Origin of the sequence: Cellulomonas sp. WB94 (assembly GCF_003115775.1) — a bacterium.
Taxonomy (GTDB): Bacteria; Actinomycetota; Actinomycetes; order Actinomycetales; family Cellulomonadaceae; genus Cellulomonas_A.
In genome coordinates this window covers 622,738-680,408 of sequence record NZ_QEES01000002.1, presented here as the reverse complement: position 1 = coordinate 680,408, position 57,671 = coordinate 622,738, and the positions used below count along the sequence as shown (strand labels likewise).

Below are 57,671 nucleotides of genomic sequence, written 5' to 3'. Positions count from 1 at the left end.
AGGGCGACCCGTACGCCCCGGACGAGCGGCCGGCGCACCTGTCCCGGCTCGTCCGTCCGGCCGTCGGTGCGGACGCGCCCGTCGTCGGCTACGGCACCGAGGGGCCACGGGTCGCGGGGCCGCCGGATCCGACCGTCGGGCTGCCGCCCGGTGGTCGCGCGGGTGCAGCCGTCCGGACCCTGCCGGTGACGGACATCGCGATCGCGCTCGTCCTCATCGCGGCCGCCGTCGTGCTCTTCGCGGTCCGCAACGGCGCGCACCTCCAGAGCACCTGGGTGGTGCCGACCCTCATCCTGCTCGCGGGGACGGCCCTCGCGTGGAGCCAGCTCGACGCCGGGCAGCGCGGGCGCTGGCGCTCGCGGGCCGGTGGGCGCACGCCCGTCAGCGTCCTGCGGCTCGTCGGCGGGATCGTGCTGGCCGGGGCCGGGGTGCTGCTGCTCGTCGGTCAGGAGATGTCCCCCGACCTGCTGGTGCAGTCGATGGTGGCCGCGCTCGCCGTGCTCGCCGGCGTCGCGCTCGTCCTCGCGCCCTGGTGGCTGCGGCTCGTGCGCGAGCTGGGCGACGAGCGCGCCGCGCGGGCGCGGGAGTCGGAGCGGGCGGACATCGCGGCGCACCTGCACGACTCGGTGCTGCAGACCCTGGCGATGATCCGGGCGCGCGCGGACGACCCGCACGAGGTGGCGCGCATGGCGCGGGCGCAGGAGCGGGAGCTGCGCGAGTGGCTCTACGACGACCGACCGGCGCCGGGCACGTCGCTCGCGGCCGCGCTGCGGGCCGTCGTCGCGGAGATCGAGGACACGCGGTCGGGCCCCGGTGGCGAGGCCGTCGTCATCGACGCGGTCCTCGTCGGCGACCGTGAGCCGGACGCCGACACCGAGGCGCTGCTGCAGGCGACCCGCGAGGCGTTGGTCAACGCGGTCGTGCACGGACGCCCGCCGCTGTCGCTGTACTGCGAGGTCGGCCCAGACCTCATCGAGGTCTTCGTGCGCGACCGCGGGGACGGCTTCGACCTCGACGCGGTCCCGTCGGACCGGTTCGGCGTGCGCGAGTCGATCATGGGTCGCGTCCGTCGCCGGGGCGGGTCGGCCACCGTCCAGTCGAAGGACGGCAACGGCACCGAGGTGCACCTGAGCATCCCGGTGCGTACGAACGAGGATCATGCGGTGCGGGCCGCGCCGGGGCAGCCCCGGGCGGACGCCACCGAACCGGTCAAGGAGCGGTGAGACACATGAGTGAACCTGTCGACGTGGTGCTGGTCGACGACCACCTGATGTTCCGGGCGGGTGTGCGGGCGTCGCTCGACGACCGCGTGCGCGTCGTCGGGGAGGCTGCGAGCGTCGACGAGGCGATCCGGGTCGTGCGCGAGCTGCGCCCGGCCGTCGTGCTGCTCGACGTGCACCTGCCGGGCGGTGACGGTGGGGGCGGCGCGGAGGTCATCAGGGCGTGCACCGACCTCCTCGGCGAGACGAGGTTCCTCGCGCTGTCGGTCTCGGACGCGGCCGACGACGTCGTCGCGGTCATCCGGGCCGGCGCGCGCGGGTACGTGACGAAGGCGATCACGGGCGCTGACCTGGCGGCCGCCGTGCAGCGCGTCGCGGGGGGCGACGCGGTGTTCTCGCCGCTGCTCGCGGGCTTCGTGCTCGACGCGTTCGGTGCCGCGGCGGGCGACGTCGCGACGGGTGACGACGAGCTCGACCGGTTGTCGGCCCGTGAGCGTGAGGTCATGCGGCTCATCGCGCGCGGCTACTCCTACCGCGAGGTGGCGAGCGAGCTGTTCATCTCGATCAAGACGGTCGAGACGCACGTCTCGGCGGTGCTGCGCAAGCTGCAGCTGTCCTCGCGCCACGAGCTGACACGCTGGGCAGCGGCCCGGCGACTGATCTGAGGTCTCCTGCACAGGTTCCCGACACACCTGTTGGGAAAACCGCCGACGAGACCCTAGGCTGACCCCATGACCGTCGTCCTGAACCTTCTGCTCGTCCTGCACCTCGTCGGCTGGGCCATGGTGCTCGGTGGCGTCCTGGCCCACATGAAGAAGCCGGTGGTCCCGGTCGGGGCGCTGCACGGCATCCTCACGGCCCTCGTCACGGGCATCCTCATGACCGGGATCCTGGCCGCAGGCCTCGCGGGCGACCCGCCGAACAACACCAAGGTCGGGATCAAGCTCCTCGTCGCACTGGTCGTGGCCGCCCTCGTGATCGTGGGACGGCGGACGCCGGCCCGGGTCACCGCGGGCTTCCTCGGGGGGATCGCGGGGCTCGTCGTCCTCAATGTCGGGATCGCCGTCCTCTGGAGCTGACCGTGCGCCACGCGCATCGGACCGACACCGCCGCGGCCGCCCGATGAGCCCCGCCGGCGAGCTGCTGGTCGGGCTCGTGATCGCCACCGGGCTCGTCGGGGTCGTCGTCCAGGTGCTCCCCGGGAGCCTGATCGTGCTCGGCGCAGTCCTGGTGTGGGCCACCGAGACCGGTGGAGGTGTGGCCTGGACCGCGTTCTCCGTGGGTGCTGTCGCGGTCGCTGCGGCGGCCGTCGGCAAGTACCTGCTCGCGGGCAGGCACCTGGCGGGCGCGGGCGTGCGCCGCTCGACCCTGGTGTGGGGCGGGGCGCTGGGCGTCGTCGGGTTCTTCGTCGTGCCCGTGGTCGGGCTGCCGCTCGGGTTCGCGCTGGGCGTCTACCTCATCGAGTGGGGCGCACGCCGCGACAGCCGGGTCGCGTGGCGCGCGACGGTCGCCGTGCTCCGCGCGACCGGGATCGCGCTGCTCGTCGAGCTCGCGGGCGCGCTCGTCGCCGCCGGGGCGTGGCTGCTCGCGGTGCTCCTCACCTGAGGTCACGAGTGTCGGCGCGGTTGCCTAGGCTGGGGTAGCCATGACCTCGCTCTTCCAGAACCTTCCCCTGCCCGGGCTCGGTGCCGCCGACCTCTCGCGGCTGCCCTCCGCTGTGCCCCCGCGCGACGGCGGCCAGTCCCGCCGCGATGTCGACGCCGATGCCGACGCCGACCGCGAGGCGGATCCGCAGACCGGCCGTGTCGCCGGTTCGGCCGCCGAGGCGGAGGCCCTGCTCGTCGGGCTGAACCCCCAGCAGCGCGAGGCAGTGCTCCACCACGGCGGCCCGCTGCTCATCGTCGCGGGTGCCGGCTCGGGCAAGACGCGGGTCCTCGCGCACCGCATCGCGTACCTCCTGGCCACCGGGCGTGCGCACCCGGGTGAGATCCTCGCGATCACCTTCACCAACAAGGCCGCCGCGGAGATGCGCGAGCGCGTCGCGACTCTCGTCGGTCCCTCCGCGCGCCGCATGTGGGTCTCGACGTTCCACTCCGCATGCGTGCGGATCCTGCGCCGCGAGGCGTCGACGCTGGGCCTGCGGTCGAGCTTCTCGATCTACGACTCGGCCGACTCGCAGCGTCTGCTGACGATGGTTGCGCGCGAGCTCGACCTCGACTCCAAGAAGTTCCCGCCCAAGGCCCTCGCCGCGAAGATCTCGGCGCTCAAGGACGAGCTGGTCGACCCCGAGACGTTCGCGGCGACGGCGAGCAGCGACACGAGCTCGTTCGAGTCGGTGCTCGCGCAGGTCTACACGCGCTACCAGGCCCGGCTCCGCCAGGCCCACGCGCTCGACTTCGACGACCTCATCATGACGACGGTGCACCTGCTGCAGGCGTTCCCCGCGGTCGCGGAGCACTACCGGCGGCGGTTCCGGCACGTGCTCGTCGACGAGTACCAGGACACCAACCACGCGCAGTACACGCTGGTCCGCGAGCTGGCGGGGGTCGGCTCCCGGCGCCGGGCGGAGGGCGAGGGCGCACCCGACGACGGCCCGCGCGGCGAGCTGACCGTGGTGGGCGACGCCGACCAGTCGATCTACGCGTTCCGCGGCGCGACGATCCGCAACATCCTCGAGTTCGAGGCCGACTACCCCGACGCGCGCACGATCCTGCTCGAGCAGAACTACCGCTCGACCCAGAACATCCTCTCGGCCGCCAACGCGGTGATCTCCCGCAACTCGGGTCGCAAGCCCAAGCGGCTGTGGACCGACTCCGGGGCGGGCGCGCAGATCGTCGCGTACGTCGCGGACAACGAGCACGAGGAGGCGCGGTTCGTCGCCGAGGAGATCGACCGGCTCGGCGACTCCGACGGGGTGCGTCCCGGTGACGTCGCGGTGTTCTACCGCGCGAACGCGCAGTCCCGAGCGCTCGAGGAGGTGCTGATCCGCGTCGGCCTGCCGTACAAGGTGGTCGGTGGCACGCGGTTCTACGAGCGGCGCGAGATCAAGGACGCCGTCGCCTACCTGCGGGCGATCGCGAACCCGGACGACGACGTCAACCTGCGTCGCATCCTCAACGTCCCCAAGCGCGGCCTCGGCGACCGGTCGGAGGCCATGGTCGCGGCGTTCGCCGAGCGCGAGCGCATCTCGTTCGGCGCGGCGCTCGGGCGTCTCGACGAGGTGCCGGGCCTGGGCACCCGGGCGATCACGGGCCTCGCGGCCTTCGCGACGATGATGACCGACCTGCGCTCGCTCGCCGCGTCCGGGACGGGGCCGGCCGAGGTACTCGGCGCGGTGCTCGACCGGACGGGCTACCTCGCGGAGCTGCGGGCGAGCGAGGACCCCCAGGACCAGTCCCGGGTCGAGAACCTCGCCGAGCTGCACGCGGTCGCGAGCGAGTTCGCGCAGAGCGAGCCCGACGGGGACCTGGCGGACTTCCTCGAACGGGTCTCGCTCGTCGCCGACTCCGACCAGATCCCGTCGGACGACGGCGAGGGCGGCGGCGTCGACCAGGGCGTCGTGACCCTCATGACCCTGCACACCGCGAAGGGCCTCGAGTTCCCGGTCGTGTTCCTCACCGGGATGGAGGACGGCACGTTCCCGCACATGCGGTCGCTCGCCGACACCGACCAGCTGGCCGAGGAGCGCCGGCTCGCGTACGTCGGCCTGACGCGTGCCCGCGAGCGGTTGTACGTCTCGCGCGCCGCGGTCCGTACGTCGTGGGGCGTGCCCAACGAGTTCCCGGCGAGCCGGTTCCTCGACGACCTGCCCGAGGAGGTCGTCGACTGGCGGCGCCGTGAGTCCAGCATGGACACGCTGCGGCGACCGGCGTACGGCTCGGGCGGGTACGGGTCGGGGGGCCACGGATCGGGCGGCTACGTCTCGGGTGGGTACGGCTCCGGTGGGTCCGGGACGCGCACCGCGGGTTCGTCGTCGCGCACCGGATCCACCCAGGCGGCGCGCGCGGGCTCCGCGGCGCCGCGGGCTGCCGGCGGCGCGACGTTCGGGTCCGCCACGCCCCGACCCGAGGGCACCGTCCCGGATCTCGCGCTCGGCGACCGCGTCACGCACGACGCGTACGGGCTCGGCACCGTCGTCGGTCTCGAGAACTCTGGTCCGAACGCGGTTGCGAAGGTCGACTTCGGCACCGAAGGGACCAAGCGCCTGCTGCTGCGCTTCTCGCCGGTGACGAAGCTCTGACCACGGTGTGTCCGAGACGACATCTCTCGATGTGAAGATAGTTCGCCCGCGCGGTTACGATCGACTGGGCGGCGCGGCCAGACCAGGCCACGCGCGGGTCGACGGAAGGACCAAGCCAGGTGGACCTGTTCGAGTACCAGGCACGTGACATCTTCGAGAAGCACGGCGTGCCCGTGCTCGGCGGCGTCGTCGCCACCACACCCGAGGAGGCCCGCGCGGGCGCCGAGCAGCTGCTCGGCGGCGGACCGGGTGTCGTCGTCGTCAAGGCGCAGGTCAAGGTCGGCGGTCGCGGCAAGGCGGGTGGCGTCAAGCTCGCCACGTCGGCCGACGACGCCGAGGCCAAGGCATCCGAGATCCTCGGCATGGACATCAAGGGCCACACGGTCCACCGCGTGATGATCGCCGCGGGCGCGAAGATCGCCAAGGAGTACTACTTCTCGGTGCTGCTCGACCGGGCCGAGCGCCGGTGCCTCGCGATGGCGAGCGTCGAGGGCGGCATGGAGATCGAGCAGCTCGCGGTCGAGCGCCCCGACGCCCTCGCGAAGGTCGCCGTCGACCCGCTGGTCGGCATCGACCAGGCGAAGGCCGACGAGATCGTGGCGGCCGCGGGCTTCGACGCCGACGTCGCCCCGAAGGTCGCCGTCGTGCTGCAGCGGCTCTGGGACGTGTACCAGGGCGAGGACGCAACGCTGGTCGAGGTCAACCCGCTCGTGCTCACCGACGCCGGCGACATCGTCGCGCTCGACGGCAAGGTCACGCTCGACGAGAACGCCGGCTTCCGTCACCCCGACCACGCCGAGCTCGAGGACGCCGCCGCAGCGGACCCGCTCGAGGCGCGCGCCAAGGAGAAGTCGCTCAACTACGTCAAGCTCGACGGCTCGGTCGGCATCATCGGCAACGGGGCGGGGCTCGTCATGAGCACGCTGGACGTCGTCGCGTACGCGGGCGAGGCGCACGGCGGGGTGCGGCCCGCGAACTTCCTCGACATCGGGGGCGGCGCGTCGGCCGAGGTCATGGCCGCCGGGCTCGACATCATCCTGTCCGACCCGCAGGTCAAGTCCGTGTTCGTCAACGTCTTCGGTGGCATCACGGCGTGCGACGCGGTCGCCAACGGCATCGTCGCCGCGCTCGAGATCCTCGGCGACCACGCGACGAAGCCGCTCGTCGTGCGGCTGGACGGCAACAACGTCGTCGAGGGCCGCCGGATCCTCGCCGACGCCGCGCACCCCCTCGTGACGCTCGCGGACACGATGGACGGTGGGGCCGACAAGGCCGCCGAGCTGGCCAACGCCTGAGCCCCCTGACTTCTTCACGAGACGAGAGAAACAACTGACATGGCGATCTTTCTGACCGAGTCCTCCAAGGTCATCGTCCAGGGCATGACGGGCTCCGAGGGCCAGAAGCACACGACGCGCATGCTCGCGGGCGGCACCCAGGTCGTCGGCGGCGTGAACCCGCGCAAGGCGGGCACGTCGGTCGACTTCCCGACGGCCGACGGCGCGACCGTCGCGGTCCCGGTGTTCGGCACGGTGGCCGAGGCCATCGCCGCGACCGGGGCCGACGTGTCCGTCATCTTCGTGCCGCCGGCCCACACCAAGGCCGCGGTCATCGAGGCGGTCGACGCCGGCATCCCCCTCGCGGTCATCATCACCGAGGGCGTCCCGGTCGCGGACACGGCCGAGTTCTTCACGTACGCGCGGGCCAAGGGCACGCGGCTGATCGGCCCGAACTGCCCCGGCCTGATCAGTCCCGGAAAGTCCAACGTCGGCATCATCCCGGCCGACATCACCGGACCGGGCAGGATCGGTCTCGTCTCGAAGTCCGGCACGTTGACGTACCAGATGATGTACGAGCTGCGGGACCTCGGGTTCTCGACCGCGATCGGCATCGGCGGCGACCCGATCATCGGCACGACTCACATCGACGCGCTCGAGGCGTTCGAGGCCGACCCCGAGACCGAGGTCATCGTCCTCATCGGCGAGATCGGCGGGGACGCCGAGGAGCGTGCCGCGGCGTACATCAAGGCGCACGTCACGAAGCCGGTCGTCGGCTACGTCGCCGGGTTCACCGCGCCCGAGGGCAAGACGATGGGCCACGCCGGCGCGATCGTGTCCGGCTCGGCCGGCACCGCGCAGGCGAAGAAGGAGGCCCTCGAGGCCGCGGGGGTCAAGGTCGGCAAGACGCCGAGCGAGACGGCCGCGCTCGCCCGCGCGCTGCTCTCCTGACACCGGGCCGGCGCGACACCCACGGCGCGCCGGGCCGGTTGGCTCGTCGGTCGCGTCCGAGCGGCGACCATGGTGGGGTGAGCGACCCGTCTGGTACCGACCGGCTCGACCGGCTGCGCCGGCGCGTCCTGACGTCCGACGACGGCACCCCGCGGTTCTTCGCGAGCGACCTCGACGGTGCACCTCGGTGGGTCGGTGGTCTGCTCGCCGGGCTGCAGGGCGCGCTGCTGTCCCTGCTCGTCGTCGTGCTGCCCACCGTGACGGCGTACGTCGTGACGTCGGCGGACCCCACGAACGCCGGCGTCCCCTGGACGCGACCCGTGGCGTTCGGCGGGGCCGTGTGGCTGCTCGCGCACGGCGTCCCCCTGACCGTGGCGGGCGACGTGCTCACGTTGACGCCCCTGGGGATCACCCTGCTCGCGGTCTTCACGTGCTACGTGTCAGCACGGCGGTCGGGGAACGCGACAGCGCTGTCCTGGGCGGCCGGGGTCGGCGGGTACACGGCGATCGCCGTCGGCGTCGCACTGCTGGTCCGCGCGTCGGTCGCCGACGCGCTCCTCGCGGCGCTCGGTGCGGTGGTCGTCTCGGGCCTCGGGCTCGCCGGAGGCCTCGCGCGCCGGCCCGAGGCGCGACCCCTGCGTGACGTCCTGCGGCCGGCGTGGTCGAGGCTCCCGCGAGCGTTCCGCGCGGGCGGCGCCGCCGGGACGCTCGCGGTCGCGATGCTCCTGGTGGCCGCGTCGGCCACGGTCGTCCTGTGGGTGCTGGCAGGACGCACGACGATCACCGACATCATCGCCTCGCTCGGGCTGGACCCGGTCGGTGGCAGCGTGCTCGCCGTCGCCGAGGTCGCCTACGTGCCGAACCTCGTCGTGTGGGCGTTGTCGTGGCTCGCGGGTCCCGGGTTCCACGTGGGGACCGGCACGGTGTTCTCAGGAGCCGCCGTCGTGTCCGGTCCGTTGCCGGCGATCCCGCTCCTGGGGGCCCTGCCGCAGCCCGACTCTGCCGGCGGGCTGCTCACCGCGGTGCCCCTGGTGCTGGTCGTGGCCGGTGTCGTCGCGGGTGCGTGGCTGCAGCGCCGGCTCGTCTCCGAGCGGTGGACCGACGCCGTCCTGGCGTGCGTCGCGGCGGCCGTCGTGGCCGGTGGGGGAGCGGGGCTCCTCGTCGTGCTCGCGAGCGGCACGCTCGGACCGGGGCGGATGGCAGACGTGGGCGCGTCCGGGCTGGTCGTCGGGGCCGCGATCGCCGCCGGCATCCTGATCGGCACGTTCCTCGCGGTGCTCCCGTTCGACCCAGCGGTGAAGGCGCGGGTCGGCCGGGCGTGGCACGACGCGCTCGCCCGCGGCTCGGACAGCCCCGAGCCGGCGACGGTGCGCCCGGTCCGGCCAGGCAGGCCCTCGGACGAGCCGACCGAGTGAGCTGACCGGGAGGCACCCGGTCCGGCAGGGCGGTCAGCGGTCGAGAGGTGGCAGTCAGCCGCCCGTGGACCGGCGCAACTGCTGCTCCCAGTCCTTCAGGCCCTGCTCGAGCTCGTGCTGGCACGCCGCCTTCGCGGAGATCGTCAGCGCGCCACGCAGGCACTCCTGCTGCTTCACCTGCAGCGGCCACGTCGCGAACGTCGCCAGCAGCGTCATCGAGAAGAGCATCGCGAACACGAGCCCGAGGACGAGCATCGGCACCAGCGAGCCGCGCACCCGTCCCCGGATGATCGTCACGAGTGCGCGGATCCCCGTCACGACGGCTGCGGTGAGGAACGCGAGCGACGCGACCTTCCACGGCAGGTTCAGCACGCTCAGCAGGATCGCGGCGAGCATGAACAGGCCGAAGTGCACGATCTGACGGCTCCCGCGCACCACCGCCTCGGGATCCGGTGGGCGGGGCGGGGCGGCGGGCGGCCGCTGGGGTGCGGGGGTACGGCCCGGCCCAGTCGCCGGTCCGGTTCCGCGGGGGCCGATCAGCGGGTCGGGGCGCTGGTCGGCGCGTGGGCGATCGCCGGACGGCGGTGCGTACGGGTTGCTCACCCGAGCATTCTCGCCCATGCGCCGAGGTCGGCGGCGCAGTGCCCGCACGTCGACCGGCCGCCCGACGGCGACCCGCAGGCCGCTAGGGTCGGGCCTGTGCCAGCGTCGAACCCGTCGAACCCGTCGAACCCGTCGAGGCCTCCGCGGCCCGCCGTGGTCCCGCCCGCGGCTCGCGTCGTCGTGCTCGTCTCGGGGGCCGGCTCCAACCTGGCGGCTCTCCTCGCCGCCCACGCCGCCCCCGACTTCGGCGCGCGGGTGGTCGGAGTGCTGAGCGACGACCCGGGTGCCGGCGGGCTCGACGTGGCCAGGGCGGCTGGCGTCGCGACCGCCGTCGTGCGGCCCTCCGACTTCGCGGACCGCGCCGCGTGGGATCGGGCGCTCGCGGACGCCGTGGCGGTCTTCAGCCCGACGCTCGTCGTGAGTGCGGGCTTCATGCGGATCCTTGGCGCCTCGTTCCTCTCCCGGTTCGCCGGGCGCGTCATCAACACCCACCCCGCGCTGCTGCCGGCCTTCCCCGGTGCGCACGGAGTGCGTGATGCGCTCGCGTACGGCGTGCGGGTCACCGGCTGCACCGTCCACCTGGTCGACGAGGGGGTCGACACCGGGCCGATCATCGCCCAGCGCGCGGTCGAGGTGCTCGACGACGACGACGAGACCTCCCTGCACGAGCGCATCAAGACGGTCGAGCGAGCTCTCCTGGTCGACGTCGTCGGCCGGGTCGCGCGCGGCGACCTGGCGGTCGACGGCCGACGCGTCCGGCTCGGCTGAGTCAGCGCCGGGCTGCCGACGGGGTGTCGGCGGACCGGCTGCCCCACCACGCGAGCGTCTCCGCAACGATCGTGTCCCACGGGGTCGGCGTGAGCCCGAGCACGCCCTGGGAGGCCGTCGAGTCCATGACGAACGGCTCGACGAACTGGTAGCCCACGGCGTACACCTCGCGCAGCATCGGCGAGCCGATCCCGAGCAGCCGGACGGCCGTCATCGGGAGCGGACGGATCCGGGGCTGGGGTGCGCCCGCGGCGTCGGCGACCATCACCGCCAGCTGGCGGAAGGTCAGCGCCTGGGGCGACGGGACGTGCCAGGCATGGCCCCAGGCGGCCTCGGTGGTCCCCGCGGCGGCGAGCGCACGGGCGAAGTCGGCCAGGTAGGTCCAGGTGTGGGGCGCGTCGGCCGCCCCGATGGGATGCAGCGGACGACCCGCGAGCAACGGTTCGAGCATGCGGGCCCCGGCGTGCGACTGGGCCTGGGCGCCGGGGCCGAGGTAGTCGCTGCCACGGACCTCGGTCGCCCGCACCCGACCGTCCCGATGGCGTCGCTCGGCCTCGCGCCACATCGCGGCCCGCACGAGGCCCTTCGTCTCGCCGGACGCGAGCGGAGAGTCCTCGCGCATGAGCTGGGTGCCGGCCCCGTACCCGTACAGGTTGCCGGTGGTGACGAGGACGGCTCCCGTGGACTCGGCCGCGGCCAGGATGGCGTCGGCGATCGGCGGCCAGAGCGTCGGCCAGCGGTGGTAGGCGGGGTTGACGCAGTTGTAGAGGACGTCGGCGCCCTGGGCTGCACGGGTGAGCGCGGCGGCGTCGGCGCTGTCGACCGCGGCGTGCCGGATCGGCGGCTCCGTGCTCGCGCCGGGCGTCGTGGGCGCGCTGGGTGAGCCTGTGCGGCTGAGGACGAGGACCTCGTCCCCCGCATCCGCGAGCTGACGGGCGAGCGTCGAGCCGATGGGGCCCTTGCCGACGATGACATGGCGGGTCATGGCGTGCTCCTGGGATTCAAGGGAGAGCGGTGCTCTCGAATTAGAGCGATGCTCGCACCTCATGTGGATCCACGTCAAGAGCACCGCTCTCGCTTGCGAACACTGCTCGCGTCGATCACACTCGTCCGGTGGAGGACCGCCCCAACGCGCCGAGAGGTGCCCGCGAACGCGCCCGGGCCGAGGTCATGAGCGAGCTCCTCGCGTCGGCTCGCGAACGCCTCGGAACCGACGGCGCAGCGAACCTGTCGCTGCGGGCGGTGGCGCGCGACCTCGGCGTCTCGTCGTCGGCGGTCTACCGCTACGTCGAGTCCCGGGACGCGCTGCTCACGCTCCTGATCGTCGAGGCCTACGACGCCGTCGGGCACGTCGCCGAGGAGGCCGCGTCGCGCGCGCGGGCCGCCGGTTCCTCGCCCGCGCAGACCTGGCTGGCCGTCGCTCGGGCCGTGCGCGGCTGGGCGCTCGCGAACCGGCACTCGTTCGAGCTGATCTACGGCACCCCGGTGCCCGGGTACCAGGCGCCGCAGGACACCGTCGCCGCGGCGCTGCGGATCTGGGCGGTCATCGTCTCGATCATGCTCGAGGGGTTCGACGACGGCTCGCTGACCCCCGCGGGACCGGACTTCGACCCGGCCGGGCTCGTGACGGCGGAGGTGTTCACGTTCGCCGGGATGGGTGCACCAAGGGACGTCCCGGCCGAGACCGCGCGCGCCGTCGTCCGGTCGTTCACGCTGTTCGCCTCGCTCATCGGCGGGCTGACGGCCGAGCTCTACGGTCACCTGCACCGGGTCGCCGACGACTTCCCCGGGGTGTTCGACGCGATGATCGCGACGGCGGCCGCAGGAGTCGGGCTGCACGTCGACCTGCTCGGGTAGACTCGGCCCCGGCCGTGACTGGCGTACCTGAGGTGGACTGAACCACCGGGGAGCGGCCGCAGCATTGCGCCGTCGCACCGTTCGCCTGGGTGCTCGGGTCCTTCACGTCTCACGAGACCGCAACGACCCGGGAGGTCACCCATGTCTCACGAACTCACCCCGCTCGCCCCCGTCGCCGACGCGACCGCTGCAGCGACGCGCCGCCCGCTGCGCCGGGCGCTCGTCAGCGTCTACGACAAGACGGGCCTCGTTGAGCTCGCCTCGGCCCTGCACGCCGCGGGCGTCGAGCTCGTCTCGACCGGCTCGACCGCCGCCACCATCGCGAGCGCCGGAGTGCCCGTGACCAAGGTCGAGGAGCTCACCGGGTTCCCCGAGTGCCTCGACGGCCGGGTCAAGACGCTGCACCCGCGCGTGCACGCCGGGATCCTCGCCGACACGCGGCGGCCCGACCACGTGGCGCAGCTCGCCGAGCTCGACATCGAGCCGTTCGACCTCGTCGTCGTCAACCTCTACCCGTTCTCGGCGACCGTCGCCTCAGGCGCGGGCCCGGACGAGTGCGTCGAGCTGATCGACATCGGCGGACCGTCGATGGTGCGTGCGGCCGCCAAGAACCACCCGAGCGTCGCCGTGGTCATCGACCCCGCGCGGTACGGGGCTGTCCAGGCCGCCGCGACGGAGGGCGGCTTCACGCTCGCCGAGCGCCGCGGGCTCGCGGCCGACGCGTTCGCGCACACCGCCGCGTACGACACCGCTGTCGCCGCGTGGTTCGCGGGCGAGTACGCGCCCGACGCCGCCGCGGCCGAGTCGGGGTTCCCTGCGTTCGCGGGCGCGTCCTGGTCGCGCGGGAACGTCCTGCGCTACGGCGAGAACCCCCACCAGGGCGCCGCGCTCTACCTGGACGACGACGGCGCGGCCGGCCGCGGGCTGGCCGGCGCGACCCAGCTGCACGGCAAGGAGATGAGCTACAACAACTACGTCGACGCCGATGCGGCCTGGCGCGCGGCCCACGACCACGACGGACCGGCCGTCGCGATCATCAAGCACGCGAACCCGTGCGGCATCGCGACCGGGACGGACATCGCCGACGCGCACGCCAAGGCCCACGCGTGCGACCCCGTGTCGGCCTACGGCGGCGTCATCGCGGCGAACGGCACGCTCACCCTGGCAGCGGCCGAGCAGATCGCGCCCGTGTTCACCGAGGTCGTGATCGCCCCGACTTCGAGCCGGCCGCGCTCGAGCTGCTGAGCAAGAAGAAGAACATCCGGCTGCTCACCGTCGCGTCCGCGCCGCGGCACGCGTTCGAGCTGCGGGCGGTCTCGGGCGGTGTGCTCGCGCAGCAGACCGACCGGATCGACGCCGCGGGAGACGACCCGACGACGTGGACCCTCGCGACCGGCGAGGCGGTCGACGCCGCGACGCTCGCCGACCTGGCGTTCGCCTGGCGGTCGGTGCGCGCCGTGAAGTCCAACGCGATCCTGCTGGCGTCCGGCGGCGCGTCCGTCGGGGTGGGGATGGGGCAGGTCAACCGCGTCGACTCGTGCCGGCTCGCCGTCGAGCGGGCCGGCGACCGTGCCCGCGGCTCGGTCGCGGCGTCCGACGCGTTCTTCCCGTTCGCCGACGGGCTCCAGGTCCTGCTCGACGCGGGCATCAAGGCCGTCGTCCAGCCGGGCGGCTCGATCCGCGACGACGAGGTGGTCGCGGCCGCGGTCGCCGCAGGGGTCGCCCTCTACCTCACCGGGACCCGGCACTTCGCGCACTGACCGAACCCTTCCGCCCGGCAGGAAGGTCCTGCCGGGCGGGCGGTCCGGTCGGGCGGATCAGCCGGTGACGGCCGCCCGGAGCGCCAGGGTCGGGTCGGCGGCCCTGCCGCGGTCGAGCCGGGGCAGGGCCGGTCCGGTGAACAGCCGGCGTGCCGCCGCGACGTCCCGTGGGCGGTCGACCGCAAGGACGGCCGTCAGCGCATCGGTGCCTGGGCTGAACCACAGCGCCGTCCAGCCGTCGCCGGGCGCGGCCGACGGTCCGGCCGACGATCCGCCGCGCAGCACGACGTCGTCGGCCGCGCCGGGCTGACCGAACATCGCCAGCTCGTGGCCGAGCTGGGTCGAGAACACGTAGGGCGCCGGGTCGTCGTCGGGCCCGGGCCCGGGCCGGGTGTCCGGCGTGAGCAGCGAGCGCACGGCGATCGCCGGGCTGCGCAGCGCGCCGTCCCAGTGACCGCCGGCGACGACGCCGTGCCGAGCCGACAGCCGTCGCGCGACGTCACCGACCGCACGCACGTGCCGCGGTCCGCCCTGCGGTGCGAAGGTCCCGTCCACCCGGACCGAGCCGTCCTGGTCGAGCGGCAGGCCGCCCGCGAGCCAGCCGGTGCCCGGGCGAGCGCCGACCGCCGCGAGCACGAGGTCCGCGTCGAGGCGCCGTCCGCCCTCGAGCTCCACGCCGTCGGCGCGCACCTGCGCGACGCGCGCGCTGGTGACGAGCTCGACCCCTGCCGCGGCGTACCACGACGCGGTCAGCGCACCGACGTCGACGCCGAGCGCGGACGTCAGTGGCGCCCCCAACGCCTCGACGACCGTGACGGTGACGCCCGCGGCCGCCGCGACCCCCGCGACCTCGGCACCGATCCACCCGGCCCCGATGACGACCAGCCGGGTTCCGGGAGTCAGCCGTGACCGCAGGTGGGCGGCGTCGGCGGCCGTGTGCAGCGTCGCGGCGGCATCCCAGCCAGCGGGCCGGATGGCGTGGGAACCGGAGGCGATCACCGCGGCGTCGGCGGTCGTCGTCCCGTGGGCCGTCGTGACGTCGACCGAGCTCGGGCCGATCCGCAGGCCCAGCGCCGGCGCGTCGAGCCGGACGTCGTCAGCCAGGCCGACCGCGTCACCGCCGAGCTCGTCCGCGAGCCAGGCAGGGGCTGTCTGGTCGAACAGGTGCTTCGAGAGCGGCGGCCGGTCGTACGGCGCCAGGCCCTCCGCGCCGAGCAGCGTGACGTGCCCGTCGAACCCCTGCTCGCGCAGCGCGACGACAGTCCGGGACCCGGCAAGGCCGGCACCGACGACGACGACGGACCGGGGCTGTGCAGGGACCGTCACGCGGGCAACGGTAGTCTCCCGGACGGGAGGCACATCGATGGCGCAGGACGGTACCGGCGAGCGGGATGCCGCGGGCACGGCAGGGTCGGCGGACGGCATGCCGCACGCAGACTCGGTCGCCCCGGACGAGGGCGCCCTCGCGGACCCCGTCATCACGCCCGACCCGCTGGGCAGCGCCGACCCGACGGCCAGCGCCGACCCGACGGGCAGCGCCGACCCGCTCGTGGCCGAGGAGCTGTCGCTCGACCCGCGCGCCATCGCCCGCGCCTCGCTCGCCGCGGGCCGCAACTCGTCGCTGTGGTGGGTGACCGTCGGGGTCGGCGTCGCGATCGCGGTCGCGGTGCTCGTCAGCACAGCCGCCGGCGCGCTGACCCTCGCGGGTCTGCTGGCCGTCGGGGCCGTCGTCCGCGCTGCGACGCCGCCCCCCGGTCCCGCGGCGCTCGTCGCCCGGGGGCGGCCGCTCGACGTGCTGATCCTCTTCTCGTTCGCGTTCGCGCTCGCGATCCTGTCGCAGGTGATCCCCGCGCACTGACGGACCGGGACAGCACGACGCCCGGGCGCCGCCCGCTCAGGGGTGCGGGGTCGCCCGGGCGTCGTGGGTCCTGTCAGGGGTTGGGCGTCTCGGCGACGTACTCCTCGGTGACGACGATCTCCTCGATGTCGGGCTCGCCGAGCAGGTCGTCCTGGACGCGCTCCGCGGCGAACGCGCGGTAGACGAGCGCAGCGATCCCGGCGCCCGCGAGCGGGGCGACCCAGAACAGCCAGAGCTGGGTGAACGCCCAGCTGTCGGAGAAGATCGCGGCAGCGGTGGCCCGCGCCGGGTTCAGTGCGCCATTGGTCACGGGGATCGCGATGAGGATGCCGACCGCGAGCGTGAGCCCGATGGCGAACGGGGCCTGCTGGTGCGCCGAACGGCGGTCGGTCGCGCCGAGGATGACGCCGACGAAGACCGCAGTCACGACGAGCTCGATCAGCAGCGCGCCGAGCAGGCCGAAGCCCTCGCCGCCGGTCTGGGCCGCGATCGGGGAGTGCGCGCCGAAGCCGTTCGCCACGGAGCTGAAGAACGTGCGCTCGTTACCGGCGAGCGCGGGCAGGGACGCGGCCGCGACGTAGAGGAGCGCCGATGCGAGTGCGCCGCCCACGAGCTGGGCGAGCCAGTAGGGGAGCACGTCGCGCCAGGCGGTGCGGCCCGCGACAGCCGCACCGAACGTCACGGCCGGGTTGAAGTGCCCGCCCGAGACGTGGCCGACCGCGATGGCGCTCGCGAGCACCGCGATGCCGAACGCGAGGGCCACGGCGAGCGGTCCGCCGCCGACACCCGTGACGCCCGCGTACAGCGCGACGCCGAGCCCGGCGAGCACGAGGAAGAACGTGCCGAAGGCCTCGGCGCCGAGGCGGGCGACGAGGCCGGGCCCGGTGGTCACGACGATCGCGGCGGGGTTCTCGGCGGGGATCCCGTACTCGGCGAAGACCTCGTCGGCGTTCACGGCAAGCGGGTCGGGGGTGGGCGTGGCGGGGGTGTCCTGGGACATGGTGTTCCTGTCGTCGCAGTCGTGGGCCGCGCGGACGGAGGCGGGGCCTCGTCGTCCGGTCTGCGGCTGAGCGCCCCCAGCATGCCAGCCGAACCTCGGTGCGTCCTTCAGTTCTGCCACTGCCTGACGGTCGGTGGTTGCGGGGGCCGAGAGTGGTCCCGCGGTCTCGCCGTCCGCGCGCGAATCATGCGTTCGGGTGTCGAACGCGCGACTGGGGGACGCGTGTGTCTCTTGACCACAACGGGGGAGTCGGGCACTGTTGCGGCGTGGACACCGCGACCGGAGCCGATGGCGGGCCGGCGCGTCAGCCCGGTTCCCAGACGGCGCTGCGCTCGCTGAACGTGCAGCGCGTCGTCGGCATGCTCACCACCGCGGGGGCCTCCACGCAGGCCGAGCTCGCGCGGCACACGGGCCTGTCGACCGCGACCGTGTCGAGCATCGTGCGCGCGATGGTGGGCCGCGGCATCGTCACGACGTCCCCCACCACGAGCTCGGGGCGACGCGCGGTGCTCGTGCGGCTCGAGGACCGCGGCATCGTCCCGGTCGGGATCGACCTCGGCCGGACGCACGTCCGGGTGTGCCTGGCGACCCTGGGGTACGAGGTGATCGCCGAGCGCTCGGTCGCCCTGCCGCACGAGCGCCGGCCGCACGAGGGGATCGACATGGCGACCGGGCTCCTCGCCGACCTCCTCGCCGAGAGCTCGGTGCCACGCAGCGCGGTGGTGGGGGTCGGCGTCGGGATCCCCGGGCCGATCGACAACCGCACGGGTCACGTCCTCGAAGGTCCGCTGTGGCCGGAGTGGGACGACCTGGATCCTCAGCTTGCCCTGGAGGAGCGCCTCGGCGTCCCGGTCTTCCTCGACAACGACGCCAACCTCGGTGCGCTCGCCGAGGTCACCTGGGGTCCGCACTCGTCGGTCGACAACCTGGTCTTCCTCAAGCTGGGGAGCGGTATCGGCTGCGGGCTGATCGTGGGCGGGCAGCCGTACCACGGGCATGTCGGGATCGCAGGCGAGATCGGCCACTCACCGATCTCGGACACCGGCCCGCTGTGCCGGTGCGGCAACCGCGGCTGCCTCGAGATGGCGGCGTCCACGTCGACGATGATCGACCTGCTCGACCGCGGTCAGGTGCCCCGCCTGACCACCGACGACATCGTCCGCCAGGCGCTCGCGGGCGACACCGCGACGCTCCGGGTCATCGAGGACGCCGGTGTCGCGACGGGGCGGGCCCTCGCGAGCGTGGTGAACCTGATCAACCCCGAGGTCGTCGTCGTCGGCGGACCGCTCGCGGTGCTGGGCGAGATCCTGCTCGAACCGATCCGGCGAGGCCTGCTCCGGTACGCGATCGCCGTCGCGGGCCAGACGACGCGGCTGGCCGTGTCGTCGCTCGGCGACCGCGCCGAGGCGCTCGGTGCCGCCGCCCTGGTGCTGCGTCACCCCGTCCTCGGCTGATCGTCGCCTCGGTCTTCCGACCGCCCTCGAGCCCTGTTGCGTTCGGAAGTCGTTACCAAGTCGTTGTATTCAAGAGTTGACGCCAAGGCTCCGACCGCGGTTGACTTCGGAGCCGAGGCGCTGTCGCCTCCCCAGACAGCGCAGTCACGCCGGAGGCACGTATGCAAGCCCGCTCCCCCCACCTTCGCCGCTTCGCTCCGTCGCGCGGCGTCGTGGCGCAGAACGAGAGGCTCGTCGATGTCCGCTGAGCCCACGATCCTCGAGATGCGAGCGATCACCAAGGAGTTCCCCGGCGTCAAGGCGCTCGCGGACGTCTCCCTGACGGTCAAGGCGAACGAGATCCACGCGATCTGCGGTGAGAACGGTGCCGGGAAGTCGACCCTGATGAAGGTGCTGTCGGGCGTCTACCCGTACGGCACGTACACCGGCGAGATCGTCTTCCAGGGCGAGGTCGTCCGGTTCAAGGACATCAACGCCAGCGAGCACGCGGGCATCGTGATCATCCACCAGGAGCTGGCGCTGATCCCGGGGCTGTCGATCACCGAGAACATCTTCCTCGGCAACGAGCCCGCCGAGCGCGGGGTGATCAACTGGAAGACCGCCAAGCGCCTCGCGATCGAGCTGCTCGCACGAGTCGGCCTCGACGAGGACCCCGACACGCTGATCCAGAACATCGGTGTCGGCAAGCAGCAGCTCGTCGAGATCGCCAAGGCCCTGAGCAAGCAGGTCAAGCTGCTCATCCTCGACGAGCCCACCGCCGCGCTGAACGCGGCCGACTCCCAGCACCTGCTCGACCTGATCGTCGGTCTGCGGAGCAAGGGCATCGCGTCGATCATGATCTCGCACAAGCTCGACGAGCTCGAGCAGGTCGCCGACTCGATCACGATCCTGCGCGACGGCCGCCTCGTCGAGACGCTCGACAAGGAGATCGACGGCGTCAACGAGGACCGCATCATCCGCGGCATGGTCGGCCGGAGCCTCGAGAACCGCTTCCCGGACCACACGCCGAACATCGGCGAGGTGTTCTTCGAGGTCAAGGACTGGACCGTCGAGCACCCCCAGATCTCCGAGCGGCTCGTGTGCAAGGGATCGACCTTCTCGGTCCGGCGCGGCGAGATCGTCGGTTTCGCGGGGCTGATGGGCGCCGGCCGCACCGAGCTCGCCATGAGCGTGTTCGGGCGGTCCTACGGCAACTACGTCCGCGGCACGATCGTCAAGGACGGCCACGCGATCCAGGTGCGCGACGTGTCGGAGGCGATCGACCACGGTCTGGCGTACGTCTCGGAGGACCGCAAGGTCCTCGGCCTGAACCTGCTCGACGACATCAAGCGGGCGATCGTCTCGGCGAAGCTCAGCCGGATCTCCCACGGGCAGCGGATCGACAAGTCGCAGGAGAACGCGGTCGCCGAGCGGTACCGCACGAGCCTGCGGATCAAGACGCCGAGCGTGGACGAGGGGCTCTCCAAGCTCTCGGGCGGGAACCAGCAGAAGGTCGTCCTGGCGAAGTGGATGTTCACCGAGCCCGACCTGCTCATCCTCGACGAGCCCACGCGGGGTATCGACGTCGGGGCCAAGTACGAGATCTACGGGATCATCCAGCAGCTCGCCGACCAGGGGAAGGGCGTCATCGTCATCTCCTCGGAGCTCCCCGAGCTGCTCGGGATCTCGGACCGGATCTACACGATCTTCGAAGGCCAGATCACCAGTGAGGTGGCCGCCGCCGACGCAACCCCCGAAGCGCTCATGCGCACCATGACCTCGACCAAGAAGAAGACTCAGGACCGATGACCACCAAATTCTCAGACATCAAGAAGATGTTCGGCGGAGGCACGTCGAACGCCCGTCAATTCGGCATGATCTTCACGCTCGTCGGGATCATCCTGCTGTTCCAGGTCCTGACCCACGGGCTGACGCTCGACCCGGTCAACCTGATCGCCATCGTGAGCCAGTACTCCTACATCCTGATCCTCGCCATCGGCATGGTCATGGTGATCATCCTCGGCAACATCGACCTGTCCGTCGGGTCCGTGGCCGCGGTGGCCGGCATCGTGGTGGCCACCGCGATGCAGAAGTTCGACCTCCCGTGGGGGCTCGCGATCATCCTCGGGCTCGTGATCGGTGCGGCGATCGGCGCGTGGCAGGGCTTCTGGGTCGCGTACATCGGTGTCCCGGCCTTCATCGTGACGCTCGCCGGCATGCTCCTGTTCCGTGGGATGAACCAGTTCATCGGCAACGCGAACACGATCCCGGTGCCCCCGGGCTTCCGCACCATCGGCGCTGGCTACCTGCCCGAGGTCGGACCGAACACCGGGTACAACAACCTCACCCTGCTGCTCGGCGTGCTGATCGCGATCGTCGTGGTCATCCGCGAGTTCCGCCTGCGCGCGACGCAGCGCGAGATGGGCTCGGAGATGGCGCCCACGTGGGTGAGCGTCGTCAAGGTCACGGTCCTGGTGGCTGTCGTCGTCTACGCCGCGTTCCTGTTCGCCGGCGGTCGCGTCGGGACCAGCTTCCCGGTCTCGGGCCTCATCCTGCTGGCCCTGGTGGTCCTGTACTCGTTCATCACGAACAACATGATCTTCGGCCGCCACATCTACGCGGTCGGTGGCAACCGGCTGGCTGCACAGCTCTCGGGCGTCAAGTCCAAGCGCGTGCACTTCCTGGTCATGATGAACATGTCGGTCCTGGCCTCCCTCGCGGGCATGATCTTCGTCGCCCGCTCCGCCGCCTCCGGTCCTCAGGACGGCCTGAACTGGGAGCTCGACGCGATCGCGGCCTGCTTCATCGGTGGCGCGGCAGTCGCCGGCGGCTCCGGCACGGTCACCGGCTCGATCGTCGGTGGTCTCGTGATGGCGGTCCTGAACAACGGCCTGCAGCTCATGGGCGTCGGCGCGGACAAGGTCCAGATGATCAAGGGTCTCGTGCTGCTCATCGCGGTCGGGATCGACGTCTACAACAAGATGCAGGGCAAGCCGTCCCTCATCGGGTTGATGACACGAAGGTTCGAGAAGGACGAGGCAGTCAACGACCCGTCAGGGCCCGTCCGCGTCGCTTCTTGAGTGAAGGCGACGTCCAGCGTCGCCCAGAGGAAGAACGACCACCGCGGCAGCAAAGCAGCTGCCGGGTAGCACCACGCACGATCACTTCCTAGAAAGAGATGTGACGCACCATGCGCAAGATCGTCAAGACCTCCCTCGCGCTCGCCGCGGTGGCAGCGCTGTCGCTGACCGCCTGCTCGAGCCGCACGGCCGACACGACCACCCCCGCAGCCTCGGGCTCGGCCTCGGCCGCGGCCGCGGGCTTCGCCGCCGACTCGCTCGTCGGGGTCGCACTCCCGTCGAAGACGTCGGAGAACTGGGTTCTCGCCGGTGACCTGTTCACCCAGGGCCTCAAGGACGCCGGCTTCAAGTCGGACGTGCAGTACGCGGCCGCCTCGGGCACCGTCGCCGACCAGCAGGGCCAGATCACCGCGATGGTGACCAAGGGCGCGAAGGTCATCATCATCGGTGCGGCCGACGGTGCGCAGCTCAGCACCCAGGTCGAGGCCGCTCAGGCCGCCGGCGCGATCGTCATCGCGTACGACCGTCTGATCCTCAACACGAAGGCCGTCGACTACTACGTCGCGTACGACAACTTCAAGGTCGGCCAGCTCCAGGGCCAGGCCCTGCTGGACGGCATGAAGGCCAAGAAGGCCACCGGCCCCTGGACGATCGAGCTCTTCTCGGGCTCCTCGGACGACGCCAACTCGGCCGTCTTCTTCAACGGCGCGATGGACATCCTGCAGCCGGCCATCGACAAGGGCGACGTCATCGTCGGCTCGGGTCAGACCGACATCAAGCAGACGGCGACGGCCGGCTGGAAGGCCGAGAACGCCCAGAGCCGCATGGACTCGCTCCTGACGAGCACGTACAACGGGGACAAGACGCTCGATGGCGTCCTGTCCCCGAACGACACGCTGGCCCGCGCGATCCTCACGTCGGTCAAGGGTGCCGGCAAGGACCTCCCGACCGTCACCGGTCAGGACTCCGAGGTCGAGTCGGTCAAGTCGATCATGGCTGGCGAGCAGTACTCCACGATCAACAAGGACACCCGCAACCTCGTCAAGGCCGCCATCCAGATGGCGACCGACCTGAGCACGGGCAAGACGCCTGACGTCAACGACACCAAGTCGTACGACAACGGCGTCAAGACCGTCCCGGCGTACCTGCTGCCGCCGCAGATCGTCACCAAGGCGAACGCTGCCGAGTCGTACGCCAACGACGAGAAGCTCCTCGCCATCGTCAAGGCTGCTTCCTGATCACAGCACGCCAGTAGCACCGCACGAGGAACGGGCTCGGCCGGGATCACCCGGCCGGGCCCGTCCCGCATGTGCGGGCGACGCAAAGTCTCTTGATGTCGAGTAATCTTGGTCGCAGGCACGAGAACTCACCCCAGCACAGGAGCATCCCCGCATGGCGAAGATCAAGGTCGTGGGCCCCGTCGTCGAGCTCGATGGCGACGAGATGACGCGGATCATCTGGCAGTTCATCAAGGACCGCCTGATCCACCCGTACCTCGACATCGACCTGCGGTACTACGACCTGTCGATCGAGAACCGTGACGCGACCGACGACCAGGTCACGATCGACGCGGCGTACGCGATCAAGGAGCACGGCGTCGGCGTGAAGTGCGCGACGATCACGCCCGACGAGGCCCGCGTCGAGGAGTTCGGCCTGAAGAAGATGTGGGTCTCGCCCAACGGCACGATCCGCAACATCCTCGGCGGCGTCGTCTTCCGCGAGCCGATCATCATCTCGAACATCCCGCGCCTCGTGCCCGGCTGGAACAAGCCGATCATCATCGGCCGCCACGCGTTCGGCGACCAGTACCGCGCGACCAACTTCAAGGTCCCGGGCGCCGGCACGCTGACCCTCACGTTCACCCCGTCGGACGGCTCCGAGCCGATCGAGCAGCAGGTCGTGACGTACCCCGAGGGCGGCGGCGTCGCGATGGGGATGTACAACTTCAACGACTCGATCCGCGACTTCGCCCGCGCCTCGCTCGCCTACGGCCTGCAGCGCGGCTACCCGGTCTACCTGTCGACCAAGAACACGATCCTCAAGGCGTACGACGGCGCGTTCAAGGACATCTTCCAGGAGGTGTTCGACACCGAGTTCGCCACGCAGTTCGCCGCGGCCGGCCTGACGTACGAGCACCGCCTCATCGACGACATGGTCGCCGCGTCGATGAAGTGGGAGGGCGGGTACGTCTGGGCGTGCAAGAACTACGACGGCGACGTGCAGTCCGACACCGTCGCGCAGGGCTTCGGCTCGCTCGGCCTCATGACGAGCGTCCTGATGACCCCCGACGGCACGACGGTCGAGGCCGAGGCGGCGCACGGTACGGTGACGCGCCACTACCGCCAGCACCAGGCGGGCAAGCCGACCTCGACGAACCCGATCGCCTCGATCTTCGCGTGGACCGGCGGGCTCAAGCACCGCGGCAAGCTGGACGGCACGCCCGAGGTCACGAGGTTCGCCGAGACGCTCGAGGACGTCGTCATCAAGACCGTCGAGAGCGGCAAGATGACCAAGGACCTCGCGCTCCTCATCGGGCCCGACGCCGAGTGGCTCACGACCGAGGCCTTCCTCGCTGCGCTCGACGAGAACCTCTCAGCGCGCCTGGCATGACCGTCGGGGCGCTCCCGCCCCGGCTCGCAGGCACCACCACACGCTTCGCCCGCGTCAGCAGAACCGATCGAAGGAGATCTCTCATGACGACACCCGTCAACGTCACGGTCACGGGCGCCGCCGGCCAGATCGGATATGCGCTGCTGTTCCGCATCGCCTCCGGCCAGCTGCTCGGCGCCGACACGCCCGTCCGCCTCCGCCTCCTCGAGGTCACCCAGGGCATGAAGGCCGCAGCGGGAGTTGCGCTCGAGCTCGACGACTGCGCCTTCCCGCTGCTTGCGGGGGTCGACATCTTCGACGACGCGACGGCGGCGTTCGACGGTGCCAACGTGGCGCTGCTCGTCGGCGCGCGGCCGCGCACGGCCGGCATGGAGCGGGCCGACCTGCTCTCGGCGAACGGCGGGATCTTCCGGCCGCAGGGGCAGGCGATCAACGCGGGCGCCGCCGACGACATCCGTGTCCTCGTCGTGGGGAACCCCGCGAACACGAACGCGCTGATCGCGGCGTCGCACGCGCCGGACGTCCCGGCGGGCCGCTTCACCGCCATGACGCGTCTCGACCACAACCGCGCGCACATCCAGCTCGCCAAGAAGACCGGCGTGCAGCTCGCCGACGTCAAGCGCCTCGCGATCTGGGGCAACCACTCGACGACGCAGTACCCGGACATCACGCATGCCACGATCGCGGGCCGCCCGGCGGCGGACGTCGTCGCGGACCCCCGGTGGGTCGAGGACGTCTTCATCCCGACGGTCGCCCAGCGGGGCGCGGCCATCATCGAGGCGCGCGGGCAGTCCTCGGCGGCCTCGGCGGCGAACGCGGCGATCGACCACGTGCACTCGTGGGTCAACGGCACGCCGGCGGGCGACTGGACGTCGGCCGGGATCGTCTCCGACGGGTCGTACGGGGTGCCCGAGGGCCTCATCTCGTCGTTCCCCGTGACGTCGGAGGGTGGCGAGTGGCACATCGTGCACGGTCTCGAGATCGACGAGTTCTCGCGTGCACGCATCGATGCGTCGGTCGCCGAGCTGGTCGAGGAGCGGGCGGCCGTCCAGGCGCTCGGACTCATCTGAGCCACCGGCCGCCGGCGCCCGTGAGCCGATGACCGTGCGGGTCGCGATCAGGGTCAAGCCGGGTGTGTCCCGCGCGCGCGTCGGCGGTCTGCACGGCGACCGGCTGGTCGTCTCCGTGAACGCCCGGGCGGTCGACGGCGCGGCCACGGAGGCCGCGCTCGCGGCCCTCGCGGACGCGCTCGGGGCCCGGCGTCGGCACGTGCGGCTCGTCTCGGGTGCGACGAGCCGGGACAAGCTGGTCGAGGTCGACGACGCCGTCTCGGGCCTTGCCGAGCGCCTCGACGAGCTGCGCGGGACCGACTGAGCGAAGGCCTCCCGGACGCACCTGAGCGCGGGGGAGCGGAGCGCCCCTCGAGGGCGACCTGTGTGCCGGCTGTAAGCAGTTCGGCCCCGGTGCGCATGCCCGCAGGCGTGTCACCTGCGCGGACGCAGCCGCTGGCGACGTGATTTCCGGCGTTATTCATCCCATGATGTCGTGCGAATTCTCAGGTATTGCGGTGATTTGCAGTAATCGCTACGGTCAGCCCCACACGCCATCCCGCACATCGTCGTGCGGGCGACGAAGGAGCCGGGAATGGTCGCTGTCGACGCAATGGTCCGGAAGCTCACCTCAACACTCGCCGCGGTGGCCCTCGCCACCGTCGGGCTGGTGGCGGGCACCTCGGGGGCGGCACCGTTGCGGCGGCCGCGGAGCCGCGCACGTTCGCCGTCGTCGGTTCGCTCCAGGACGAGCTCGGCTGCCCCGGTGACTGGCAGCCCGACTGTGCCGCGACGGCCCTCGCGCCGACCGCGACGCCCGGGCAGTACGCCGCCGAGTGGACGCTGCCCGCCGGATCGTTCGAGTACAAGGTCGCGGTGAACGGGACCTGGGACGAGGCGTACGGGGCGAACGGCGGGGCCGACAACATCCCGCTCGTGCTGGCGGGCTCGGCGAAGGTCCGGTTCACGTTCGACGACACGACCCACCGGATCGCGCTCGCCCCGGTCGAGCTTCCGGGCGGCTACACCGCGGCCGACGACGCGCTCGTGGCGCCGCCCGCGCGCGAGGCCGGCGACGGCCAGCAGTTCTACTTCGTCATGACCGACCGGTTCGCCAACGGCGACGCGTCGAACGACACCGGCGGTCTCACGGGCGACCGGATGGCGACGGGCTTCGACCCGACCGACAAGGGCTTCTACTCGGGCGGCGACCTGGCCGGCCTGCGCAGCAAGCTCGACTACATCCAGGGTCTGGGGACCACGGCGATCTGGCTGACGCCGTCGTTCCTCAACAAGCCGGTCCAGGGCACGGGCGCGAACGCCTCTGCCGGGTACCACGGCTACTGGATCACCGACTTCACGCGCATCGACCCGCACCTGGGCACCAACGCCGAGCTCGAGCAGCTCATCGCCGACGCGCACGCGCGGGGCATCAAGGTGTACTTCGACATCATCACGAACCACACCGCCGACGTCATCGACAACACCCAGCAGGCCTACACGTACATCGACAAGGCCACGACCCCGTACCTCGACGCGTCCGGCACGGCGTTCGACCCGGCGACCTACGCCGGCACGGGCACGTTCCCGGCGCTCTCGGCCGCGACGTCGTTCCCGTACACCCCGGTCGTCAAGACCGAGGACGCCAACCTCAAGGTCCCGTCCTGGCTCAACGACGTGACGCTGTACCACAACCGCGGCAACTCGACGTGGGCGGGGGAGTCGGTCACCTACGGCGACTTCGACGGTCTCGACGACATCATGACCGAGCACCCGACTGTCGTCGCGGGCTTCGAGCAGGTCTACGAGGGCTGGGTCGACCTGGGGATCGACGGCTTCCGCATCGACACGGCCAAGCACGTCAACATGGAGTTCTGGAAGCAGTGGACGACGGCGGTCCGGGACTACGCCCGCGCCCACGGCAAGCCCGACTTCTTCATGTTCGGTGAGGTCTACGACGCCGACGCGACGAAGACGTCCCCGTACGTCCGGACGACCGACATGAGCTCGGTGCTCGACTTCTCGTTCCAGTCGGGCGCGGCCAGCTTCGCCAAGGGCTCGACGGCGACCGGTCTGGCGGCGCTGTTCGCGACCGACGACTACTACACGACCCCGACGACCAGCGCATCGGCGCTGCCGACGTTCCTCGGCAACCACGACATGGGCCGGATCGGCTACATGCTGAAGGACGCCGGCAGCCAGGTCGCGCGGGACGAGCTCGCGCACTCGCTCATGTACCTGACGCGCGGGCAGCCCGTCGTGTACTACGGCGACGAGCAGGGCTTCGTGGGCAACGGCTCGCTCGGCGGCACCGACAAGGACGCCAGGCAGTCGCTGTTCGCGACCCAGGTCGCGGAGTACGCGAACCAGGCGCTCGTGGACGGGACGACGGCCGGCTCGGTCGACCGCTACGACACGTCGGCGGCGCTCTACCAGCACATCGCCGGGCTCGCGGCCCTGCGGTCGGCGAACCCGGCGCTGTCCGACGGCGCACAGATCCAGCTGTCCGCGAGCGGGTCGGTCTACTCGTTCGCCCGCGTCGACCGGACCGAGAAGATCGAGCACCTCGTGGCGCTCAACAACGCCGCGACCCCGGCGACCGTCACGCTGACGACGCTCACGCCGGGCGCGACCTACGCGCCGCTCTACGGCACGACCGATCCCGTCACGGCCGACGCGACCGGCTCGGTCGCGCTCACGGTCCCGGCACTGTCCGCCGTCGTGCTCCGCGCCGACCGGACCGTGGGCGCCTGGGCCAGCGGCAGCTCGACGGCGATCACCGTGTCCGCGCCGACCGCGGGTGCCGCCCTGTCCGGGGTCTCCCCGGTCGCGGCCGAGGTGCCCGGCAGCACGTGGAGCGAGACGTCCGTCGCGTACCGCGTGGCCGGAGCGACGGGCTGGACCCCGCTCGGGACCGCCGAGACGACGAGCCCGCGCGTGTTCCACGACGTGACGACGCTGGCGCCGGGGACCCTGGTCGAGTACCGGGCCGTGTCCACGGACGCCGCCGGCAACCGCGTCGCCGGCTCCACCTACGCCTCGGTCGGCATCGCCGTCGACGGCGTCGTGCCCGAGCCGCCCGGCTCGGTCGGGGGTCGCACCGATCTCCTGGTGACCATCCCCGGCAGCCTCGACAGCGAGCTGGGCTGCTCGGGCGACTGGCAGCCCGACTGCGCTGCCGTCGCTCTGACCCACCGTGGCAACGGCGTGTACTCGGGGACCTTCACGGTCCCGGCCGGTGACTGGCAGTACAAGATCGCCATCGGCGGCTCGTGGACCGAGAACTACGGCGCAGGTGGTGCGCCCGGCGGTGACAACGTGCTGTTCTCGCTCGCAGCGCCCGCGTCGGTCACGTTCGTCTACGACGACGCGACGAAGTGGTTCTCCTCGAGCGCCCAGGGCCCGTTGATCACGCTGCCCGGCTCCTACCAGAGCGAGGTCGGCTGCCCCGGCGACTGGCAGCCCGACTGCGTCGTGACGTCCCTGCAGGACAAGGAGGGCGACGGCACCTACACCTACACGGCCGCTGCCATCCCCGCGGGCACCTACGAGCTCAAGGTCGTGCACAACCTCTCCTGGACCGAGAACTACGGTGCGGACGGCGTCGCGGGCGGGGCGAACATCTCGTTCACCGCTCCCGGCGGCAAGCCCGTCACCTTCACGTACGTGCTCGCGACGCACATCCTCACGGTCGGCGTCACCGACGCGCCGCTGCCCGGCACGGGCGAGGTGCGGGCGCAGTGGATCGACGCCGGCACGATCGCGTGGCCCGCGGCGCTCCTCGCGGGGGCCGACCCCGCGACACTGACCTTCGCGCTCCACGCGTCGTCCGACGGCGCGGTGACGGTCGTCGACGGCGCTGTGACGGGCGGGACGACCGTCGCGCTCACGTACGACCCGGCGGGCCTCAGCGCTGCTGAGCTCGGCCGGTTCCCGGCACTGGCCGGCTACATCGCGCTGCACCCCGTGGACACGGACCGTGCGGCGGTGGCCGAGCTGCTCAAGGGTGAGCTCCTGGTGACGCAGGCAGCCTCCGACGGGACCCTGCAGGCGGCCACCGGCGTGCAGATCCCGGGCGTGCTCGACGACGTGTACGCCGCGGATGCAGCGGACCGTACGTTGGGTGCGACGTGGAGCAAGAAGCAGCCGACGCTCGCTGTGTGGGCGCCGACCGCCCAGGGAGTCGACCTGCTGCTGTGGCCGGCGTCGGGAACGAACGCGCCCGACACGACGGCGGCCCCCCAGCGCGTCGCGATGGCACGGCAGTCCGACGGGTCGTGGACCGTCCGCGGTGACACGAGCTGGAAGGGTGCCGCGTACCGGTATGCCGTCTCGGTGTACGTGCCGAGCACGGACAAGGTCGAGGTCAACGAGGTCACCGACCCGTCGTCGGTCGCCCTCACCCTGAACTCGACGCACTCCGTCCTGGTCGACCTCGCCGACCCGGCCTACCGGCCGCGGCAGTGGGAGAAGGCCAAGCAGCCCGTCGTGGCACCCGTCGACCAGACGATCTACGAGCTGCACGTGCGGGACTTCTCGGTCAACGACCAGAGCGTGCCGGCGGCCAAGCGCGGGACCTACCTCGCGTTCGCGGTCAACGGCGCGGGTCGCAACCACCTGCGTGAGCTGGCCGAGGCCGGCCTCACCACCGTGCACCTGCTGCCGACGTTCGACATCGCGTCGATCGAGGAGGACCGCAGCGCCCAGACGACCCCGGCGTGCGACCTCCCGTCGCTCGCACCGGACTCGACCGAGCAGCAGGCGTGCGTCATGGCCGGCGCCGACACAGACGGCTACAACTGGGGCTACGACCCGCTGCACTGGTCGGCGCCCGAGGGCTCGTACGCGGTCGACGCGTTCGGCGGCGCCCGCGTCGCGGAGTTCCGCACGATGGTCGGCGCGCTGCACTCCGACGGGCTGCAGGTCGTGCTCGACGAGGTGTTCAACCACACCGCAGCGAGCGGCCAGGACCCGAAGTCGATCCTCGACCGCGTCGTGCCCGGCTACTACCACCGGCTCAACGCCGTGGGTCGGGTCGAGACCTCGACCTGCTGCCAGAACATCGCGACCGAGCACGCCATGGCCGGGAAGATGATGGTCGACTCGGTCGTCACGTGGGCCCGGGACTACAAGGTCGACGGGTTCCGCTTCGACCTCATGGGCCACCACTCGGTCGAGACGATGAAGGCCGTGCGGACCGCCCTCGACGCGCTCACCCCCCGCAAGGACGGCGTCGACGGCAGGGCCGTCTACCTCTACGGCGAGGGCTGGAACTTCGGGGAGGTCGCGAACAACGCCCTGTTCACCCAGGCCACGCAGGGCCAGCTCGGCGGGACCGGCATCGGGACGTTCAGCGACCGGCTGCGCGACGCCGTCCGTGGCGGCGGCCCGTTCGACTCCGACCCCCGCATCCAGGGCTTCGGCTCGGGTGAGGCGACCGACCCGAACGGGGCGGCCGTCAACGGGACCGAGGCCGACCAGCTCGCGCGGCTCGGCCACGACACCGACCTCGTCAAGCTCGGCATGGCGGGCAACCTGCGCGCCTTCTCGTTCGAGACGGCCGACGGGACGACCCGCACGGGCGCCCAGATCGACTACAACGGGCAGCCCGCCGGCTACGCGGACTCGCCCGAGGAGGTCATCACCTACGTCGACGCGCACGACAACCAGACGCTGTTCGACTCGCTCACGCTCAAGCTGCCGACCGCCACGTCCATGACCGACCGGGTGCGGATGAACACCCTGTCGCTCGCGACGACCGCGCTCGCCCAGACGCCGTCGTTCTGGCACGCGGGCGCCGACCTGCTGCGCAGCAAGTCCCTCGACAAGAACTCGTTCAACTCCGGGGACTGGTTCAACTCGCTCGACTTCACCAAGCAGGACAACGGCTTCGGCCGCGGCCTGCCGCCGAGCGCCGACAACCAGGCGATGTGGGTCTACGACCAGCCCGCGCTGGCCAACCCGGCGCTCAAGCCGGCGGCGGCCGACATCCGGGCGGCCTCGTCCGCGGCCGACGACCTGCTGCGGCTGCGGTTCTCGACGGACCTGTTCCGCCTCGGGTCCGCGCAGCTCATCGAGCAGAAGGTCTCGTTCCCCGACGGCGGGACGACGGCGACCCCCGGCGTGATCGTCATGCGGATCGACGACACGGTGGGCAAGGACGTCGACGGGTCGCTGAAGGGCGTCCTGGTGGTGCTCAACGCGTCCGACGAGGCCACGACGCAGACGGTCCCCGCGCTCGCGGGCCGCACGCTCGCGCTCTCGCCGGTCCAGGCCGCGGGCTCCGACCCCGTGGTCAAGGGCACGACGTGGGCCAAGGCGTCGGGCACCGTCACGGTCCCGGCACGCACGGTCGCGGTGCTGGTCGAGAAGCAGTCCCCGAGCCACCACCACGGGTTCGACTGGCCGTGGTCGTGACGGCCTGTCCGCGGTGGTTCCGGCACAACAAGTGAACGCCTGACCCGCGTGCTCGGACGCGTCGTCCCCTCGGCGGGGCGACGCGTCCACGCACGTGGCGACCGGTGGACGTCGCGGACGGTAGTGTGCCCGCGTGGGCACTGACCGGGCGACTCCCGGCTCTCAAACTTCACTCCGTGAAGCCAACCGGGCCCGGATCGTGAGCGCAGTTCAGCAACGGGGCTCCCTCACGCAGGTCGAGCTGGCCGGTGTGACAGGGCTGTCTCCGGCGACCGTGTCGAACATCGTCAAGGAGCTCACCGCGATCGGTGTGCTCCACACGGCGCCGACCTCCCGGAGCGGTCGGCGCGCCCAACAGGTGACGCTCGCGCGCAACCTCGGGCTCGTGGCCGGGATCCACTTCGACACCCGGTCGCTGCGCGTCGCGCTGTCGGACGTCGCCCACCGCATCGTGGCCGAGCAGCGCATGCCGCTCCCGCCCGACCACCGCGCCGACGCGGGTCTCGAGCGCGCGGCCCTGCTGCTCACCGAGATGGTCGAGTCCGTCGACGCGAGCCTGCAGGAGGTGCTCGCCGTCGGGGTCGGGGTGCCGGCACCCGTCGACGTGCGCACGGGCCTGGTGTCGACGGTCGGGATCCTGCGCGGCTGGGACGGCGTCGTGGTCCCCGACGTCCTCGAGCAGCGCCTCGGCATCCCCGTCTACGTCGACAACGACGTCAACCTCGGCGCGCTCGCGGAGGTGCGGCTCGGCGCGGCCCGCGGCCGCCGTGACGTCGTCTACCTGCGCGTGTCCTACGGCGTCGGCGGGGGGCTCATCATCGGCGGTGACGTGTTCCACGGTCGCGCGGGCATCGCGGGGGAGATCGGGCACATGATCATGGCTGACGACGGCCCGCTCTGCCGGTGCGGCAACCGCGGGTGCCTCGAGACGCTGATCGGGGGTGCCGTGCTGCTCGCGGAGCTCCAGCCGAGCCACGGGCACCTCACGATGCGCGACATGATCACGCGCGCCGAGGAGGGTGACCCCGACTGCCGGCGGGTCATCGCCGACGCCGGCCGCTACCTCGGCCGCGCCGCCGCCAACGTCTGCAACCTCTTCGACCCCGAGCTCGTCGTCGTCGGCGGCCAGCTCGCCGAGGCCGGGGCGCTCCTGCTCGACCCCCTGCGTGCCGTGCTCGCGGAGCGGGTCCTGCCGAGCACCGCGGGGCCGGTCGAGGTGGTCGAGGCCGAGCTCGGTGCTGCCGCCGAGGTCCGGGGGGCGCTGTCCGTCGCGCTCGACCGCGCCGGCATCGCCGGCTCCTTGGCGGTGACGGGATGAGCGCGCGTCGCCGGCTGCGCGTCCTCGGCCTCGCGGTCGCGGCCCTCGTCGTGCTCGCCGGCTGCGCGACCCCCGCGGTGCAGTCGCGCTCGGCCGACACGATCGCGCTGCTGCTGCCCGAGTCGAAGACCGCCCGGTACGAGAGCGCCGACCGCCCCGCGTTCGAGGCCGTCGTCGCCACCCGCTGCCCGGAGTGCCGCGTCCTGTACGCGAACGCCGACCAGGACGCCGCCCGGCAGCAGCAGCAGGCGGAGTCGGTCCTCACCCAGGGCGCCAACGTCCTCGTCCTCGACGCGGTCGACGCCGCCGCGGCAGCGAGCATCGTCGCCGCGGCCAACGAGCGCGGCGTGAAGGTCATCGCCTACGACCGGTTCATCGCCGACGCCCCCGTCGACTACTACGTGTCGTTCGACAACCAGCTCGTCGGGCGGCTGCAGGGCGAGGCGGTCGTGCGCGCGCTCGACGCCACGCCCCCCGCCGGGGACGGCCGACGCGGTGTGCTCGTCGTGGGCGGCGCGGCGACCGACCCCAACTCCGCCCAGTACCGCGCGGGGGTGCTCGCGGCCTTCGAGGGCCACGACATCGACGTGCTCGCGTCGTACGACACCCCCGACTGGAGCCCCGACAAGGCCCAGGAGTGGGTCGCGGGGCAGCTCACCCAGTTCGACGGCCGCGTCGACGCGATCGCTGCGGCCAACGACGGGACCGCCGGCGGGGCGATCTCGGCGATGAAGGCAGCGGGCCTCGACCCCGTCCCGCCCGTCACGGGGCAGGACGCCGAGCTCGCCGCGGTCCAGCGAATCGTGTCGGGCGACCAGTACATGACCGTCTACAAGGCGATCCGCCAGCAGGCCGGGATCGCCGCCGAGCTCGCCGTGCAGGTCACGCGCGGCGAGCAGCCGTCCACCAGCGTCAGCGTCTCGGGTGTCCCGGCCCTGCTGCTCGCGCCGGTGGCTGTCACCAAGGCTGACGTCGGCCGCATCCTGGTCGCTGGCGGCGTCTTCACCACGGAGGAGATCTGCGTGCAGCCCTACAGACAAGCGTGCATCGAGGCGGGCCTCATCGCCGGTGGTGGCTCGTGAGCTCCCCGGTGCTGTCCCTGCGCGGGGTGTCCAAGAGCTTCGGCGCCGTGCGGGCGCTCGCGCACGTCGACCTCGACGTCCGTACCCACGAGGTCGTCGCCGTCGTGGGCGACAACGGCGCGGGCAAGTCCACGCTCGCGGGCGTGCTGTCCGGGGCGCTCGTGCCCGACTCCGGACTGGTCGAGCTCGACGGCCGACCCGTGACGCTCGCGTCCCCCGGCCTCGCCCGCGCGCTCGGGATCGCGACGGTGTTCCAGGACGGCGCGCTGTGCGCGAACCTCGACGTCGTGGAGAACCTGTTCCTCGGGCAGGAGGTCACGCTCGGTCCGGTCCTCGACGAGGTCGCGATGGAGAAGGAGGCCTGGAGCCTGCTCAACAAGCTCGCCGCACGGGTGCCGTCCGTGCGCGTGCCCGTCGGCGCCCTGACCGGCGGGCAGCGCCAGGCCGTCGCGATCGCGCGGGCGCTGCTCGGCGACCCGCGCGTGGTCGTGCTCGACGAGCCGACCGCGGCGCTCGGCATCACGCAGACCGCCGAGGTGCTCAACCTCGTCGAACGGTTGCGCGACGACGGCCACGCCGTCGTGCTGATCAGCTCCTCGATCGTCGACGTCCAGGCCGTCGCCGACAGCATCGTCGTCCTGCGGCTCGGCCGCACGAACGGTGTCTTCGACGCCGACCAGGTCAGCTACGAGGACCTCATCGCGGCGATGACCGGCGCGACACCCGTCGGCCGACGCACGCGCACCGCACGCCGAGAGGAGAACGCGACATGACCGTCTCGACGTATCCGCGCACCGGTGCACCGGGACCGGCCCGGGGCCTGAACGGTCTGCGCGCGGTGCTGACCCAGCGCATGCGCAGCGGCCAGCTCGGGACGCTGCCCATCGTGGGTGCCCTGGTCGTGATCTGGCTCGTCTTCCAGCTGCTCAACCCGCACTTCCTGTCGAGCGACAACCTCGTGAACCTGACCCTCCAGTGCGCGGCGACCGGGGTCATCGCGCTCGGCATCGTGCTCGTGCTCCTGGTCGGCCAGATCGACCTGTCGGTCGGCTCGGTGAGCGGTCTGGCAGCCGCCGTCGTCGCGATCGGGTCGGTGCAGCTCGGGTGGCCGACGCTGCTGGCGGTCGTCGTCGCGCTCGGGGTCGGCGCTGTCGTCGGGGTCCTGTACGGCGCGCTCACGACGCGGCTGGGGCTGCCGAGCTTCGTCCTGACGCTCGCCGGGCTGCTCGTGTTCGCCGGTCTGCAGCTGCGCGTGCTCGGGCCGACGGGTTCGGTGAACCTCCCGTTCCGGTCCACGCTCGTCCGGCTCAGCCAGCAGGGGTTCCTGGCCCCCGCCGCCTCGTCGGCGATCGTCGCGGCGGTCGTGCTCGGGTACGCCGCGATGCTCCTCGTCGAGCGTTCGCGGCGCCTGCGGGCCGAGCTGCCCGTCGCCTCCCCGCTCGACCTCGGCGTCCGCGTCGGGGCGCTCGCGGTCGTGCTCGGGGCGAGCGTCGCCTACCTCAACACCAACCGGGGCGTCGGTGTGACGTTCGCGCTGTTCGTCGGCCTCGTCGCGGTCGTGGACCTGCTGCTGCGCCGCACCCGGTGGGGGCGGGCGGTGCGCGCCGTCGGCGGCAACGTCGAGTCGGCGCGCCGCGCGGGCATCCCCGTCCGGCGCACGCTCGTCTCGGTGTTCGTCGCGTGCTCGACCCTGGCCGCGCTCGGCGGCGTGCTGTCCGTCGGCCGGCTCGCCGCCGCGAACCAGGCGACGGGTGGGGGCGACACGAACCTCACGGCGATCGCCGCCGCGGTCATCGGCGGCACGAGCCTGTTCGGTGGCCGCGGGAGCGCGTGGTCGGCGCTGCTGGGCGTGCTCGTCATCCAGTCGATCTCGAGCGGGCTGACGCTCCTGAACCTCGACACGGCGGTGCGCTACGTCATCACCGGGCTGGTGCTCGCGCTGGCGATCGCGATCGACACGCTCATGCGGCGGGCCCGCGAGGTCTGAGTGCGTCTGCCGGCCCGCTGACAGGCCGGCCCAGTGGCCCGTCAGATCAGGTCAGCGGAAGACGACGGTGCGGTGCCCGTCGAGCAGCACGCGGTGCTCGGCGTGCCAGCGGACGGCCTTCGCCAGCGCGCGGCGCTCGACGTCCTGGCCGAGGGCGACGAGGTCCTCGACCCCGCGCGTGTGGTCGACGCGCTCGACGTCCTGCTCGATGATCGGCCCCTCGTCGAGGTCGCCCGTCACGTAGTGCGCGGTCGCCCCGATGAGCTTGACCCCGCGGTCGTGGGCCTGCGCGTACGGGCGCGCCCCCTTGAACGACGGCAGGAACGAGTGGTGGATGTTGATGATCCGGCCGGCCAGGGCGCGGCACAGGTCGTCCGAGAGGATCTGCATGTAGCGCGCGAGGACGACGAGCTCGACGTCGAGCTCCTCGACGAGCGCGAGCAGCTGGGCCTCGGCCGCGGCCTTCGTGGCCGCGGTCACGGGGATGTGGTGGAACGGGATGTCGTAGAACCGGGCCAGGTCCGCGAGCACCGTGTGGTTGGAGACGACAGCGACGATCTCGATCGGCAGGTTCTCGGAGCGCTGGCGGAACGCGAGGTCGTTGAGGCAGTGCGCGGCGGTCGAGCCGAGGATCAGCGTGCGGATCGGACGTCCCGCGACGTCGAGCGTCCACGTCATGGCGAACCGTGCGGCCAGCTCGGCGAGGGCCAGCTCCAGGTCGGCGCGGGACGCCGTGGAGGTGACCTGCACGCGCATGAAGAACAGGCCGGTGAGGGGGTCCCCGAACTGCTGCGACTCCGTGATGTTGCCGCCGTGCTCGGCGAGCAGCCCCGCGACGGCGTGCACGATCCCCGGGCGGTCGGGGCACGAGAGCGTCAGGACCCAGTGAGTCGCGGCGGACGGGGTGGTCGGCGGCGTGGTCGGGCCGGCCGGCCTGACAGGCACAGTGGAGGACACGAGGCCCCACGGTAGCCGAGGTGGGCGGGAGCGCGTCGTGCGACGGGTCGGGAGGAGGTGGTGCGACGATGGGGCCATGAGCGAGCCCGAGGTGCAGATCCGGACCGTGACCGACGCCGATGCAGGCGAGCTGCTCACGGTGCGCCGTGCGGCGTTCGTCAGCGAGGCGCAGATCTACGGCGACCCCAACATCCCGCCGCTGACGCAGACCCTCGAGGAGCTGCGCGCGGACCTCGCGGACCCGCACGTCATCACGCTCGGCGCGTGGGACGGCCACCGGCTCGTCGGGTCGATCCGGGTGCTGCTCGAGGGCACGAAGGCCACGCTCGGCCGCCTCGCGGTCGCCCCCGACCTGCAAGGCAAGGGCGTCGGCACACAGCTCCTGCTCGCGATCCTGCCGCTCCTGCCCGACGACACCTCCGAGGTGTGGGTCTTCACGGGCCGCGACTCGGTGCAGAACCTCGCGCTGTACGCGAAGCACGGGTACGAGCACCAGCGCGACCAGACCGCCGGCGACCTCACGTACGCCTACCTGCGCAAGATCCTCGGGCACGACGCGACGATCTGACCACCCGCACCGCGGCACGGGCAGGCATTGGTAGGCTGTGCCCGTCGCAACTGGCGCAACGGGTGGACTACCACCGGGGAGCGACGCAGCAGCAGACTACGGGTCGGACGCCTGGGCCCCCGGTCACCACACCTCTGTGTGCGTGCCCATCCGTGTGCCGGGCCGCGCACACCCGCTGACTGCCGAGGAGACACATGAGCGCCGATCAGTCCCCGTTGCTGGACCAGTCCCTGTCCGTGGTCGACCCTGAGATCGCCGCGGTGCTCGACGGTGAGCTGGCCCGCCAGCAGAGCACCCTCGAGATGATCGCGAGCGAGAACTTCGTCCCGCGCGCCGTCCTCCAGGCGCAGGGCTCCGTCCTGACGAACAAGTACGCCGAGGGCTACCCCGGCAAGCGGTACTACGGCGGCTGCGAGCAGGTCGACATCGCCGAGACCCTGGCGATCACCCGCGCCAAGGCGCTGTTCGGCGCCGACCACGCGAACGTCCAGCCGCACTCGGGCGCGACCGCGAACGCCGCCGTCCTGCATGCGCTGATCAACGCGGGCGACAAGATCCTCGGCCTCGAGCTCGCGCACGGCGGCCACCTGACGCACGGCATGAAGATCAACTTCTCGGGCAAGCTCTACGAGGTCGGCGCGTACGGGGTCGACCCGGAGACGTTCCTCGTCGACATGGACAAGGTCCGCGAGGCCGCGCTCGCGCAGCGTCCCGACGTCATCATCGGCGGCTGGTCCGCGTACCCGCGCCAGCTCGACTTCGCCGCGTTCCGCTCGATCGCGGACGAGGTCGGCGCGAAGCTCTGGGTCGACATGGCCCACTTCGCCGGCCTGGTCGCCGCAGGGCTGCACCCGAGCCCCGTGCCGCACGCCGACGTGGTGTCCTCGACCGCCCACAAGACGCTCGGCGGCCCTCGCTCGGGCTTCATCCTCAGCCGCGAGGAGTTCGCCAAGAAGATCGACTCCGCGGTGTTCCCGGGCCAGCAGGGCGGCCCGCTCATGCACGTCATCGCCGCGAAGGCCGTGTCGTTCAAGATCGCCGGCTCTGCGGAGTTCCGTGAGCGGCAGGAGCGCACCCTCGCCGGTGCACGGATCCTCGCCGACCGCCTCCTGGCGTCCGATGTGGCCGCAGCAGGCGTGTCCGTCCTGACCGGCGGGACGGACGTCCACCTCGTGCTCGTCGACCTGCGGCACTCGGACCTCGACGGCCAGCAGGCCGAGGATCTCCTGCACCGTGTCGGCATCACGGTGAACCGCAACGCGGTGCCGTTCGACCCGCGCCCTCCGCGCGTCACGTCGGGCCTGCGGATCGGCACGCCCGCGCTGGCGACCCGCGGCTTCGGGGACGCCGAGTTCACGGAGGTCGCGGACATCATCGCCACGGCCCTCGTCAACGGCGCGTCGGCCGACCTCGACGCGCTGCGCGCCCGCGCCGCCAAGCTGGCCGAGGCGCACCCGCTGTACGAGGGCCTCCAGCAGTACTGACCTCGCCCGTCCGCAACCTCGCCCCTGGCCGTCCCGCTCACGGAGCGGCCGGGGGCGAGGTTGGCGCGTCTTGAAGGAGACAGACATGACTGCACAGGTGCTCGACGGCAAGGCGACCGCCGCCGCGATCAAGGCCGAGCTGACCGTCCGCGTCGCCGTGCTCGCGGCCAAGGGCGTCACGCCCGGGCTCGGCACGCTGCTCGTCGGCGACGACCCCGGCTCCCGGTGGTACGTCAACGGCAAGCACAAGGACTGCGCGGAGGTCGGGATCGCCTCGATCCGCGAGGACCTGCCGGCCACGGCGACGCAGGAGGACATCGAGGCCGCCGTCGCGCGGCTCAACGCCGACCCGGAGTGCACCGGCTTCATCGTGCAGCTGCCGCTCCCGCAGGGGATCGACACGAACCGGGTGCTCGAGCTCGTCGACCCCGACAAGGACGCCGACGGCCTGCACCCGACGAACCTGGGTCGCCTCGTGCTGCGCGTCAACCAGGAGATCACCTCGCCGTTGCCCTGCACGCCGCGCGGCATCATCGAGCTGCTCGAGCGGCACGGCGTCGTGCTCGCGGGGGCCGACGTCGTCGTGGTCGGCCGCGGCACGACCGTGGGGCGGTCGATCGGGCTCCTGCTGACGCGGCGAGCCGTCAACGCGACGGTCACACTGACGCACACCGGCACGGACGACCTGGCGGAGCACACCCGGCACGCGGACGTCATCATCGCCGCGGCGGGCGTCCCCGGGATCATCACGGCCGACATCGTCAAGCCCGGTGCCGTCGTCGTCGACGTGGGTGTCTCGCGAGTGACGGACCCGGAGACCGGCGCGACACGCGTCGCGGGCGACGTGGACCTGGGCGTCGCCGAGGTCGCCGCATGGATCTCCCCGAACCCCGGCGGGGTCGGTCCGATGACGCGCGCGATGCTCCTCAACAACGTCGTCGAGTCCGCGGAGCGTGCGCTCGACGCCTGATGCCCGGACACCCGATCGGGTGTCCCCCTTCTCCGAAGTGCCCGATATGTGAGATGTTCACACAGGGTTCACCGGCTTCGCACATCTGCGACATAGGGGTTGCGTACACCTGGCCTACCGGCTGGGGAACGTTGCCGGTGCCTGCACACCGTCCATACCCGGACCGTGCGCTCGGACACGCCGCGGGCTCTGCCCGCGCTCGGAGGGGATCACCGCATGCTCCTGAACCACCCATGGCTGCGACGGTCGACCGTCGCGGTCGCGGCAGCTGCCGCGCTCGCCGTCCCCGGGATCACGCCCGGCTTCGCCGCCGTCTCACCGACCTCCACGGTCGTCATCAACGAGATCTACGGCGGTGGCGGCAACTCCGGGTCAGTGCTGACCCATGACTTCATCGAGCTCTACAACGGCGCCGACACCGCGCTCGACGTGTCGACGTGGTCGCTGCAGTACGCGTCGGCCGCCGGGACCAGCTGGAGCGGGCTCATCCCGCTCGTCGGCTCGATCCCTGCGCACAGCACCTACCTCGTCCAGGCCGCCTCGCAGACGGGCACCTCGACGGTCTCGAACCTCCCGACCCCCGACCTGAGCAACGCAGTCGTCAACCTGGCCGCGGCGAACGGCAACGTCGCCCTCGTCTCGTCGACCACGAAGCTGAGCTGCATCACGACCGCCTGCGCGAGTGACACCGCCGTCGTCGACCTCGTCGGCTTCGGGACCGGAGCCGCGTTCGCCGGCACGGCCGCGGCCCCCGCGCCGAGCGCGACCACCTCGATCTCCCGCACCGGCTACGTGAACTCGGCGGACAACGCGGCCGACTTCCGTGCCGGAGCCCCGACCCCGACCGCCGCGACGACGGGCGAGCCGACGCCGACCCCGACGCCGACCCCGACGCCCACGACGCCCGCGGCCGTCGTGCCGATCACCGAGATCCAGGGCACGGGCGCGACGAGCCCGCTCGTCGGGCAGACCGTCACCACGGCCGGCGTCGTGACCGCGACCTACCCGACGGGTGGCATCGCAGGCTTCGTCATCCAGACGCCCGGCACGGGCGGCACGATCGATGCCACGCACACCGCCTCCGACGCGATCTTCGTGTACCAGCAGGCAGGCGTGACCGCGCAGATCGGCCAGTACGTGCTCGTCACCGGCGCGGTGAGCGAGTTCAGCGGGCTCACCGAGCTGACGGCGACCACCGTCGAGGTCAGCGCTGAGACGGTCGCCCCGGTGACCCCCGCGGTCGCCGCGTGGCCCGCGACGGACGCCGCCCGTGAGCCCCTCGAGTCGATGCTGTTCGCCCCTACGGGTGCCTACACCGTGACGAACACCTACTCGACGAACCAGTACGGCGAGGTCGGCCTCGCGTTCGGCACGACGCCGCTGCTCCAGCCGACAGAGGTCGGCCGGCCCGGCTCGGCCGAGGCCACGGCTGCCACGAACGACAACGCCGCGCGCAAGGTCGTGCTCGACGACGGCGCCACGACGAACTTCCTCAACTCGGCCAACTCGGGCCTGACGCCCCCGTACGTCTCGCTGACGAACCCCGTCCGCGTCGGCGCGCAGGTGCAGTTCACCCAGCCGCTGATCGTCGACTACCGCAACTCCGCCTGGAAGCTCAACCCCACGACGCGGGTCACGGACGCCACGCCGCTCGCGGAGCGCACGCAGTTCAAGAACACCCGCACCGACGCCCCCGACACGGCTGCCCTCGCGGGCGCCGACCTGCGGGTCTCGTCGTTCAACGTGCTCAACTACTTCACGACGCTCGGTGTGGCCGTCGCCGGTTGCACCTCGTACAACGACCGTGCCGGCAACCCGATCACCGTCAACACCTGCCCGGGCACCGGCCCGCGCGGCGCCTGGGACGCGGCGAACCTCGCGCGTCAGCAGGCCAAGATCGTCGCCGCGATCAACTCGCTCGACGCCGACGTCGTCGGCCTCATGGAGATCGAGAACTCGGTGGCGCTCGGCGACCCGGTCGACACCGCGGTGAGCACGCTCGTCGGCGCGCTCAACGCGGCCGACCCGGCCGCGCACTGGGCGTTCGTGCCCTCCTCGACGGAGCTCCCGGCCGTCAACCTCCAGGACGCGATCACCAACGCGCTCATCTACCGCACGACGGCCGTCACGCGGCTCGGCGACTCCCACGCGCTGGGAACCGCGAGCGCCGACGGTCAGGCGTTCGCGAACGCGCGTGAGCCGATCGGCCAAGCCTTCACCCCGGCCGGAGGCGGCGAGCCGTTCTTCGTCGCCGTCAACCACCTCAAGTCGAAGGGCTCGGGTGGTCCCCTGCCGGGCGACGTGGACTCCGGCGACGGCCAGGGCGCGTCCAACGCGTCCCGCGTCGCGCAGGCCACCGCGCTCGCGGCGTGGGTCCCGACCGTGCTGGCGTCGTACACGACGACCCCGGTGACGGCAGCCGCGCTGCTCGGCGACTTCAACTCCTACACCCAGGAGGACCCGCTGCAGGTGCTGTACTCGGCGGGCTACACCGACGCCACCTCGCACTTCGCGACGGGGGAGTACTCGTACAGCTTCTCGGGGCTGTCGGGCTCGCTGGACCACGTGCTCGTGAACGACGCGATGATGGCGCGCTCGACGGGCTCGACCATCTGGTCGATCAACTCCCCGGAGTCGATCGCCCTCGAGTACAGCCGGTACAACTACCACGGCACGCTGTTCTACGCGTCTGACCCGTTCGCGTCCTCGGACCACGACCCGGTCATCCTCGGCCTCAAGGCCAACCTCGCACCCCCGACGACCGACGTGACCCTGCTGAACATCAACGACTTCCACGGCCGGATCGACGCCAACACCGTCAACTTCGCCGGGACGATCGAGCAGGAGCGCGCGGCCAAGGGTGAGGGCAACACGGTCCTGCTCTCGGCGGGCGACAACATCGGCGCCACCCTGTTCGCGTCGTCGGTCGCCAAGGACCAGCCCACGATCGACGTGCTCAACGCACTCGGTCTGAAGGCGTCGGCGGTCGGCAACCACGAGCTCGACGGCGGTTTCGCCGACCTCACGGACCGGGTCATCGCGGGCGGGACGAACGCGACCTGGGCCTACCTCGGGGCGAACGTCTACCTCAAGGGCACCACGACCCCCGCGCTGCCCGAGTACAAGGTCCTCGACGTGGCAGGCAAGCGCCTGGCCGTCATCGGGGCCGTCACCCAGGAGGCCCCGGCGCTCGTGACACCCACGGGCATCTCGGGGCTCGACTTCGGTGACCCGGTCGACGCCGTCAACCGCGTCGTCGCTCAGCTGAGCGACGGCAACGAGGCCAACGGCGAGGCCGACGTGTTCGTGGCCGAGTACCACGAGGGTGCCGGTGCCGGCACTCCCGACGGGGCGACGCTCGAGCAGGAGATAGCCGCCGGCGGCGCGTTCGCAAAGATCGTCACGCAGACCGATGCCAAGGTCGACGCGATCTTCACGGGCCACACCCACAAGGTGTACGCGTGGGACGCACCGGTCCCCGGATCGACGACCGCCACCCGGCCGATCCTGCAGACGGGCTCCTACGGGGCGTTCGTCGGTGAGATCACACTGACGATCGACAACGCCACGGACGACGTCATCGCATACAAGGCGACGAACGTGGCCCGCACGACGACGCCGGCCGCCACGCTGGTCGCGACGTACCCGCGGGCCGCAGCCGTCAAGACGATCGTCGACGCGGCGATCGCCAGCGCAGCGGTCGAGGGCAACAAGGTCGTGGGCTCGCTCACGGCCGACATCACGACGGCCTACATCGGCACCTCGCGCGACGACCGCGCGTCGGAGTCGACCTTGGGCAACCTCGTTGCGAACTCGCTGCGCGCCTCGCTCAGCGACCCGCTGCGCGGCGGCGCCCAGATCGGCGTCGTCAACCCGGGCGGCCTGCGGAGCGACCTGTTCGCGAAGCAGTCGTCCTACAGCCCCGCCGGTCCGGCGCTGGACGGCCAGATCACGTACGCCCAGGCGAACGCGGTCCTGCCGTTCCTCAACAACCTGTGGACGGTCTCGCTCACGGGAGCGCAGTTCAAGACGATGCTCGAGCAGCAGTGGCAGACCAACCCCGACGGCACCGTGCCGTCGCGGCCCTACCTGCAGCTCGGCCTGTCGGACAACGTGTCGTACACCTACGACGCGTCGCTCGCCGCAGGCAGCCGCATCACCTCGGTGACGATCAACGGGGCAGCGCTCGACCCGACGGCGTCCTACCGGGTCGGCACGTTCAACTTCCTCGCGACGGGCGGCGACAACTTCCGGATCTTCACGTCGGCGACCGACGTGCGTGACTCGGGCCTCGTGGACCGGGACGCGTGGATCGCCTACCTGACGGCCAACCAGCCGGTGTCGCCGAGCTTCGCCCGGCACGCCGTGCAGGTCACCGGCCTGCCGAGCGCAGCGACGCAGGACGACACCCTCGCGTTCGGGGTCGCCAAGCTGGACCTGACGTCGCTCGGCAGCCCCGCCAACACGACGCTCACGGCCTCCTGGGTCGGGAGCGCCGCAGCGCCGGTGCAGGTGCCGGTGACGGCAGGTGCCGCCCAGGTGTCCGTCGTCGTCCCCCGGGACGTCGTCGGGGCAGCGACGCTGCGCCTGGTCGCCGCCCCCTCGGGCACGACGGTCACGATCCCCGTGACCGTGGCCCCCGGAGTCCCGATCCCGCCGAAGGCACCCGGGCGGGCCGTCCTGACCAGCGACAACGGCTGGCCCCGCGGTCTGCACGACGGTGACTACACGATCTCGGCGGATCTGCGCCGGGGTCAGAACGGCACGACGTTCACGCTCTACGAGAACGGCGTGCTGATCCACACCGAGTCCCTCGTGGACGGCACGCCGAACGCGCAGCACGTCGAGGTGCACCTGACGGGCCGGGTCAACGGCACGTACGTGTACACCGGCGAGCTGTCGAACCTCAAGGGCACGACGGCGACCACCTCGGTCACGGTGAAGGTCACCGATGCCAGCCCCGGCAAGCCGCACCTGTTCTCCGACAACTGGGACGGCAACGGCACGTACACGGTGACCGCCGTGAAGTGGTGGGGAACTCCCGCCACGACGTACCGGCTCTACGAGGACGGCGTCCTGATCGACACCCAGGCGATGTCCGCGAGCGCGGGCCTCGGCCCGCAGTCGGCCTCGACGACGGTCACGGGTCGGTCGGTGGGCAAGCACACGTACCGCGCCGAGCTCGCGAACGCCGCGGGCACGACGAGCAGCTCCGTGCTGACGGTCCGGGTGCACAGGCCCTGACGCGCGGAAGGTGACCGCCCGGGTGCCGGCGCTCCTCGGAGCATCGGCACCCGGGCGGTGCCGTGTCCGGACGACGGTCGCCCGCCGGGAGGCAGCGCCCAGGGCGCACGTCGACGGGCGAGCGGCGGACGGTCGTGACGTGGTGTGGGTCCCGTGGGGTTGGATAGGCCCGTGCTGACGATCGCGACCGCCAACGTGAACGGGATCAGGGCCGCGTTCAAGCGCGGCATGGGTCCGTGGATCCAGACCCGCACGCCGGACGTGCTCCTGCTCCAGGAGGTGCGGGCGCCGGACGAGATCCTCAGCGACTTCTTCCCGACGAGCGAGTGGGACCTCGCCCACCAGGAGAGCGAGTTCAAGGGGCGGGCGGGGGTGGCGATCGCCTCGCGCCTACCGATGAGCGCGGTCCGCATCGGCCTCGGCTCCGACGTCCCGGGGGAGACCGGCCGCTGGGTCGAGGCGGACCTCGAGCTCCCCGCGCGCGACGCCGCGCCGGCGCGCACACTCACGGTCGTCTCGACCTACATCCACTCGGGCACCGTCGGCACGCCGTCGATGGAGGAGAAGTACGCGTTCCTCGACCGGGTCACGGCCCGGCTCGGCGAGCTCGCGGAAGGTGGCGGGCTCGTGGTCGTCGCGGGCGACCTCAACATCGCGCACCGCAACGTCGACATCAAGAACTGGAAGGGCAACCTCAAGGCTGCCGGGTTCCTCCCCGAGGAGCGCGCCTACCTCGACCGGTGGTTCGACGACCTCGGGTGGCACGACCTCGGTCGCGAGCTCGGCGGAGAGGGCCCCGGGCCGTACACGTGGTGGTCGTGGCGCGGCAAGGCGTTCGACACGGACTCCGGCTGGCGCATCGACTACCAGCTGGTGACGCCGGACCTTGCCGACGCGGCGGTGGCGGTCGACGTCGACCGGGCGCCGTCCTACGACACGCGGTGGAGCGACCACGCCCCGCTCGTGGCGACCTACGACCTGTAGCCCTGCCAGCTCGGCGCGCCCGCACGCAGCGCCGCGACGGTCGGGGTGGTGACCCCGGGTCAGTAGCGGATCGCGTCGATGACCTTGACGCGGACGGCCACGATCGCGGGGATCAGACCGGCCAGCGCGCCGACCGTCGTCGCGCAGACCATGCCCGTGACGGCCGCTGCGACGGGGAACGGCGGGACGTCCTCGATGCTTCCGCCGAACACTTTCTCGATGGGGATGTTCTTGATCACCGCGACGGCGATCACGACGCCCACCACACCGGCGACCACCGTCGCCACCACGGACTCCATGAGGACCCCGAAGAAGACGCGGCCCGACGTCGCCCCGAAGCTGCGGCGGATGCCGATCTCCCGGATCCGGAACCGCACGGTGACGAGCGCGATGTTGACGAGACCGAGCCCGCCCAGCAGCAGCGAGAACCCGCCGATGCCCAGGACGACCCACCGGGTCGCGCCGTCGAGCACGTTCTGGCCGGTGTACGGCTCTGGCACCTCGACCTGCGTGCCGGGGAGCGCTCCGGCGAGGTCACGCTTGAGCAGGGGACGCAGCTCCGCGGCGAGGTCCGGCGGCACCCACACCTTGAAGGTCGGCGTCTGGTTGGCCATGTCGGCTCCGAGCAGCCCCCACCGGGTCACGTGGTCGTAGAGCAGGTACGCCGACGGCGGAGCATCGCTCCACTCGTCGTGGTAGGCGCCGATCACCTCGGTGCGCACCGGGGTGTCGGTCCCGAGCAGGACCGTCGGGTGCGATGACAGGTCGGTCACGCCGAGCGCGGCGAGGAACGCCTCGTTGACGACGGCGACCGGTGCGAACCGCTGGGTGTCCGCGTCGGTGAACCAGCGGCCCTGGGTCGTCCGGAAGCGCGTGATGACCCCGAAGTCGGGGTCGACGACCTGCGCGTTCACGATGGCCGTGCCGGTGGGGAACCGGAACCGCATCGGTCCGCCCACATGTCGGGTCGCATACGTGATGTCGTACCGCTCGACGATCCGGTCGAACTCGGTGGCGTACTGCTCGGCGGTCGGCGGCGTCGTCCCCCCGGCGCCCGTCGGCCACGCGTACAGGTCGATCGTCACGGACCGGCCGCTCTGGCGGTCGGCGGACTCCTTGAACGCCTGGTTCATCATCTGCACCACGGCGGTGACGCCGGTGATCGCGGTGACGGCGACCGCGACCCCGATGAGCGCGAGCAGGACGCGCAGCTTGTGGATCCGCAGCTCGTCCCAGGCCTCGACGATCGTGCCGACGATGCCGCTCACGAGAGCGTCGTGACGGCGTCGTCGGGCCGGTCGGTCGGGACGTCGCCGACCCACTCGGTGATCCGGCCGGGTGCGTTGAGGGTGATGGGCACGAGCACGCCCTCCGCGAGCCGGTAGTGCCGCTGGGCACGCGCGGCGACGGCGAGGTCGTGCGTGATGGCGATCAGCGCTGCGCCGGTCTGCGACGCGATCTCGTCGAGCAGGCTCATGATCTCCCCGCCCGTGTCGACGTCGAGCGCACCTGTCGGCTCGTCGGCGAGGATCACGCGCGGGCTGCGCACGAGCGCGCGGGCGATCGCGACACGCTGCTGCTCGCCGCCCGAGAGCTTGTCGGGCATCTCGTCGAGACGGTCGCCGAGCCCGACGCGGTCGAGCATGTCGGCGGCGAGGCGGAACCTGCGCCAGAACGCGCTCCCGCGCGCGTACATCAGCGGGGCGGCGACGTTCTCGAGCGCGGTGCGGCCCGGGAGCAGGTTGAACTGCTGGAAGACGAAGCCGAAGGCGTCCCCGCGTCGTCGGGCCCGGCGGCGGCCCGACAGCCGGGTGACGGCCGTCCCCTCGAGGAGGTAGTCGCCCGAGGTCGGCTCGTCGAGCAGCCCGAGGATGTTCAGCAGCGTGGACTTGCCTGTGCCCGAGCGGCCGACCACGGAGATGTGCTCGCCGGCGTCGACCGACAGCGTGATGCCGCGCAGGATGTGCAGGACCCGGTCGTCGGGCAGCCGGACGGACCGCGTGACGTCGGTCAGCTCGAGGAGGCTCATCCGGCGCACTTCACCGGGTCGAACGATGCCGGGTCGTTGCAGTCGGGCACGCCGCCCTCCCCGACGGGGATGAACTGCAGGATCTCGTCGCCCAGCGCGAGGCCCTCGACGATCTGGACCGTCTCGCCGTCGGTGAGGCCGAGCGTCACGGCCTTGGACACGGACGTGCCGTCCGGCTGCACCACCCACACGTTCCCGTTCTGCACCGACCCCTGGACCGAGGTGACCGGGACGACGACGGCGTTCTCGGCGGTGCCGTTCGTGATGGCCATGTCGGCGCCCAGCCCCGGGAACGCGATGACGCCTGCGGGGATCGCGCACGTGACCACGCCGGACGCAGGCTGGGCCGTGCTCGTGCCGGTGTCCGCGACCTGGGTCGAGTCGGTGGTCCCGGTGGTCGGGGCGGCGGCGCCGATACGCAGGTTTGTGCACGTGAACGGCGCCGGTCCGCCCTTGAGCGACACCTTGGCGTCGGCCGGTGCGCCGAGCAGCCGGTACTGCTGGTCGGGCGTCAGGGTCCCGGACACCGACATCGTCCCGGGGGACACCGTCGCGACGACGTCCCCCACCGAGACGACCTGGTCCTTGAGCGTCGGGAGCGTGAGGGTGCCCGCATGCGGGGCCTTGATCGTCGCCGTCGTGATCTTCGGCTTGTTCTCGGTGACGGTCTGGACGCCCGTCTCGGCGTTCGTCGTGACCGTCGGGTCCACCGGGGTCTCGAGGGTGATCACGAGGATCGCCGTGCCGGCGTCGACCTGCTGGCCGTCCTTCGCGAGCAGCTTCGTCACCGTGCCGGCGAGCGTCGCACGCACGGAGGTCCCGGCGTCGGCAACGACGGCGGCCTTGACCGTCACCGTGTTGGTGATCGTGCCCGCCGAGGCTGCCACGTGCGGCTCGACGATCTCGGCCGTCGGGCGCAGCGGGTCGGCGGCCGGGGTGATGTCTGCGCCGGTGAACGCCATCTTGACGAGCGCCACGGCGATGACCGCCCACAGGAGGATGCGCACGGTCGGGAAGATGTACCTGCGTGTGATGCCCACAGCGCTGCCCCTCGAGTGGTCATGGACGGGGGCGACACCCGTCGCCCCCGCACGCGCAACCTATCGACGTATCGGCGCCCGGAAAATCCCCCCGTGGTATGACTCCTACCCCGCGGGCGCCGACGGCGGGGAGAGCAGGAACGTCGGAGCAGTGAGCCCCGCGGAGTCGAAGGCCGCTGCGATCGCGGCCGCGACCGGTTCGACCGCGTCGGCCTCGACGAGGGCGATCGCCGATCCGCCGAAGCCGCCGCCCGTCATCCGGGCCCCGAGCGCGCCGGCCGACCGGGCGGTCGCCACCGCGAGGTCGAGCTCGCGGCACGAGACCTCGTAGTCGTCCCGCAGCGAGGCGTGCGACGCGTCCATGAGCGGACCGACCTCGTGGACCTTCCCGGCGTCGAGCAGCGCGACGAACTCCTCGACCCGCGCGATCTCGGTGACCACGTGGCGCACGCGGCGGACCGCGATGTCGGCCTCAGCAGCCCCGTCGGCCGCGAGCGTCGCGAGAGCGGCGGCGAGACCGTCGGTCCCGTGGATCTCGCGCAGGGTCCCGAGACCGAGCCGTGCCGCCGCTGTCTCGCACGTGGTGCGTCGGGCCGCGTACTGGCCGTCGACCAGCGCGTGCTCGGCGCGGGTGTCGATGACGAGGAGCGCGAGACCGTCGGCCGCCAGGTCGAACGGCACCTGGCGGACCGAGCCGTCGAGGCAGTCGAGGAGCAGTGCGTGGCCCGCCCGCGCCCGGAGGGACGCCGACTGGTCCATGCCGCCCGTCGGGGCGCCCGCGACCTCGTTCTCGGCGCGCACGCACGCCGCGGCGAGCAGCGCCCGGCCCGCGTCGTCCGGGTCGTCGGCCGGGCCGGCCAACCCGAGGTGGGCGGTCGCGTCGAGCGCCACGGCGACCGAGGCCTCGAGCGCCGCGGACGACGACAGGCCAGCTCCGTACGGCACGCACGAGTCCACGACGGCGTCGAAGCCGCCGATCGCCGAGGCGTCGGACCCGGTCGGGAGCGCACCGGGCTGCCGGAGCGCCCAGGCCACCCCGAGCACGTACGCGGTCCAGCCGTCGACGGTCCCTGGGCCGACGTCGGCCAGGTGCATCTCGACCAGCCCTGCGCCCGGCTCCTGCGCCGATGCCAGGCGGACGACGTCGCTGCCCGCTGGCGCCGGCCGGAGCGCGACGTAGGTGCGGTGCGGCAGGGCGATCGGCAGGCAGAGCCCGCCGTTGTAGTCGGTGTGCTCACCGATGAGGTTGACCCGGCCCGGCGCCGACCAGACGGTCGGGGCGACGCCGTCGGTACCGAAGCGCGCAGCGAACGCCGCGAGCGCGCGGGCGGCACCCTCGTCACCGGTCCAGGCGGGGATCCACCGGGCGCTCATCGGCCGAGCTCCTGCAGCCGCGCCGCGACCCGCTCGGGCGTGGTGTCGCTGATCCACGCGGCCATCCCGGACTCGACGCCCGCGAGGTACTTGAGCTTGCCGGGGGCGCGCAGCACCGAGAACACCTGGAGGTGCAGGCGGCCGAGCTCGCGGCCCTCGCCGGTCACCGCCTGGTGCCACCCGGCGATGTACGGCAGGGGGATCGGTGTGCCGTCGGGCTCGACGAAGAACCGGTCGAGCCGGCGCAGCAGCTCGAGGTAGGTCACCGCGAGGTCGTCGCGTTCGGCGTCGGTGAGCGACGGGAGGTCCGGGACGTCGCGGTGCGGCGCGAGGTGGACCTCGACGGGCCAGCGGGCCGCGGCCGGCACGTAGGCGGTCCAGTGCTCCGTCTCGAGGATCACGCGGGTGCCGGCGCGGCGCTCCGCCGCGACGACGTCGGCCAGCAGGTTCCCGCCGGTGCGCTCGCGGTAGGCGGCGGCCTCTCGGAGCATCGCCTGCGTACGGGGGGTCAGGTACGGGAACGCGTAGATCTGCCCGTGCGGGTGCGGCAGCGTGACCCCGATCTCCTTGCCGCGGTTCTCGAAGCAGAAGACCTGCTCGATCCCCGGCAGCGCGGACAGCTCCGTGGTGCGGTCCGCCCAGGCCTCGATGATCGTCCGGACGCGCGCCGAGGTGAGGTCCGCGAACGAGCTCGTGTGGTCCGAGCTGAAGCACACGACCTCGCAGCGGCCCGCCGCGGGCAGCGCCGGCCACAGCGGATCGTCGTCGACGCGCCAGCCGTCGTCGAGCGTGACGCCGGGGATGCGCATGAGGGCGGGGAACCGGTTCTCGAAGACGGCGACGTCGTAGTCGGTGTCGGGCACCTCGCCGTCCGAGTACTCGGCGTCGGGGCGTGCCGGGCACAGCGGGCACGAGTCGGCGGCCGGCAGGAACGTGCGGTTCATGCGGTGCGACGCCATGGGGATCCAGTCGCCCGTCAGCGGGTCGCGCCGCATCTCCGGGCCCTGCACCGGGGCTGCCGCGCCGCCGGCGTCGCCCGACGTCGCCGCCTCGAACCGGTCGCCGAGCGGGCGCGGGTCGTCGAGCCGCCGCGTCGCACCGCCGGAGACGTACGGCTCGGAGTCGTCGAAGTAGATGAGCTCGCGGCCGTCGGCCAGGTGGGTCGCGGTGCGGCGGACCCGGGCGAGGCGGGCGGGATCGGTCATCAGAGGTCCTCGGGGCTGGGCGGGGTGGATGCGGTGGGCATGGCGGGGGTGGTGGCGAGCAGAAGCTGTCCGACGGTGTCCTCGAGGACCGTGCGGGCGTCCATGGGGAGCCCGTCGTCGCTGAGGAGGAGGTCGATCTCGTCGAGCGAGGCGATCCGGGCCAGCCCGACGACACCCCACTTGGTGTGGTCGGCGAGCACGGTGAGCCGGGCTGCGCTCGCGACCAGGGCCTGGTCGGTCGCGGCCTCGAGCAGGTTCGGGGTCGTCGCGCCGTGCCGGTCGAGACCGTGCACCCCGAGGAACACGCGGTCGACGCGCAGCCGCTCGATCGCGGCGTCCGCGACCGGCCCGACGAGCGCGTCCGACGGCGTCCGGACCCCGCCCGTGAGGATGACCTCGAGCGCGGAGTGGCCGGACGAGTCGGCCGCGTGATGCAGGGCGTCGGCCACGGGGAGAGAGTTCGTCACGACCGTCAGCGGTCGCAGCGTGAGGTCGGCGGCGATGAGCTCGGCCAGCAGGTGGGTCGTCGTGCCGGCCGAGAGGGCGATCGCCTGCCCGGGCTCGATCGTCGCGAGCGCCTCGCGGGCGATAGCCGCCTTCTCGGCCGCGGCCCAGGTGCGCTTGGTCTCGAAGCCGGGCTCGTGCGTCGAGCGGGCCGGGGGCTCGGGCGTCACCGCACCGCCGTGGACGCGTCGGACGAGCCCGGCGCGCGCGAGCTCGGCGATGTCGCGCCGGACCGTCATGTCGGAGACGTCCAGCTCGTCGACGAGGTCCGTGACGCGCACGGCGCCGAGCGCACGGATCTGGGCCAGGATCCGGTCCTGGCGCTGCGGCGCGAGCATGTGGACAGTATTCACCACAGTCGAACAGGAACCAACAGGCGCGTCGCGGGGGCGTCGACCCGTGCGAGACCGATCAGCTGAGGCGCCTCAGCGGGCGGCGTCTCCTCGGGCGATCGCTCAGTGCGCGACGGGGGAGAGCCCGAGCGACCGACCGGCCAGACCGCGCGACCGGGCCGCGAGCGTCCGCGCGACCGAGCGGAGCACGACGGCGCTCGGGGAGTCGGGGTCCGCGAGCACGATCGGCATGCCCTCGTCGCCCGCCTCACGCAGCGCCATGTCCAGCGGGACCTGGCCGAGCAGCGGGACGGGTGCCCCCATGGCGCGCGACAGGTTCTCCGCGACGACGGCACCCCCGCCCGAGCCGAACAGCTCGAGGCGCGACCCGTCGGGCTGCACGAGCCACGACATGTTCTCCAGCACGCCGACGACGTGCTGACGCGTCTGCAGCGCGACCGACCCGGCCCGCTCGGCGACCTCGGCCGCCGCGACCTGCGGGGTCGTCACGACGAGGAGCTCGGAGGAGGGGAGCAGCTGCGCGACCGAGATCGCGATGTCGCCCGTTCCGGGGGGAAGGTCCAGCAGGAGCACGTCGAGGTCGCCCCAGAACACGTCCGCCAGGAACTGCTGCAGCGCGCGGTGCAGCATCGGGCCGCGCCACACGACGGGCTGCCCGGCCGGCACGAACATGCCGATCGACACGACCTTGACGTCGTAGGCGATCGGCGGCAGGAGCATGTCGTCGACCTTCGTCGGCGGACGCGTCACGCCGAGCATGCGGGGGATCGAGAAGCCGTAGATGTCGGCGTCGACGATCCCCACCCGCAGCCCGTCGGCTGCCATGGCGCACGCGAGGTTGGCCGTCACCGACGACTTGCCCACGCCGCCCTTGCCGGACGCGATCGCGTACACCTTCGTCAGCGAGGTCGGCAAGGAGAACGGGATGACGGGCTCGGGGGAGCCGCCGCGCAGCATCGTGCGCAGCTCGGTGCGCTGCTCGGGGGACATCACGCCCATCGCGACCCGCACGTCGGTGACGCCCTCGACCGTGCGGGCGGCCGCCGTGATGTCCTTCGTGAGGGTGTCCTTGAGCGGGCAGCCCTGCGTCGTCAGGTCGAGGCCGACCGTGACGAGCGGGCCGCCGTCGACGGCGCCGCCGGGGGTCACCTCGACCGAACGGACCATCCCGAGGTCGGTGATCGGGCGACGGATCTCCGGGTCGATGACGCCGACGAGGGTGGCGCGGACGGCGTCGGCGAGCTGGGCGGGGTCGGTAAGGGCGGACATGGGGACCATCGTAGGTCGAGCCGTCAGCCTGTCGGTGGGCCGTTCGCCCCCGCGGTCACGCCGACGGCGACCCGGGCCTCGTCTCGGTGCCGGAGGCCCGGTCGGTGTCGCCGCCGTTGGCCCGCTCAGCGGCCAGCTCCTCGAGGAGGTCGCGGAGCTCGCCGCGGACGAAGTCGCGCGTCGCGACCTCGGACAACGCGATGCGCAGCGCGGCGATCTCGCGGGCGAGGAACTCGGTGTCGGCGAGGTTGCGCTCGGCGCCCTGCCGGTCCTGCTCGGCCGCGACCCGGTCGCGGTCCACCTGGCGGTTCTGCGCGAGCAGGATGAGCGGTGCGGAGTACGACGCCTGGAGCGAGAGCATGAGCGTGAGCAGGGTGAAGCCGTAGAGCTTCGAGTCGAACCGCAGGGCGATCGGGCCGACGGAGTTCCAGCCGAGCCACACCACGACGAACACCGTCATGTAGGCGAGGAACCGCGGCGTCCCCATGAACCGCGCGATGCCCTCCGCGATCTTGCCGAACGCGTCCTGGTCGACCTGGACCTTCGGCAGCAGGGTCCGCCGGTTCTCCTTCGGGGTGTCGAGACGCTCAGCCACGAGTGCCTCCGGTTCGTCCGTCGTCGGGGGTCGGTCCCTGTGTCGCAGCCGCGGCCGGCGGCTCGTCGTCGAGCCCGCGCCAGTCCTCGGGCAGCAGATGGTCGAGCACGTCGTCGACGCTGACCGCGCCGAGCAGCCGCTTCTCGCCGTCCACGACCGGGACGGCGAGCAGGTTGTAGGTCGCGAGCAGGCGCGTGACCTGCAGGAGCGGGGCCTCGGCCGTCACTGCGTCGATGTCGGAGTCCATGATCGCGCCGATGGACTCGTGCGGCGCCTCGCGAAGCATGCGCTGGAGGTGGACGACGCCGAGGAACCGCCCGGTCGGGGTCTCGAGCGGCTGGCGGGCGACGAAGACCATCGACGCGAGCGCCGGTGCGAGGTCCTGCCGGCGCACGTGCGCGAGCGCCGTGGCGATCGAGGTCTCGGGGCCGAGGATGACCGGCTCGGTCGTCATGAGCCCGCCCGCGGTGTTGTCCTCGTAGGCGAGGAGGCGTCGGACGTCGCGCGCCTCCTCGGGCTCCATGAGTCCGAGGAGCTCGGCGGCCTGCTCGTCCGTGAGCTCGCCGAGGAGGTCGGCGGCGTCGTCGGGCTGCATCGCCTCGAGCACGTCGGCGGCGCGGCCCCGCTCGAGTCCCGAGAGGATCGCGACCTGGTCGTCCTCGGGGAGCTCCTCGAGGATGTCCGCGAGTCGCTCGTTGTCCAGCGCGCTCGCGACCTGGAGCCGGCGCGTCGTGGACATGTCGTGCAGGACGTCGGCGAGGTCGGCGGGCTTGAGGTCCTCGTACGACGCGAGCAGGAGTGCGGCGCCCTGCGCGTGGCCGCCGTGGGCGAGCCCCGTGACGTCGGACGTGGGCACGACGAGGGTCTCGCCGCGCCGCCGGAGCAGCCCACCCTTGCCGGCGACGTGCCGGCGCACGAACAGCTGGGTGGCGAACCAGTCGCCGTTGCGCTGCTGCTCGATCGCGATGTCCTCGATCGAGGCGCTGCCGGAGCCGTCCACGAACTGCACGGTCCGGTCGAGCAGCTCGCCGATCGCGAGGGTCTCCGAACCGCGCTGCTCGAAGCGCCGCATGTTGACCAGGCCGGTCGAGATGACCTGCCCGACGTCGATGCTGGTCACTCGCGTGAGGGGAAGGAACACCCGGCGCCGGCCGGGCACCTCGACCACGAGCCCGACCGCGCGCGGCACGGAGTTGTCGCGGATGAGCATGACGACGTCACGCGTCCGCCCGACCTGGTCCCCGATCGGATCGAAGACGGCGGTTCCGGCGAGGCGCGCAACAAAGACTCGTGTTCCGGCGCTGCTCACGGGCGCAAGCCTAACGGCCAGGTCCGCCGCAGGAGCTCTCGGGCGGGACGCGGTCACCGCGCGTCGTACCGGGTGGCGCACGTCGGAGCCGGTGGGGGAGGATTGGGGCATGTCGTTCACCCGCGCCACCCGTGTCCCGACCGCACCCACGCTCCCGCAGGGTGAGGCCGTCGCGTCCTACGGCACCTACCTCGAGGCCCAGCGCGCGGTCGACCACCTCGCCGACAAGCAGTTCCCCGTCCAGCACGTGACGATCGTCGGGACCGACCTGCGCATGGTCGAGCGGGTGACCGGGCGGCTGTCCTACCCGCGCGTCGCGCTCGCGGGGTTCGCGTCCGGCGCCTGGTTCGGGCTGTTCGTGGGGCTGCTGCTGTCGATGTTCGGCTCGGGCGACTCGTCGCTCATGTTCGCCGCGATCCTCATCGGTGGCGCGTTCGGCCTGCTGTTCTCCGTGATCACGTACTCGTTCACGGGCGGGAAGCGCGACTTCACGTCGACCAGCCAGATCGTCGCGACGACCTATGCGCTGCTGTGCGGAGCCGAGCACGCGAACAAGGCGCGGAACCTGCTGCAGGAGATCGGCGGCGTGCAGTCCGGCTGGCCCGCGCGGCCGGCCGGCCCGTCGACCCCGCCGTCGGACCCGCGCGTGGCCTATCCCGAGCCCGCCGCACCGCACCAGCCGCCTGCCGGCTCGCCCACCGTGCCGCCGGTCGGACCGCCCACCGTTCCCCCGACGGCGCCGCCCACCGTGCCGCCGACGCCCGGCGCGCTCTGAGGGTCAGCGCGGCGGCAGCAGGCGCGCCATCCACGCCTCGACCTCGTCGGGCCGACGCGGCAGGGCGGCGGACAGGTTCTCGTTGCCGTCGGCCGTGACCAGGACGTCGTCCTCGATGCGCACCCCGATGCCGCGGTACTCGGCCGGCACCAGCAGGTCGTCGCTCTTGAAGTACAGCCCCGGCTCGATCGTGAACACCATGCCCGGTTCGATCACCGCGTCGAGGTAGAGCTCGCGGCGCGCCTGCGCGCAGTCGTGCACGTCGAGCCCGAGGTGGTGGCTCGTGCCGTGCACCATCCAGCGGCGGTGCTGCTGACCCTCGGGGCTCAGCGACTCCTCGGCCGACACGGGCAGCAGCCCCCACTCGGCGAGGCGGTCCGCGATGACCTCCATCGCGGCGGCGTGCACGTCCCGGAACACCGAGCCCGGCTTGGCCACCGCGAACGCGGCGTCGGCCGCGTCGAGGACCGCCTGGTAGACGCGACGCTGGACCTCGGTGAACGTCCCGTCGACGGGAAGGGTGCGGGTCACGTCGGCGGTGTAGAGCGAGTCGACCTCGGCGCCCGCGTCGATGAGGACGAGCTCGCCGGGCCGGACCTGGCCGTCGTTGTCCGTCCAGTGCAGCGTCGTGGCGTGCTCCCCGGCGGCCGCGATGGTCTCGTAGCCGACCGCGTTGCCCTCCTGGCGGGCGTGCCCGATGAAGGTGGCCTCGATGACGCGTTCCCCGCGGCGGTGCGCGACGGCCTCGGGCAACCGGCGCACGATCTTCTCGAACCCCTCGATCGTGACCGCGACGGCCGTGCGCATCTGCTCGACCTCGTGGGCGTCCTTGATGAGCCGGAGCTCGGACAGGGCCTCCGCGAGGACGTCGTCGCGCATGCCGGCATCCTCGGCCGCGCGGATCTCCTCGACGACGGCCTCGACCGTCTCGTCGACGCCGGGGACCACGACGACACCGATGCCGCCCGGACCGGCGTCCTTCGCGAGCGCGTCACTCAGGTCGTCGAGGTGCGCGGTGCGGATGCCCGTGAGGCGTTCGAGGTCCTCGAGCGTGGGACGCGCGCCGACCCAGAACTCGCCGTAGCGGGA

General features: G+C 72.2%; 44 protein-coding genes, 1 pseudogene and 2 riboswitches (2 of these 47 only partly in view). Of the genes and pseudogenes, 30 read left to right on the top strand and 15 right to left on the bottom strand.

What is annotated here, in order from left to right; translation table 11 throughout:
• The 8 genes from DDP54_RS04195 to DDP54_RS04160 form a co-directional block, all read left to right on the top strand.
• On the top strand, positions 1-1,223 hold the 3' portion of the coding sequence (locus DDP54_RS04195; protein WP_109130674.1) for an ATP-binding protein. The gene continues 253 nt to the left of window position 1, outside the view; the window shows 1,223 of its 1,476 coding nt (coding positions 254-1,476); its start codon lies off the left edge, out of view; it ends in the stop codon at positions 1,221-1,223.
• A gap of 5 nt (positions 1,224-1,228) precedes the next feature.
• Complete coding sequence (locus tag DDP54_RS04190; RefSeq protein WP_109130673.1) at positions 1,229-1,885, top strand: response regulator transcription factor; 657 nt, start codon at positions 1,229-1,231, stop codon at positions 1,883-1,885.
• 66 nt (positions 1,886-1,951) lie between these two features.
• Positions 1,952-2,299 carry a hypothetical protein gene (locus DDP54_RS04185; RefSeq protein ID WP_109130672.1) on the top strand — a complete coding sequence of 116 codons (348 nt, stop codon included), beginning with the start codon at positions 1,952-1,954 and terminating at the stop codon, positions 2,297-2,299.
• Between the two features lie 43 nt (positions 2,300-2,342).
• On the top strand, positions 2,343-2,825 hold the full coding sequence (locus DDP54_RS04180) for a DUF456 domain-containing protein (protein ID WP_109130671.1): 483 nt from the start codon (positions 2,343-2,345) through the stop codon (positions 2,823-2,825).
• A gap of 40 nt (positions 2,826-2,865) precedes the next feature.
• Entirely contained in the window at positions 2,866-5,460 is a 2,595-nt protein-coding gene (pcrA, locus tag DDP54_RS04175; protein ID WP_109130670.1) for a DNA helicase PcrA, read from the top strand.
• Positions 5,461-5,579: 119 nt separating this feature from the next.
• The gene (gene sucC, locus DDP54_RS04170; RefSeq protein WP_109130669.1) at positions 5,580-6,755 is read left to right on the top strand and encodes an ADP-forming succinate--CoA ligase subunit beta; all 1,176 of its coding nucleotides are present in this window, start codon (positions 5,580-5,582) and stop codon (positions 6,753-6,755) included.
• A 39-nt stretch (positions 6,756-6,794) separates the two neighbouring features.
• Positions 6,795-7,685, top strand: a complete 891-nt coding sequence (sucD, locus tag DDP54_RS04165) for a succinate--CoA ligase subunit alpha (protein WP_109130668.1) — start codon at positions 6,795-6,797, stop codon at positions 7,683-7,685.
• A gap of 77 nt (positions 7,686-7,762) precedes the next feature.
• A complete protein-coding gene (locus DDP54_RS04160; protein WP_197711314.1) occupies positions 7,763-9,100 on the top strand; it encodes a DUF6350 family protein in 1,338 nt (445 codons plus the stop codon).
• A 54-nt stretch (positions 9,101-9,154) separates the two neighbouring features.
• Here DDP54_RS04160 and DDP54_RS04155 read toward each other — a convergent pair whose 3' ends face one another.
• Entirely contained in the window at positions 9,155-9,703 is a 549-nt protein-coding gene (locus tag DDP54_RS04155) for a hypothetical protein (protein ID WP_146192352.1), read from the bottom strand.
• Between the two features lie 153 nt (positions 9,704-9,856).
• On the opposite strand from DDP54_RS04155, the gene purN reads away from it, so the two are divergent.
• On the top strand, positions 9,857-10,471 hold the full coding sequence (gene purN / locus DDP54_RS04150; RefSeq protein WP_197711420.1) for a phosphoribosylglycinamide formyltransferase: 615 nt from the start codon (positions 9,857-9,859) through the stop codon (positions 10,469-10,471).
• Position 10,472: 1 nt separating this feature from the next.
• On the opposite strand, the gene DDP54_RS04145 is transcribed toward purN, so the two are convergent.
• Positions 10,473-11,456, bottom strand: a complete 984-nt coding sequence (locus tag DDP54_RS04145; RefSeq protein ID WP_109130665.1) for an NAD-dependent epimerase/dehydratase family protein — start codon at positions 11,454-11,456, stop codon at positions 10,473-10,475.
• Positions 11,457-11,584: 128 nt separating this feature from the next.
• Here DDP54_RS04145 and DDP54_RS04140 point away from each other — a divergent pair, with 128 nt between their 5' ends.
• Positions 11,585-12,328 carry a TetR/AcrR family transcriptional regulator gene (locus tag DDP54_RS04140; RefSeq protein WP_197711313.1) on the top strand — a complete coding sequence of 248 codons (744 nt, stop codon included), beginning with the start codon at positions 11,585-11,587 and terminating at the stop codon, positions 12,326-12,328.
• A gap of 4 nt (positions 12,329-12,332) precedes the next feature.
• Positions 12,333-12,426, top strand: a riboswitch (ZMP/ZTP riboswitch).
• A 43-nt stretch (positions 12,427-12,469) separates the two neighbouring features.
• Positions 12,470-14,088 (top strand): annotated as a pseudogene (gene purH, locus DDP54_RS04135) (bifunctional phosphoribosylaminoimidazolecarboxamide formyltransferase/IMP cyclohydrolase).
• A 57-nt stretch (positions 14,089-14,145) separates the two neighbouring features.
• Here purH and DDP54_RS04130 read toward each other — a convergent pair.
• On the bottom strand, positions 14,146-15,414 hold the full coding sequence (locus tag DDP54_RS04130; protein WP_242448217.1) for an FAD-dependent oxidoreductase: 1,269 nt from the start codon (positions 15,412-15,414) through the stop codon (positions 14,146-14,148).
• A gap of 37 nt (positions 15,415-15,451) precedes the next feature.
• Here DDP54_RS04130 and DDP54_RS04125 point away from each other — a divergent pair, with 37 nt between their 5' ends.
• Positions 15,452-15,946 carry a DUF3017 domain-containing protein gene (locus DDP54_RS04125; protein WP_242448216.1) on the top strand — a complete coding sequence of 165 codons (495 nt, stop codon included), beginning with the start codon at positions 15,452-15,454 and terminating at the stop codon, positions 15,944-15,946.
• Positions 15,947-16,019: 73 nt separating this feature from the next.
• On the opposite strand, the gene DDP54_RS04120 is transcribed toward DDP54_RS04125, so the two are convergent.
• Positions 16,020-16,946 carry an aquaporin gene (locus DDP54_RS04120; protein WP_109130662.1) on the bottom strand — a complete coding sequence of 309 codons (927 nt, stop codon included), beginning with the start codon at positions 16,944-16,946 and terminating at the stop codon, positions 16,020-16,022.
• Between the two features lie 266 nt (positions 16,947-17,212).
• On the opposite strand from DDP54_RS04120, the gene DDP54_RS04115 reads away from it, so the two are divergent.
• From DDP54_RS04115 to DDP54_RS04060, 12 genes are all read left to right on the top strand, one after another.
• Positions 17,213-18,400, top strand: coding sequence for an ROK family transcriptional regulator (locus DDP54_RS04115; protein ID WP_242448215.1), 1,188 nt, complete (start codon positions 17,213-17,215; stop codon positions 18,398-18,400).
• Between the two features lie 237 nt (positions 18,401-18,637).
• Positions 18,638-20,188: a multiple monosaccharide ABC transporter ATP-binding protein gene (gene mmsA, locus DDP54_RS04110; RefSeq protein WP_109130661.1), complete on the top strand. Its 1,551-nt coding sequence runs from the start codon at positions 18,638-18,640 to the stop codon at positions 20,186-20,188.
• Positions 20,185-21,459 (top strand): multiple monosaccharide ABC transporter permease, encoded by a 1,275-nt coding sequence (gene mmsB / locus DDP54_RS04105; RefSeq protein ID WP_109130660.1) that lies wholly within the window; start codon positions 20,185-20,187, stop codon positions 21,457-21,459. The genes mmsA and mmsB overlap by 4 nt, the downstream gene beginning before the upstream one ends.
• Positions 21,460-21,569: 110 nt before the next feature.
• Positions 21,570-22,697 (top strand): sugar-binding protein, encoded by a 1,128-nt coding sequence (locus tag DDP54_RS04100; RefSeq protein WP_109130659.1) that lies wholly within the window; start codon positions 21,570-21,572, stop codon positions 22,695-22,697.
• A gap of 154 nt (positions 22,698-22,851) precedes the next feature.
• Entirely contained in the window at positions 22,852-24,069 is a 1,218-nt protein-coding gene (locus tag DDP54_RS04095) for an NADP-dependent isocitrate dehydrogenase (protein WP_109130658.1), read from the top strand.
• Between the two features lie 83 nt (positions 24,070-24,152).
• On the top strand, positions 24,153-25,139 hold the full coding sequence (locus DDP54_RS04090) for a malate dehydrogenase (protein WP_109130657.1): 987 nt from the start codon (positions 24,153-24,155) through the stop codon (positions 25,137-25,139).
• A gap of 28 nt (positions 25,140-25,167) precedes the next feature.
• Positions 25,168-25,443, top strand: coding sequence for a DUF167 domain-containing protein (locus tag DDP54_RS04085; RefSeq protein WP_242448214.1), 276 nt, complete (start codon positions 25,168-25,170; stop codon positions 25,441-25,443).
• A gap of 551 nt (positions 25,444-25,994) precedes the next feature.
• On the top strand, positions 25,995-31,535 hold the full coding sequence (gene pulA, locus DDP54_RS04080) for a pullulanase-type alpha-1,6-glucosidase (RefSeq protein ID WP_347338495.1): 5,541 nt from the start codon (positions 25,995-25,997) through the stop codon (positions 31,533-31,535).
• 199 nt (positions 31,536-31,734) lie between these two features.
• Entirely contained in the window at positions 31,735-32,853 is a 1,119-nt protein-coding gene (locus DDP54_RS04075) for an ROK family transcriptional regulator (protein ID WP_242448213.1), read from the top strand.
• The gene (locus DDP54_RS04070; RefSeq protein WP_109130655.1) at positions 32,850-33,935 is read left to right on the top strand and encodes a substrate-binding domain-containing protein; all 1,086 of its coding nucleotides are present in this window, start codon (positions 32,850-32,852) and stop codon (positions 33,933-33,935) included. The genes DDP54_RS04075 and DDP54_RS04070 overlap by 4 nt, the downstream gene beginning before the upstream one ends.
• Complete coding sequence (locus DDP54_RS04065) at positions 33,932-34,708, top strand: ATP-binding cassette domain-containing protein (RefSeq protein WP_242448212.1); 777 nt, start codon at positions 33,932-33,934, stop codon at positions 34,706-34,708. Before DDP54_RS04070 ends, DDP54_RS04065 begins: the two co-directional genes overlap by 4 nt.
• A complete protein-coding gene (locus DDP54_RS04060) occupies positions 34,705-35,922 on the top strand; it encodes an ABC transporter permease (RefSeq protein WP_109130654.1) in 1,218 nt (405 codons plus the stop codon). The genes DDP54_RS04065 and DDP54_RS04060 overlap by 4 nt, the downstream gene beginning before the upstream one ends.
• A 51-nt stretch (positions 35,923-35,973) precedes the next feature.
• Here DDP54_RS04060 and purU read toward each other — a convergent pair whose 3' ends face one another.
• A complete protein-coding gene (gene purU / locus DDP54_RS04055; RefSeq protein ID WP_242448428.1) occupies positions 35,974-36,867 on the bottom strand; it encodes a formyltetrahydrofolate deformylase in 894 nt (297 codons plus the stop codon).
• An 88-nt stretch (positions 36,868-36,955) separates the two neighbouring features.
• Here purU and DDP54_RS04050 point away from each other — a divergent pair, with 88 nt between their 5' ends.
• The 5 genes from DDP54_RS04050 to DDP54_RS04030 all read left to right on the top strand — a co-directional run bounded on the left by DDP54_RS04050 (position 36,956) and on the right by DDP54_RS04030 (position 46,129).
• Positions 36,956-37,447 carry a GNAT family N-acetyltransferase gene (locus tag DDP54_RS04050; protein WP_109130652.1) on the top strand — a complete coding sequence of 164 codons (492 nt, stop codon included), beginning with the start codon at positions 36,956-36,958 and terminating at the stop codon, positions 37,445-37,447.
• Positions 37,448-37,483: 36 nt separating this feature from the next.
• Positions 37,484-37,571: riboswitch (ZMP/ZTP riboswitch) on the top strand.
• Between the two features lie 70 nt (positions 37,572-37,641).
• Positions 37,642-38,931 (top strand): serine hydroxymethyltransferase, encoded by a 1,290-nt coding sequence (glyA, locus tag DDP54_RS04045; RefSeq protein ID WP_109130651.1) that lies wholly within the window; start codon positions 37,642-37,644, stop codon positions 38,929-38,931.
• Between the two features lie 85 nt (positions 38,932-39,016).
• A complete protein-coding gene (locus DDP54_RS04040) occupies positions 39,017-39,901 on the top strand; it encodes a bifunctional methylenetetrahydrofolate dehydrogenase/methenyltetrahydrofolate cyclohydrolase (protein ID WP_109130650.1) in 885 nt (294 codons plus the stop codon).
• A 216-nt stretch (positions 39,902-40,117) separates the two neighbouring features.
• Positions 40,118-45,145, top strand: a complete 5,028-nt coding sequence (locus DDP54_RS04035) for an ExeM/NucH family extracellular endonuclease (RefSeq protein WP_109132345.1) — start codon at positions 40,118-40,120, stop codon at positions 45,143-45,145.
• 171 nt (positions 45,146-45,316) lie between these two features.
• A complete protein-coding gene (locus tag DDP54_RS04030; protein WP_109130649.1) occupies positions 45,317-46,129 on the top strand; it encodes an exodeoxyribonuclease III in 813 nt (270 codons plus the stop codon).
• Positions 46,130-46,188: 59 nt separating this feature from the next.
• Here the strand turns inward: DDP54_RS04030 and DDP54_RS04025 are convergent, their stop codons facing one another.
• From DDP54_RS04025 to DDP54_RS03985, 9 genes are all read right to left on the bottom strand, one after another.
• Positions 46,189-47,397, bottom strand: a complete 1,209-nt coding sequence (locus DDP54_RS04025) for an ABC transporter permease (protein WP_109130648.1) — start codon at positions 47,395-47,397, stop codon at positions 46,189-46,191.
• Positions 47,394-48,158: an ABC transporter ATP-binding protein gene (locus tag DDP54_RS04020; protein WP_109132344.1), complete on the bottom strand. Its 765-nt coding sequence runs from the start codon at positions 48,156-48,158 to the stop codon at positions 47,394-47,396. The genes DDP54_RS04025 and DDP54_RS04020 overlap by 4 nt, the downstream gene beginning before the upstream one ends.
• Positions 48,155-49,198, bottom strand: coding sequence for a biotin/lipoyl-binding protein (locus DDP54_RS04015; RefSeq protein WP_109130647.1), 1,044 nt, complete (start codon positions 49,196-49,198; stop codon positions 48,155-48,157). The genes DDP54_RS04020 and DDP54_RS04015 overlap by 4 nt, the downstream gene beginning before the upstream one ends.
• Before the next feature lie 105 nt (positions 49,199-49,303).
• Positions 49,304-50,572: a galactokinase gene (gene galK / locus DDP54_RS04010; protein ID WP_109130646.1), complete on the bottom strand. Its 1,269-nt coding sequence runs from the start codon at positions 50,570-50,572 to the stop codon at positions 49,304-49,306.
• Positions 50,569-51,777: a galactose-1-phosphate uridylyltransferase gene (gene galT, locus DDP54_RS04005; protein ID WP_109130645.1), complete on the bottom strand. Its 1,209-nt coding sequence runs from the start codon at positions 51,775-51,777 to the stop codon at positions 50,569-50,571. The genes galK and galT overlap by 4 nt, the downstream gene beginning before the upstream one ends.
• Positions 51,777-52,619, bottom strand: coding sequence for a DeoR/GlpR family DNA-binding transcription regulator (locus tag DDP54_RS04000; protein ID WP_109130644.1), 843 nt, complete (start codon positions 52,617-52,619; stop codon positions 51,777-51,779). Before DDP54_RS04000 ends, galT begins: the two co-directional genes overlap by 1 nt.
• A 117-nt stretch (positions 52,620-52,736) precedes the next feature.
• The gene (locus DDP54_RS03995) at positions 52,737-53,903 is read right to left on the bottom strand and encodes a P-loop NTPase (RefSeq protein ID WP_109132343.1); all 1,167 of its coding nucleotides are present in this window, start codon (positions 53,901-53,903) and stop codon (positions 52,737-52,739) included.
• A 55-nt stretch (positions 53,904-53,958) separates the two neighbouring features.
• Entirely contained in the window at positions 53,959-54,498 is a 540-nt protein-coding gene (locus DDP54_RS03990; protein ID WP_109130643.1) for a DUF1003 domain-containing protein, read from the bottom strand.
• Positions 54,491-55,807, bottom strand: coding sequence for a CBS domain-containing protein (locus DDP54_RS03985; protein ID WP_109130642.1), 1,317 nt, complete (start codon positions 55,805-55,807; stop codon positions 54,491-54,493). Before DDP54_RS03985 ends, DDP54_RS03990 begins: the two co-directional genes overlap by 8 nt.
• A gap of 109 nt (positions 55,808-55,916) precedes the next feature.
• Between DDP54_RS03985 and DDP54_RS03980 the strand changes: the two genes are divergently transcribed.
• Entirely contained in the window at positions 55,917-56,582 is a 666-nt protein-coding gene (locus DDP54_RS03980) for a general stress protein (protein WP_242448211.1), read from the top strand.
• 3 nt (positions 56,583-56,585) lie between these two features.
• On the opposite strand, the gene DDP54_RS03970 is transcribed toward DDP54_RS03980, so the two are convergent.
• On the bottom strand, positions 56,586-57,671 hold the 3' portion of the coding sequence (locus tag DDP54_RS03970; protein WP_109132342.1) for an aminopeptidase P family protein. Its footprint extends 456 nt past the window's final position; 1,086 of the gene's 1,542 nt are visible here — the last part of the coding sequence; the start codon falls outside the window, past its right edge; the stop codon is at positions 56,586-56,588.

Excerpts from the sequence above, each read along its gene's own strand:
- DDP54_RS04190 (WP_109130673.1), top strand. The coding sequence starts at position 1,229 with ATGAGTGAACCTGTCGACGTGGTGCTGGTCGACGACCACCTGATGTTC.
- DDP54_RS04185 (WP_109130672.1), top strand. The coding sequence starts at position 1,952 with ATGACCGTCGTCCTGAACCTTCTGCTCGTCCTGCACCTCGTCGGCTGG.
- DDP54_RS04180 (WP_109130671.1), top strand. The coding sequence starts at position 2,343 with ATGAGCCCCGCCGGCGAGCTGCTGGTCGGGCTCGTGATCGCCACCGGG.
- pcrA (WP_109130670.1), top strand. The coding sequence starts at position 2,866 with ATGACCTCGCTCTTCCAGAACCTTCCCCTGCCCGGGCTCGGTGCCGCC.
- sucD (WP_109130668.1), top strand. The coding sequence starts at position 6,795 with ATGGCGATCTTTCTGACCGAGTCCTCCAAGGTCATCGTCCAGGGCATG.
- DDP54_RS04145 (WP_109130665.1), bottom strand. The coding sequence starts at position 11,456 with ATGACCCGCCATGTCATCGTCGGCAAGGGCCCCATCGGCTCGACGCTC.
- DDP54_RS04125 (WP_242448216.1), top strand. The coding sequence starts at position 15,452 with ATGGCGCAGGACGGTACCGGCGAGCGGGATGCCGCGGGCACGGCAGGG.
- DDP54_RS04120 (WP_109130662.1), bottom strand. The coding sequence starts at position 16,946 with ATGTCCCAGGACACCCCCGCCACGCCCACCCCCGACCCGCTTGCCGTG.
- mmsA (WP_109130661.1), top strand. The coding sequence starts at position 18,638 with ATGTCCGCTGAGCCCACGATCCTCGAGATGCGAGCGATCACCAAGGAG.
- mmsB (WP_109130660.1), top strand. The coding sequence starts at position 20,185 with ATGACCACCAAATTCTCAGACATCAAGAAGATGTTCGGCGGAGGCACG.
- DDP54_RS04100 (WP_109130659.1), top strand. The coding sequence starts at position 21,570 with ATGCGCAAGATCGTCAAGACCTCCCTCGCGCTCGCCGCGGTGGCAGCG.
- DDP54_RS04095 (WP_109130658.1), top strand. The coding sequence starts at position 22,852 with ATGGCGAAGATCAAGGTCGTGGGCCCCGTCGTCGAGCTCGATGGCGAC.
- DDP54_RS04090 (WP_109130657.1), top strand. The coding sequence starts at position 24,153 with ATGACGACACCCGTCAACGTCACGGTCACGGGCGCCGCCGGCCAGATC.
- DDP54_RS04085 (WP_242448214.1), top strand. The coding sequence starts at position 25,168 with ATGACCGTGCGGGTCGCGATCAGGGTCAAGCCGGGTGTGTCCCGCGCG.
- DDP54_RS04070 (WP_109130655.1), top strand. The coding sequence starts at position 32,850 with ATGAGCGCGCGTCGCCGGCTGCGCGTCCTCGGCCTCGCGGTCGCGGCC.
- DDP54_RS04060 (WP_109130654.1), top strand. The coding sequence starts at position 34,705 with ATGACCGTCTCGACGTATCCGCGCACCGGTGCACCGGGACCGGCCCGG.
- DDP54_RS04050 (WP_109130652.1), top strand. The coding sequence starts at position 36,956 with ATGAGCGAGCCCGAGGTGCAGATCCGGACCGTGACCGACGCCGATGCA.
- glyA (WP_109130651.1), top strand. The coding sequence starts at position 37,642 with ATGAGCGCCGATCAGTCCCCGTTGCTGGACCAGTCCCTGTCCGTGGTC.
- DDP54_RS04040 (WP_109130650.1), top strand. The coding sequence starts at position 39,017 with ATGACTGCACAGGTGCTCGACGGCAAGGCGACCGCCGCCGCGATCAAG.
- DDP54_RS04035 (WP_109132345.1), top strand. The coding sequence starts at position 40,118 with ATGCTCCTGAACCACCCATGGCTGCGACGGTCGACCGTCGCGGTCGCG.
- DDP54_RS04020 (WP_109132344.1), bottom strand. The coding sequence starts at position 48,158 with ATGAGCCTCCTCGAGCTGACCGACGTCACGCGGTCCGTCCGGCTGCCC.
- galK (WP_109130646.1), bottom strand. The coding sequence starts at position 50,572 with ATGAGCGCCCGGTGGATCCCCGCCTGGACCGGTGACGAGGGTGCCGCC.
- galT (WP_109130645.1), bottom strand. The coding sequence starts at position 51,777 with ATGACCGATCCCGCCCGCCTCGCCCGGGTCCGCCGCACCGCGACCCAC.
- DDP54_RS04000 (WP_109130644.1), bottom strand. The coding sequence starts at position 52,619 with ATGCTCGCGCCGCAGCGCCAGGACCGGATCCTGGCCCAGATCCGTGCG.
- DDP54_RS03995 (WP_109132343.1), bottom strand. The coding sequence starts at position 53,903 with ATGTCCGCCCTTACCGACCCCGCCCAGCTCGCCGACGCCGTCCGCGCC.
- DDP54_RS03980 (WP_242448211.1), top strand. The coding sequence starts at position 55,917 with ATGTCGTTCACCCGCGCCACCCGTGTCCCGACCGCACCCACGCTCCCG.